Source organism: Chryseobacterium sp. WG14, from assembly GCF_024586945.1.
GTDB lineage: Bacteria > Bacteroidota > Bacteroidia > Flavobacteriales > Weeksellaceae > Chryseobacterium.
On record NZ_JALCZD010000019.1, the window covers coordinates 1 to 57,671 of the forward strand.

Annotated in this window: 60 protein-coding genes and 1 riboswitch; of the genes, 36 read left to right on the top strand and 24 right to left on the bottom strand. The window is 36.4% G+C overall.

Annotated features, from left to right (window positions below; translation table 11 throughout):
* The 10 genes from MP478_RS21650 to MP478_RS21695 all read right to left on the bottom strand — a co-directional run.
* Window positions 1–1,464, bottom strand: a 1,464-nt coding sequence (locus tag MP478_RS21650; RefSeq protein WP_257201630.1) for a DUF6443 domain-containing protein, incomplete at its 3' end; no start/stop codon positions are given.
* Window positions 1,465–1,469: 5 nt separating this feature from the next.
* Window positions 1,470–4,607, bottom strand: coding sequence for a hypothetical protein (locus MP478_RS21655; protein WP_257201631.1), 3,138 nt, complete (start codon window positions 4,605–4,607; stop codon window positions 1,470–1,472).
* A 5-nt stretch (window positions 4,608–4,612) separates the two neighbouring features.
* Window positions 4,613–6,259, bottom strand: a complete 1,647-nt coding sequence (locus MP478_RS21660; protein ID WP_257201632.1) for a T9SS type A sorting domain-containing protein — start codon at window positions 6,257–6,259, stop codon at window positions 4,613–4,615.
* A gap of 338 nt (window positions 6,260–6,597) precedes the next feature.
* Window positions 6,598–7,515 (bottom strand): alpha/beta fold hydrolase, encoded by a 918-nt coding sequence (locus tag MP478_RS21665; RefSeq protein WP_257201633.1) that lies wholly within the window; start codon window positions 7,513–7,515, stop codon window positions 6,598–6,600.
* Between the two features lie 164 nt (window positions 7,516–7,679).
* On the bottom strand, window positions 7,680–8,234 hold the full coding sequence (locus MP478_RS21670) for a putative glycolipid-binding domain-containing protein (protein ID WP_257201634.1): 555 nt from the start codon (window positions 8,232–8,234) through the stop codon (window positions 7,680–7,682).
* 54 nt (window positions 8,235–8,288) lie between these two features.
* Window positions 8,289–8,861, bottom strand: coding sequence for a Crp/Fnr family transcriptional regulator (locus MP478_RS21675; RefSeq protein ID WP_257201635.1), 573 nt, complete (start codon window positions 8,859–8,861; stop codon window positions 8,289–8,291).
* A gap of 10 nt (window positions 8,862–8,871) precedes the next feature.
* On the bottom strand, window positions 8,872–9,942 hold the full coding sequence (locus MP478_RS21680; RefSeq protein WP_230037189.1) for a lipopolysaccharide assembly protein LapB: 1,071 nt from the start codon (window positions 9,940–9,942) through the stop codon (window positions 8,872–8,874).
* Window positions 9,943–10,001: 59 nt separating this feature from the next.
* The gene (locus MP478_RS21685) at window positions 10,002–10,538 is read right to left on the bottom strand and encodes an N-acetyltransferase (protein ID WP_230037187.1); all 537 of its coding nucleotides are present in this window, start codon (window positions 10,536–10,538) and stop codon (window positions 10,002–10,004) included.
* Window positions 10,539–10,562: 24 nt separating this feature from the next.
* Complete coding sequence (locus tag MP478_RS21690; protein ID WP_257201636.1) at window positions 10,563–10,952, bottom strand: VOC family protein; 390 nt, start codon at window positions 10,950–10,952, stop codon at window positions 10,563–10,565.
* Between the two features lie 14 nt (window positions 10,953–10,966).
* The gene (locus tag MP478_RS21695; RefSeq protein WP_257201637.1) at window positions 10,967–11,752 is read right to left on the bottom strand and encodes a hypothetical protein; all 786 of its coding nucleotides are present in this window, start codon (window positions 11,750–11,752) and stop codon (window positions 10,967–10,969) included.
* 104 nt (window positions 11,753–11,856) lie between these two features.
* Here MP478_RS21695 and pafA point away from each other — a divergent pair, with 104 nt between their 5' ends.
* From pafA to MP478_RS21710, 3 genes are all read left to right on the top strand, one after another.
* On the top strand, window positions 11,857–13,503 hold the full coding sequence (gene pafA / locus MP478_RS21700; protein ID WP_257201638.1) for an alkaline phosphatase PafA: 1,647 nt from the start codon (window positions 11,857–11,859) through the stop codon (window positions 13,501–13,503).
* Window positions 13,504–13,671: 168 nt separating this feature from the next.
* Window positions 13,672–13,850, top strand: a riboswitch (cobalamin riboswitch).
* A gap of 31 nt (window positions 13,851–13,881) precedes the next feature.
* Window positions 13,882–15,723 carry a TonB-dependent siderophore receptor gene (locus MP478_RS21705; protein WP_257201639.1) on the top strand — a complete coding sequence of 614 codons (1,842 nt, stop codon included), beginning with the start codon at window positions 13,882–13,884 and terminating at the stop codon, window positions 15,721–15,723.
* A 16-nt stretch (window positions 15,724–15,739) separates the two neighbouring features.
* Window positions 15,740–16,801 (top strand): hypothetical protein, encoded by a 1,062-nt coding sequence (locus MP478_RS21710; RefSeq protein WP_257201640.1) that lies wholly within the window; start codon window positions 15,740–15,742, stop codon window positions 16,799–16,801.
* A 154-nt stretch (window positions 16,802–16,955) separates the two neighbouring features.
* On the opposite strand, the gene MP478_RS21715 is transcribed toward MP478_RS21710, so the two are convergent.
* The 9 genes from MP478_RS21715 to MP478_RS21755 all read right to left on the bottom strand — a co-directional run bounded on the left by MP478_RS21715 (window position 16,956) and on the right by MP478_RS21755 (window position 24,293).
* Window positions 16,956–18,374, bottom strand: coding sequence for a CCA tRNA nucleotidyltransferase (locus tag MP478_RS21715; RefSeq protein WP_257201641.1), 1,419 nt, complete (start codon window positions 18,372–18,374; stop codon window positions 16,956–16,958).
* 38 nt (window positions 18,375–18,412) lie between these two features.
* Window positions 18,413–18,760 (bottom strand): nuclear transport factor 2 family protein, encoded by a 348-nt coding sequence (locus tag MP478_RS21720; protein ID WP_257201642.1) that lies wholly within the window; start codon window positions 18,758–18,760, stop codon window positions 18,413–18,415.
* Between the two features lie 96 nt (window positions 18,761–18,856).
* Window positions 18,857–19,405 (bottom strand): L-threonylcarbamoyladenylate synthase, encoded by a 549-nt coding sequence (locus MP478_RS21725; RefSeq protein ID WP_257201643.1) that lies wholly within the window; start codon window positions 19,403–19,405, stop codon window positions 18,857–18,859.
* Between the two features lie 350 nt (window positions 19,406–19,755).
* Window positions 19,756–20,184 (bottom strand): IS200/IS605 family transposase, encoded by a 429-nt coding sequence (gene tnpA / locus MP478_RS21730; protein ID WP_257191722.1) that lies wholly within the window; start codon window positions 20,182–20,184, stop codon window positions 19,756–19,758.
* Between the two features lie 431 nt (window positions 20,185–20,615).
* On the bottom strand, window positions 20,616–21,128 hold the full coding sequence (locus MP478_RS21735) for a DinB family protein (protein WP_257191721.1): 513 nt from the start codon (window positions 21,126–21,128) through the stop codon (window positions 20,616–20,618).
* Between the two features lie 78 nt (window positions 21,129–21,206).
* Entirely contained in the window at window positions 21,207–21,653 is a 447-nt protein-coding gene (locus MP478_RS21740) for a GNAT family N-acetyltransferase (protein WP_257201644.1), read from the bottom strand.
* 72 nt (window positions 21,654–21,725) lie between these two features.
* Window positions 21,726–22,865: a cystathionine gamma-synthase gene (locus tag MP478_RS21745; protein WP_047492187.1), complete on the bottom strand. Its 1,140-nt coding sequence runs from the start codon at window positions 22,863–22,865 to the stop codon at window positions 21,726–21,728.
* Between the two features lie 88 nt (window positions 22,866–22,953).
* Window positions 22,954–23,277, bottom strand: a complete 324-nt coding sequence (gldC, locus tag MP478_RS21750; RefSeq protein ID WP_123857252.1) for a gliding motility protein GldC — start codon at window positions 23,275–23,277, stop codon at window positions 22,954–22,956.
* 32 nt (window positions 23,278–23,309) lie between these two features.
* Complete coding sequence (locus MP478_RS21755) at window positions 23,310–24,293, bottom strand: gliding motility protein GldB (protein WP_257201645.1); 984 nt, start codon at window positions 24,291–24,293, stop codon at window positions 23,310–23,312.
* Window positions 24,294–24,344: 51 nt separating this feature from the next.
* On the opposite strand from MP478_RS21755, the gene MP478_RS21760 reads away from it, so the two are divergent.
* The 8 genes from MP478_RS21760 (at window position 24,345) to MP478_RS21795 (ending at window position 28,770) form a co-directional block, all read left to right on the top strand.
* Window positions 24,345–24,983 carry a leucine-rich repeat domain-containing protein gene (locus MP478_RS21760; RefSeq protein ID WP_257201646.1) on the top strand — a complete coding sequence of 213 codons (639 nt, stop codon included), beginning with the start codon at window positions 24,345–24,347 and terminating at the stop codon, window positions 24,981–24,983.
* Window positions 24,984–24,992: 9 nt separating this feature from the next.
* Complete coding sequence (locus MP478_RS21765) at window positions 24,993–25,514, top strand: GNAT family N-acetyltransferase (RefSeq protein WP_257201647.1); 522 nt, start codon at window positions 24,993–24,995, stop codon at window positions 25,512–25,514.
* 7 nt (window positions 25,515–25,521) lie between these two features.
* Window positions 25,522–26,052, top strand: a complete 531-nt coding sequence (locus MP478_RS21770) for a GNAT family N-acetyltransferase (RefSeq protein ID WP_230037158.1) — start codon at window positions 25,522–25,524, stop codon at window positions 26,050–26,052.
* A gap of 12 nt (window positions 26,053–26,064) precedes the next feature.
* Window positions 26,065–26,859 (top strand): NAD(+) synthase, encoded by a 795-nt coding sequence (gene nadE / locus MP478_RS21775; RefSeq protein WP_257191716.1) that lies wholly within the window; start codon window positions 26,065–26,067, stop codon window positions 26,857–26,859.
* 29 nt (window positions 26,860–26,888) lie between these two features.
* The gene (locus MP478_RS21780) at window positions 26,889–27,404 is read left to right on the top strand and encodes a ribonuclease domain-containing protein (RefSeq protein WP_257191714.1); all 516 of its coding nucleotides are present in this window, start codon (window positions 26,889–26,891) and stop codon (window positions 27,402–27,404) included.
* A gap of 55 nt (window positions 27,405–27,459) precedes the next feature.
* The gene (locus MP478_RS21785; protein ID WP_257201648.1) at window positions 27,460–27,768 is read left to right on the top strand and encodes a GIY-YIG nuclease family protein; all 309 of its coding nucleotides are present in this window, start codon (window positions 27,460–27,462) and stop codon (window positions 27,766–27,768) included.
* 136 nt (window positions 27,769–27,904) lie between these two features.
* Window positions 27,905–28,456, top strand: coding sequence for a Zn-dependent protease (locus tag MP478_RS21790; RefSeq protein ID WP_257201649.1), 552 nt, complete (start codon window positions 27,905–27,907; stop codon window positions 28,454–28,456).
* Entirely contained in the window at window positions 28,453–28,770 is a 318-nt protein-coding gene (locus tag MP478_RS21795) for a barstar family protein (RefSeq protein WP_257201650.1), read from the top strand. The genes MP478_RS21790 and MP478_RS21795 overlap by 4 nt, the downstream gene beginning before the upstream one ends.
* 150 nt (window positions 28,771–28,920) lie before the next feature.
* Here the strand turns inward: MP478_RS21795 and MP478_RS21800 are convergent, their stop codons facing one another.
* A complete protein-coding gene (locus tag MP478_RS21800; RefSeq protein ID WP_257201651.1) occupies window positions 28,921–29,403 on the bottom strand; it encodes a cytidine deaminase in 483 nt (160 codons plus the stop codon).
* Window positions 29,404–29,503: 100 nt separating this feature from the next.
* Here MP478_RS21800 and namA point away from each other — a divergent pair, with 100 nt between their 5' ends.
* The 18 genes from namA to MP478_RS21890 all read left to right on the top strand — a co-directional run bounded on the left by namA (window position 29,504) and on the right by MP478_RS21890 (window position 46,131).
* Window positions 29,504–30,556, top strand: a complete 1,053-nt coding sequence (namA, locus tag MP478_RS21805; protein WP_257201652.1) for an NADPH dehydrogenase NamA — start codon at window positions 29,504–29,506, stop codon at window positions 30,554–30,556.
* A 20-nt stretch (window positions 30,557–30,576) separates the two neighbouring features.
* Complete coding sequence (locus MP478_RS21810; protein WP_257201653.1) at window positions 30,577–30,861, top strand: DUF2752 domain-containing protein; 285 nt, start codon at window positions 30,577–30,579, stop codon at window positions 30,859–30,861.
* Window positions 30,862–31,092: 231 nt separating this feature from the next.
* Entirely contained in the window at window positions 31,093–31,497 is a 405-nt protein-coding gene (gene tssD, locus MP478_RS21815; RefSeq protein ID WP_047492225.1) for a type VI secretion system tube protein TssD, read from the top strand.
* Window positions 31,498–31,636: 139 nt separating this feature from the next.
* Window positions 31,637–33,565: a type VI secretion system Vgr family protein gene (locus MP478_RS21820; RefSeq protein ID WP_230037140.1), complete on the top strand. Its 1,929-nt coding sequence runs from the start codon at window positions 31,637–31,639 to the stop codon at window positions 33,563–33,565.
* Between the two features lies 1 nt (window position 33,566).
* The gene (locus tag MP478_RS21825) at window positions 33,567–33,737 is read left to right on the top strand and encodes a hypothetical protein (RefSeq protein WP_230037138.1); all 171 of its coding nucleotides are present in this window, start codon (window positions 33,567–33,569) and stop codon (window positions 33,735–33,737) included.
* Between the two features lie 102 nt (window positions 33,738–33,839).
* Entirely contained in the window at window positions 33,840–35,303 is a 1,464-nt protein-coding gene (locus tag MP478_RS21830; protein WP_257201654.1) for a DUF2235 domain-containing protein, read from the top strand.
* On the top strand, window positions 35,300–35,581 hold the full coding sequence (locus tag MP478_RS21835) for a hypothetical protein (RefSeq protein ID WP_257191705.1): 282 nt from the start codon (window positions 35,300–35,302) through the stop codon (window positions 35,579–35,581). The genes MP478_RS21830 and MP478_RS21835 overlap by 4 nt, the downstream gene beginning before the upstream one ends.
* Window positions 35,582–35,664: 83 nt before the next feature.
* Complete coding sequence (locus MP478_RS21840; protein WP_257201655.1) at window positions 35,665–36,624, top strand: DUF2931 family protein; 960 nt, start codon at window positions 35,665–35,667, stop codon at window positions 36,622–36,624.
* Window positions 36,625–36,778: 154 nt separating this feature from the next.
* Window positions 36,779–37,822 (top strand): LysM domain-containing protein, encoded by a 1,044-nt coding sequence (locus MP478_RS21845; protein WP_257201656.1) that lies wholly within the window; start codon window positions 36,779–36,781, stop codon window positions 37,820–37,822.
* A gap of 13 nt (window positions 37,823–37,835) precedes the next feature.
* Window positions 37,836–38,867, top strand: a complete 1,032-nt coding sequence (locus tag MP478_RS21850) for a hypothetical protein (protein WP_257201657.1) — start codon at window positions 37,836–37,838, stop codon at window positions 38,865–38,867.
* A 2-nt stretch (window positions 38,868–38,869) separates the two neighbouring features.
* A complete protein-coding gene (locus MP478_RS21855) occupies window positions 38,870–39,382 on the top strand; it encodes a DUF4280 domain-containing protein (RefSeq protein ID WP_230037127.1) in 513 nt (170 codons plus the stop codon).
* Window positions 39,367–42,159 carry an OmpA family protein gene (locus tag MP478_RS21860; protein ID WP_257201658.1) on the top strand — a complete coding sequence of 931 codons (2,793 nt, stop codon included), beginning with the start codon at window positions 39,367–39,369 and terminating at the stop codon, window positions 42,157–42,159. The genes MP478_RS21855 and MP478_RS21860 overlap by 16 nt, the downstream gene beginning before the upstream one ends.
* A gap of 1 nt (window position 42,160) precedes the next feature.
* Complete coding sequence (locus MP478_RS21865; RefSeq protein ID WP_257191700.1) at window positions 42,161–42,766, top strand: hypothetical protein; 606 nt, start codon at window positions 42,161–42,163, stop codon at window positions 42,764–42,766.
* Between the two features lies 1 nt (window position 42,767).
* The gene (locus MP478_RS21870) at window positions 42,768–43,487 is read left to right on the top strand and encodes a hypothetical protein (RefSeq protein ID WP_230037121.1); all 720 of its coding nucleotides are present in this window, start codon (window positions 42,768–42,770) and stop codon (window positions 43,485–43,487) included.
* A 63-nt stretch (window positions 43,488–43,550) separates the two neighbouring features.
* A complete protein-coding gene (locus MP478_RS21875; RefSeq protein WP_257201659.1) occupies window positions 43,551–44,321 on the top strand; it encodes a hypothetical protein in 771 nt (256 codons plus the stop codon).
* A 79-nt stretch (window positions 44,322–44,400) separates the two neighbouring features.
* Window positions 44,401–45,183 (top strand): hypothetical protein, encoded by a 783-nt coding sequence (locus MP478_RS21880; protein WP_257191697.1) that lies wholly within the window; start codon window positions 44,401–44,403, stop codon window positions 45,181–45,183.
* Window positions 45,183–45,743: a LemA family protein gene (locus tag MP478_RS21885; protein ID WP_257201660.1), complete on the top strand. Its 561-nt coding sequence runs from the start codon at window positions 45,183–45,185 to the stop codon at window positions 45,741–45,743. Before MP478_RS21880 ends, MP478_RS21885 begins: the two co-directional genes overlap by 1 nt.
* Window positions 45,724–46,131: a hypothetical protein gene (locus MP478_RS21890; protein WP_257201661.1), complete on the top strand. Its 408-nt coding sequence runs from the start codon at window positions 45,724–45,726 to the stop codon at window positions 46,129–46,131. Before MP478_RS21885 ends, MP478_RS21890 begins: the two co-directional genes overlap by 20 nt.
* A gap of 259 nt (window positions 46,132–46,390) precedes the next feature.
* On the opposite strand, the gene MP478_RS21895 is transcribed toward MP478_RS21890, so the two are convergent.
* The 3 genes from MP478_RS21895 to MP478_RS21905 form a co-directional block, all read right to left on the bottom strand.
* Entirely contained in the window at window positions 46,391–48,181 is a 1,791-nt protein-coding gene (locus MP478_RS21895; RefSeq protein ID WP_257201662.1) for an endonuclease, read from the bottom strand.
* 262 nt (window positions 48,182–48,443) lie between these two features.
* The gene (locus tag MP478_RS21900) at window positions 48,444–48,971 is read right to left on the bottom strand and encodes a DUF4136 domain-containing protein (RefSeq protein ID WP_047492272.1); all 528 of its coding nucleotides are present in this window, start codon (window positions 48,969–48,971) and stop codon (window positions 48,444–48,446) included.
* Window position 48,972: 1 nt separating this feature from the next.
* Entirely contained in the window at window positions 48,973–49,155 is a 183-nt protein-coding gene (locus MP478_RS21905) for a DUF5522 domain-containing protein (protein WP_257201663.1), read from the bottom strand.
* Window positions 49,156–49,194: 39 nt separating this feature from the next.
* Between MP478_RS21905 and MP478_RS21910 the strand changes: the two genes are divergently transcribed.
* Window positions 49,195–49,527: a hypothetical protein gene (locus tag MP478_RS21910; RefSeq protein WP_230037109.1), complete on the top strand. Its 333-nt coding sequence runs from the start codon at window positions 49,195–49,197 to the stop codon at window positions 49,525–49,527.
* A gap of 4 nt (window positions 49,528–49,531) precedes the next feature.
* Here the strand turns inward: MP478_RS21910 and MP478_RS21915 are convergent, their stop codons facing one another.
* Window positions 49,532–50,143 (bottom strand): hypothetical protein, encoded by a 612-nt coding sequence (locus MP478_RS21915; protein ID WP_257201664.1) that lies wholly within the window; start codon window positions 50,141–50,143, stop codon window positions 49,532–49,534.
* 516 nt (window positions 50,144–50,659) lie between these two features.
* On the opposite strand from MP478_RS21915, the gene MP478_RS21920 reads away from it, so the two are divergent.
* The 6 genes from MP478_RS21920 to MP478_RS21945 all read left to right on the top strand — a co-directional run bounded on the left by MP478_RS21920 (window position 50,660) and on the right by MP478_RS21945 (window position 57,663).
* On the top strand, window positions 50,660–51,568 hold the full coding sequence (locus tag MP478_RS21920; protein WP_257201665.1) for a 1-aminocyclopropane-1-carboxylate deaminase/D-cysteine desulfhydrase: 909 nt from the start codon (window positions 50,660–50,662) through the stop codon (window positions 51,566–51,568).
* A gap of 16 nt (window positions 51,569–51,584) precedes the next feature.
* On the top strand, window positions 51,585–52,643 hold the full coding sequence (locus tag MP478_RS21925; protein WP_230037104.1) for a glucosaminidase domain-containing protein: 1,059 nt from the start codon (window positions 51,585–51,587) through the stop codon (window positions 52,641–52,643).
* Between the two features lie 73 nt (window positions 52,644–52,716).
* Window positions 52,717–54,006, top strand: coding sequence for a glutamate-1-semialdehyde 2,1-aminomutase (gene hemL / locus MP478_RS21930; RefSeq protein ID WP_257201666.1), 1,290 nt, complete (start codon window positions 52,717–52,719; stop codon window positions 54,004–54,006).
* A gap of 572 nt (window positions 54,007–54,578) precedes the next feature.
* The gene (locus MP478_RS21935; protein ID WP_257201667.1) at window positions 54,579–55,910 is read left to right on the top strand and encodes an amidohydrolase; all 1,332 of its coding nucleotides are present in this window, start codon (window positions 54,579–54,581) and stop codon (window positions 55,908–55,910) included.
* A 24-nt stretch (window positions 55,911–55,934) separates the two neighbouring features.
* Complete coding sequence (locus MP478_RS21940; protein ID WP_257201668.1) at window positions 55,935–56,603, top strand: ankyrin repeat domain-containing protein; 669 nt, start codon at window positions 55,935–55,937, stop codon at window positions 56,601–56,603.
* A gap of 214 nt (window positions 56,604–56,817) precedes the next feature.
* Window positions 56,818–57,663 (top strand): helix-turn-helix transcriptional regulator, encoded by an 846-nt coding sequence (locus tag MP478_RS21945; RefSeq protein ID WP_257201669.1) that lies wholly within the window; start codon window positions 56,818–56,820, stop codon window positions 57,661–57,663.
* Window positions 57,664–57,671: the final 8 nt, after the last annotated feature.

A 57,671-nucleotide genomic window follows, 5' to 3' on the forward strand; every position in this document is an offset into this window, starting at 1 on the left:
CTGAATGGTTATGCCTGATTCACCGGGTTTTCTAAGATGATAGGTATTGGTGTTTTGTGGAACTCCTGCAAAATCCAGCATGGATTCTGTTTTGGTATAGCCTCCCAAATGGTTGATAGAATATGTACCTATAGCTCTTGCTTTATTATCATAATAAGTGTAGGTTTTGCTCCAGTTATCATCTTCAACATTCTTCACCAGACTCATGACAGGAAGTCCTTTCGTACTTCTTCCATCTGTACCAGGCGTTTCCGTCAATACGGTTTGCCCCTGAATAGTTGCTGGAAAAGATGGATTGAAGCTGTAAGCAGGATAAGTATCATAATAATTAATGCTTAAAACCTGTACCAGATTAGCAGGAAGAGCCCTGTTGGTATAATAGATAGGCATCCCGTTTATGGTAAAGAATGCTTTACTTCGCTTTTCGTTGATATAGACAGCTGCTGTTACATTGGTCTGAAGGGTCTGTCGTGTAGCATTATTATTGGTAATACCATTCAAAATCACTCTGCCAAACTCATCATATTTCATTAGCAGCCATTTTCCCTGAGCTTTAAGATTTGCATCCTGAGACATTACGAGCTGGTCAGCCTTATTGTATACCATATATTCCCAGCCTTTTCCGGGAAGTTTCTTTTCTACCAGACGGTTTTTCTCATCATAACGGTATTGATAACACAAGTCACTGAGTGCTGGGTTCACATCTGTAAGAGTGGAGGCTGTGGGAGGAATCACAAAAGCTAACTGGTCATATTCATTGTATACATAATAGGTGTCTGCATTGCCTGAAGCATTGATTAGTTTTCTTACCAGAATGACCTGTCCTTTCCCGTTTTTAAATTCTATGGTTTTGTTTCCGTCTTCATCAGTCACCGTATTTTTATAGAGCTTAGACTCGGAGTAGATTCCTGTTGACGGTGGAAGTTCACTTTTGGTAGCTGCATTTTCCCACGTCGTCGTAGTGGTAAACATTTTTACAGCATCAGCGGTTGTATTGGCTTCATAATCAAACTTTACAGGCTTACCAGCCCAGTCATTTCCCACCTGGATCTGTTGCTGGATTCTGTTCAAAGGCGAATTTTCCAATACTTTCTCTGAAAATATTTTTTCTGAACCATAAGGTGTATTGGTCGCATTCGATAAAGGATTAGGAACAATAGCTCCATTAAGGGTTTGGGACTGGGGAACAGGAAGATAATCTTTGACCTGTCTTCCAAAACCGTCATATTCAATATGGGTAACCACATCTTTTCCCAGTGGGGATGCTTTTACATTGACTACCTGCTTAGGTCTTCCCAATCCGTCAAAATACTGTACGGTTTCGGCAGATTTTGTAGCAGTAGCTCCATTGTAATCAAGATAGGTTTTAGCCTGGATATAGTTTTCTGTATTAGGAAGTGGAGTGAGCTGTGCCTGTAAGCTTGCTGTTAGCAGTACTCCTATAGGGATTATTATCTTTTTCATCGGTATTAGTTTTTATAGTTGTACTTCATTTCCTTTACTACTTTTTCATTCGCATCAGCTACTTTTATCAGCCTTCCTGCCGTATCATAAGTGTAAAACTCTGTGATCCCTGTTGGCGGAGTGATACTTCTGACTCCTATCAGAGGATCATAGGTATAAGTAGTGACCGGAGAATTAGGAAACTGAGCTCTGAATGTCCTCAATGCGCTTAATAATGCAGTTTCATCATTATTGGAAGTAGCTGCTCCATCTGTATCAGAAGCACTGACAATAGCACTGGCAGCAGATGAAATCTGAGCATAAGTTACTCCTTCAATTTTAGCAATAGGTTTTGTATTGTTATATCCCCAGATAATGACTGTTGGAATACCGTCTTTTGTGGTATACTGTTGTAAGTTTCCGTTTGAGTCATATTTATCGTAGGTAACTTCTGTTGATTGTGCTCCGGTATTAATTCCATAAGAAATTACTGAAGTAGGAAACAAAGTTGCTGGATCATCATATTTGGTTTCTGTTTTTGAAAGCGTTTTTCCGGCTGGATCACTTGCATTCTGCTTCTTTGTGACACTCGTTTCTAAAGGAATACTAATCATATTGGCATTGATCAACTTTTGATTGCCTTTTTCATAAGCATACTGATACAAAGTCTGTTGGCTGGAACCAGAAGTTTCAACATCTATCATCATCGGATTGGTATGTTTATAATTGGTATCATAAGTATAATTGGTAATCTCATCAATACCATTACTATTATTGGCTAAATAATTAGTGGTTTTCATCATTTTCTTCTTTACCCAGGCAGATGATATTTCATATCGGTTAACCGTAAACGTTGTAAAATTGGCAGCAATCGCTTTGATTCCAATCACATAAGGTCTTATCGGCAGAGTTGGAAATCCTGCACTATAATCGTTGGAAAGACTATTGAAATGATTATCAAAATCATAGGTGATAACATCTTTTTTCAGCAGCTTTTTCTGAGAATCATAATAATTTCGTCCGATTAAAATTCCACGGGCAAACTGATTGTTGGCATAAGTGAATATGGGGCTTCTGGCATTTTTAGCATTGGTATGACTAAGATTCATGTATTCATCTGTAGTTTCGTAACTTTCTGCTGCATTACTGATATTTTTGACTCTGGTTGTCACTTTATCATACACTGTAGGTTTTCCATTGATGGTTGTAATATTGAAGTTTCCGGTATTGCTGATCACCATCTGTTCACAGCTGTATCCTGCCACCTTATCCTCTGCCACTTCCTGGATATAAGAATAGTCTATATCATCCCCCATATATTTTCCGGTGGATTTGCCATTTGCATCTTTATAAATAAACTCTGTTTCTTGAGCCAGCGTATTGCCATCGCTGTTCTTTATTTTTTCTACCCGGATTCCCCCTACAGATTTATTGTACTCTTTATTTTCAGATATACTGTCAACCCATTCCACATTCAAGGTAGCATACTGACTGCTGTTTACGTTTCCTACCTTTCTGATCCTTATTTTATAGGAAGGTTTCTTGTCCACAATCATTTCGTATTGTTTGTTGATCAGGAATGTTTGAAGGACTGTATTGTTATTGTCCAGTAACTCCCCTACAAAATGAGGTCCCTCCGGCAGGCTCCCTTCTGAACCTTCTGCAGGGCTGGTAGTACTTTGAAAAGTAATCTTAAAATCCACCTTATTTCCGTCTCTGCTCACATTGAAAACACCGCCTAAAGGTTCCAGGTTTGAAATAAGAAATTCCTTTTTCCCCATTTGTGTTTCTACTCCACTAAAATAGAAATCATCCAATCCGTATTCCAGGTTCATGGTTCCCCCAGTCGGATATTGGACCTCTTTTAAGCTCCCTGACACCGCATAATTAATATCAGGCCTCTTATCATCCCCATAGCCATAAGTTTTATCATCATATGTTATATAGGGAATTCCCTGGTTAAAGGTCTTCCCGTTATAGAATCCTACATAATCAGTCTGTTCAGAAAGTCTGTTCGGTAAAGGATAATTTTCATAATACTGAAGTTTGTATTTTGAATTATCTTTCAGGTTCACAACCTCTTTTAATTTGAGTCTTTTAGTCAGGTAAGGGAAATCAGCTTCAAAACCGGGAACTACCGGTGAATCTGTACTTATAAAGTAATCTTTAACCAAACTATAATCTGATACCACCGCTTTCTGAGGGTTTCTAATCTCTACTTTACTTAAAGAAAGTCCATTATTGATATCTTCACGGCCATTATATAGGAACTTCATTTCGTTTCCTTCAAATTCAATACTCTGCAGTACATTTTCTAAAAGAACTCTTGTTCTTGTAACGAATTCTTCATTAATAGTCCCATTTTCAACATTACATGCCCTGCCTACTCTAAGTCCTTTATAGAAACTGCTCAGATAATCATAGTTGCTAGTTAGGTAATTGAATTTTATTTCCTTTCCTGTTGGTAAAAGAATTCTTGTAATGACAAAGTCTGTCGTATTAAAATCTTGTGGATCAGGTGCATTACCACCTCCAACATTTTGGGTCTGATTTCCCGGCTTGAAATAATATTTTATCCCTTGGTTATCTGTAAAAACAAATGAGTCTTCAATCTTTACCGTACTATAGGGGATTTGAATGATTTTCCCGGCACTGTCATAATAAAACTCTCCTGAGCTGCCACCAATAGCATAAGAATAGATATCAGGCTGGGTATCCGGTGCTCCAAGTCCATTTTTGAGGGTCATAGCAAGGGTATAATCATTTGGGTTCCCTTGGACAGGATTAAAATTATCAGGATTAATATATTGTATTTTTCCCTTATCCTCTCTTCCTAAAATCTGTTTGGATAATGAAAGGCCTCCAATAGATAATGACCATCCAAGACCAACTTTTGAGGCTGTTTCTTTTACTTTCACTCCTGAAGCATGATATTTTAAGGAAACCGGTAAACTAAAATCACCTACTTTGATGGTATACAAAGGAATATCAATACCTACCGCTCCGGTATGGGTAGAAGTGGGTATATCAATATGTTTGGATAGCTGACTTGCGTCTGGAGATTTTATAGTGAGGTTATATTTACTGTCTTTCGCATCTACTGATTGTGCATAGCCCAGGGCACATCCACAGATGATCAGAGAAGCTGCAATTACTTTTTTCATCGTGTTTATTTTTTAATCAATTTAGCATTCGCTGTTTTATTTGTATCCGTTTTTATGGTCACCAGATAAGCACCTTGTACAAGAGCCTGTGTACTCAATTTGGTAACATTATTTTTAGTTTTTATATTCTGAAGCTGTCTTCCGCTCATATCATACAGCACAATATCAGCTTCTTTGAAATTAAAACCGATTTCTACATAAGCATAATCTGATACAGGATTCGGATAGATCTTGATATCATGTTTCTCAATCAGCTGATCAACCTGTTTATCTCCCAGCTTTACAATCTTCCAGTTTTCTTTTCCTAATTCCTCCGCGCTCGTTCCAGCCAGAACGATAGAACCGTCTCTGTTAAGTTTCAGATCTGAAAGTCTCTCTTCTCTTTTTCTGGAGTCTCCACTCACATGTTTTCTCCACTGTTCATTTCCGTTGCCGTCAAGATAGAGCATCCAAAAGGTCTCATCATCCTTTTCTATTCTTCCTTCTGCCTGCGTATAACCACCCAACAATATTCCTTTTGTGACATCTTGGTTCCTGGCTCTCGGCTCTTGACTCTGTATCACATTCATCCCCATCAGAATATCCCTGTTCTTGAAATTGTAGGATTTCTGCCAGATCTCATCCCCTCTTTCGTTCAGTGAGATCAGCCAAAGGTCTGTTCCTTCTTCAATACCTACTGATTTATTTCCGGATCTTTCGGATCTGGATTCTCCTCCGATAATGAAACCGGTTGAAGTTAAAGCCAGGGTTCTGATATGGTCATCGCCTTTTCCTCCAAAGTTCTTTTCCCATTCTAGTTTTCCATTTTTATCCAGTTTGACAATCCAGTAGTCGCCTTCACCGAAATTGCTGCTGGCTTTTGGCAGCTGGCTAATGGCTGTTGAGGCAGCAGGCCTTTCAGTCGAAGGTGTAATCTCAGGATTCCCAACCCCGGAACCTGAACCCCGAACCTCGGAACTCCTCGAATAGATTCCCAGTAATGCTCCACCGTCTTTTGTTGGGATCATTTTCTCGACTTCATCTAATCCTCTTCCTCCCAGAATAAGCTGAGAAAGCTCTTTCCCTTCTTTATCCAGCCTGGTGATCCAGACATCTTTTGAACCATAGCCTTTGGATGAGTTTTGTATATTTCCGGCTACAAAAAATCCTAAATCTGTGGTCTGAATCACTGCTTTGGCTTCTTCATCTGAAGATGTTCCCAAGGTTTTCTGCCACAGTTCATCACCAAATTCATTCAGCCTGATCAGCCAGATATCCGATCCGCCTTTGGAATCTTCTTTTTTATCCAGTCCTTTGCTTGAATATGTGGTGCCTGAAACCAGAAATCCTCCATCCTGCGTAGTAACCGTTGCGGATAAATAATCGTGGTTTTGTCCGGCAATATATTTCTCCCAAACCTGTTCGCCCTGCTGGTTGAGTTTTACCAAATGGAAATCGTAACCGTTATTGAGCTTTTGGTTATTAGCAGCTAAAGACTGGCTTTTAGCCTGAATGCTGCTTCCTGTGATAAGATATTGCTGATCAATAGTAGTGATTACCTGATTGAGAAAATCCTGAGTGGAAGATTTGATGTCTTTCTGCCAGATCACTTCCTGGGCAGAGAGGCTCAGGATGGTGCATAAAGTCAATGCACCCATGTAGAGTTTTTTCATGGATTGTGTAAGTTATCATTATTTAATTCGCTTGCAAAAGTATTACTTTTACCTCACTGTGAAAAGATTTATTTTATCATATTGATATGAGATTTATTACAACTTGACATTTTTGTTTTCCGTCCCACTTCTGTAATGAAACAAAGGTAATCTGATAAAGCGACAGAATATGTCGTATTATCAACAATGTTGGCATAAATGTCAGGGTAAAAACGATGTGCTCTAAGAAAATTTTAACTGAAAAGGGTAATATAAATACAACTGGCTGTTTTTTTAGCTTTGAAGCAAGAGCATCTTCACATTAATATTCATGAACAGTTTTTGGGAAAAATAAATTTTCACCTGTGGGGATTCACAAAGTTCCATACGGAATTGATAAACTCACTGTTTTTTTCATAATACAAAAGATGTCCACCGTCAATGGAAACCACTTTTTGATTTGGAAATTGGAATGTTTGATAATGCTTGGTTCCTACGGCTTTGTCTTTTTTTCCTGTAATAATTAATACAGGGACTTTAATGTCTTTTGTAAGAGGTGTGTAGTCAGTATAATATTCAGGATACTCTTTGGGCTTTGTGATCACTGCCATTCCAAAATCGATGATCCTTGGATGAAGAGAATCTATTTTGTCCATTTGTTTAATGGTTTCGATATCATCCGTAAGAAATTTATACCCGATACGCTTTTTTCTCATTAAGCTGCTTACTTTTGAAATTTCTGACTGAAGGCTGTCTTTGGAAATGTCTTCGGCAGGGGAGTGAAGGAGTTCATTTCCATACTCTATCTGTTCTCTTACCGATTCATCATTGAGGAAATGTAACGTGATATTGGCGAGGATAAGTCCTTTTGTGTATTGAGGATATTTTTTAGCATAATTAACTGCAATAATTCCTCCAAAAGAATGTGCCAGTAAGAAAACCTTGTTCAGTTTCATATGTTGTCTCAGTTCTTCAATATCCTGGATCATTTTGTCAAGATGATAATTCTCTGCCTGACCTGATCCACCGGAACCACGTTGATCCATATAGATCATTTTCATATTTTTTTCAAGGTTGTTTCCGCCCATCAGTTCAAATGAAGGATATCCCTGTCCGGGACCTCCGGGAACATAGATACAGGCTTCCCCTTTTCCGGAGACTTTATATTTGAGTCTGATATGGTCAGCGGTTTCAAAAAAGCCTTCAGAACTGTTGTTTTGAGCAGAAACAGCAATCATAGATAGAAAAAAACAGATAAATATCGAGATGGTTTTCATATACTAATAACAGTTGGGAGAACCTGTTTATTACTTTTCGATATATTATTTTTTCATACATCCAAGCATTGGAGGTTTTCTGTTAAACCTGATTAATTCTGTCAAAAAATATGTGATAGAGACATCTCAGACAGTTAGGGAACCGGATGAAATTTCAGGTTGCTTTAAGTGAGCTCAGCAATTTTTTTAAAGAGTCCGGGATAATGGATGACCAATCCATTTTCATCCACTACAATGTCAGCTTTAAAATCGGTTTCAATATTTTCGTACAGATATCCGGCGGTGCTTGTTTTGGTATACTGTTGCTTGACTGGTTTAATATGATTGTTTAAAATATCAATATAAATAACCTCGATCTTCTGCGAGTGGTTTTCAGTTAGAATCAAATTATTGATCGGCAATGTATTGGTAAATGGGGTTAAAGAGATATCAATATATTTGAATCCTTTCAATTCAGGATGTATCATATTATTGATCTCCCAATGATCCTGTTGTTTTTTTCCTGTTATCTTAGTCTTTATGGTATTGATCTCAGATTCAATTAAAAATTCCAGCATTGTCCAGTCTTTATCAATGATGAGTTTATAATCTACAGCATAAATTTTATCATGATAACAGCCAATGATTTTTGACAGTACAGTATAGTTTTTATCATTTTCTTGTATGTTAACATATTCGAGAGACTGATAAATTATTCCTTGCCATATTAATGTTTTCATTTTGTTTCGGTTTAATGTAATGTCAGTGTTAGAGTATATTGAATGGAATATTGATTAATGGGAAATTCTTCGTTTCCTGATCCTGCTTAATGTTTCCCTTGCTACGCCTAAGAAAGAGGCCAGTTGGGTAAGTGATACCCGCTGCAGCATTTCGGGGTATCTGTTTTCAAGATATTCTAATCTTTCCCGGGCAGAATAAAGTTTGAAAAGATTGGAAAACTCTTCCTGTTTTGTGGCAAACTGACGGATACAATGACGTCCCAGGCTTTCAATTTCATGAGATTCTTTAGCCATTGTAAACAATTTTTCTTTATTGAAAATAACCGTATGTACTTCTTCACATGCTGCCATATTGAACTCAGATGGTTGTCCGCTGCCAAAGCTGCTGATATTGGTGGCGATTTCATTTTCAAAGAAAAAGCTGGTATTTTTTATCACTCCGTCTATCTCATAATACGTTTTACAAAATCCTTTATCAATAAAAAATAGAGAATGGCAGATCTCTCCCTCCTGCAGCATAAGTTCATTTTTTTTAAAACTTTTTTCAGACAGGGCAGGCTGGAGCAAAGACCAGCTTTCATCAGAAAAAGGAGTGAGAGAACGGAGATAGGTCAGAAGATTTGTCATATGTCAGCTATTATTCTTTAATCTGGTCAGACACGAAGAGATTATTCTTGTTGATATTTAGAATATTTTCGTTTGTAGTATACCAGTGAACAAATTGATCATATTCAGCTTTATTATTTTCCTGCCAGTTTTTAAATGCTTTCTGATCACCAATTTGGAAAATATAATGATTGTATGCGTTAAATACATTATGATCTTCCATTGTTTTATGATAACTAAGGAGTACATTAGGATTATCTATATAATCTTTTGTATAATATTCTTTCAGAAACTGTCTTCTGATTTCAGATAAGGTATTGAGATTAATTTCTTTTTGATTAATTATAGAAAGGGCAAAGTTTTTAGCAAAAACAATGCAGAATGGGAATTTTTTATTTTTATCATATTGTTGGGCATCTATTACAGCTGGACATAAGTTTGTTTTTATCCCTTCATTATCAAACTTTACTGCCTTTTTATAATTTTCGTATAAAAGCATACTTATTTCTTTGGTACGCGATGTCGTACGTTCCAGATTTACAAATATTTCCCCATAAATAAGCCCAGACAGAAGATCATTAGAATTTAAATAAATTTGTGAGACCCTATAATAATTTGATGGATATGAAGGTTCTGCTTTTATGCCTTTCTCATACGTTTTAATAGCTTCATTGAATTTTCCTTCAAATTCCAAAACCACTCCTTTTTCAAGATATAGTTTTCCTGAAGCCGGAAATTTTTTAAGCCCTTCATTATAGACGCTTATTGCTTTTTCAGGATTATTGGAAAGATCGTAAGCGCTGCCAAGCAATGCGTAGTAATAGTCGTCAATATTAGAGTGATCTTTTGCCTTGTTAAGTTCTGAAATAGCCAAAGTGTAATCCTTTTTTTTGATATATGCTAAGGCAATTTCATAGGGGTAAGTATAGTCCTTTGGGTCTATTTTTTCACAGTCTTTCAAAATGGAGATTCCTTCATCATATTTTTCTGCATCAATTAATTTTATTGCGTCATGAACTTCTTTACATTTAAATGTCTTTTTTTGAGCATTCGTCAGTTGAAAAAAGCTTAAGGTGACCAGAAAAAGGGTAGTACGTAACATTAACTTTCAGGTATTAGTTTATTACAAAAATGCATTTTTTTAATTTAAAAAGGAAAAAACTATTCCAGATCCAACGTCATAAAAAGGGCAATCTCGTCAGAATTATTATACAATCTTGTGTTCATGCCGGTAATATTGAAGCCCATTCTTCTGTAAAATTGTATCGCAGGGTAATTGGTATTCTGGGTTTCAAGTTCAATAACCCGGCAGTTTAATCTTCGGGCTTCTTTAATGGTATTTTTGATCAGTTGTATACCGGCACCCTGTCTTCGGTGTTTCTCATGGATCAGGATGTTTTCGATATAAAAACTGTTGTTCCAGGTTCTTTGCTCACCAATAATCCAGCCTACCAGCTCATGATCAATATAAGCTCCGAAGGAATTTCCTTTTTTAATGATTGTATTAAAGGTTTCAAGCTCATCAGAATCAGTTTCCCATAGTTTGGTATAGGATAAAGCTTTTTCTTTTACCGTAAATTCGAAAACGCCGCCATATTCTATGGAAGATACGGAATATATGGTATCCGTAGTATAGCCGTTGTGCCCCCAGTCTGTGGTAGGATTGTTGGTAAGCCTTTCCAGTTTTTTTATTTCCATAAGATGATGTTAATAGGAAGTTTATTACATTTCAGTACAGATCTCAACCAGGTAATTATCAAGGTCTTTAATATACGCTGTTTTTTGTCCCCAGGGTTTTACCGTGATGTTTTCATACAGAACGGCACCATTTTTAACTGCTTTTTCTACCAGTGTTTCCACGTCATCCGTAGTAAAGCCCAATTCTATTCCGAAAGGTTGGACTTCTGATTTCGAGGTTAAAAATCCCTTTTTTAAATTGGAGCTGGCCAGGCTGATCGATGCAAAAGAAATAGTTGTTTCTCCGGTAAGCAGCTCTCCGTAATCTTTTTCAGGAGTAATGAATTTTATTTCTGTATCAAAAGTGTTTTTGTAGAAATTCATTGATTTTTCTACCTCTTCTACATACAGGATAACATATTTAAATTTAATCATATTATTGGATGATATTATTTTTTCTTGATAATATAGTCTTCGTCTACCATCAGTTCGATATGAGGCCCATTAAGCGGATAATATTTCATACCTCCAAAATGACCGAAATGAAGCGGGTATTTTTGACTAAGATCCCTTACTTTAGCTCCAAAGGTGTTGATATCAATATCTATAACCTGATCTTTATATTGCCTTCCATTAGTAAAGAAGAGCATAAGGTTACATTGATCACCAAAGTAGAAATCGTGGTAGTAAAATACGCTGAGGTTTTCTTCATGGCATATTGCAACCAAATCATTAATGAAATCCTTTTTATATGCCAGCGGAATATTACAGTCAACTCTTATTGAAAAATTTTCGGCATTATTCTGTCTGAAGTCTGAACCTGTCATCTGAATAAACCGATGTTCTATGGTTCTGAATATTTTCCTCTCTGGAAGATAGTTTTTGGTATACTGAATTTCAAAAGGAATCTGCTCATCTAAAAGTATGGTATTTTGATCTGTCAACAGTTTTTCAATTTCAGCAGCTAACTGAAAGTAATAGTCAAAAAGCTGATCATTTCCAATAGTCATCATCACCTGATTGCCATTGATTTTTAGCTGTAAATAGGTGTAAGGGAATTCTGCTTTTAAAATTTCCAGCCTGTAGAGGAAATTTTCAATATCATCCACCTGAACTTTTGTCTCCAGCCCGGCAGGATTGTCGGCATGGCCGCCATATCCCTGCAAGAACTTAAAATATTTAAAATGATATAAATTTTCAGGAAATTTAAAATACCAGTATACTCCTAAAATCATGGATGAATTGATTGGTGAATTGAATATTGATCAAAATTAAATAAAATTTCACACTCCAAAACATTCAAAACCCTTAAATTTGTGGTCAATAAAAATTTACTTGGATGCTTAGGAAAATTTCAATTGCGGCAGCTGCTGTTTTGTCCGTAGTTACAATCAATGCGCAGAAGAACAAAAATACTCAACTGGAAAGACCGAAATTAGTGGTAGGTTTGGTGGTAGACCAAATGCGTTGGGATTATCTATACCGTTTTTATGGTAAATATGGAAATGACGGTTTCAAAAGACTGTTGAATACAGGATATTCTTTAAATAATGTACATATTCCTTATGTCCCTACGATTACCGCTTTAGGACATACATGTATCTATACCGGGTCTGTACCTGCAATCCACGGAATTGCCGGAAACGACTGGACAAATAAGGAAACGGGTAAAGGGGTGTACTGTACGGCAGATGACAGCGTTCAGCCGGTAGGAACTACCAATACTAAAACAGGAAGCCATTCTCCAAAAAACCTTTGGTCTACAACCGTAACCGATGAGTTGAGACTGGCCACGAACTTCCAGGGTAAGGTGATAGGAGTTTCTCTTAAAGACCGTGCTTCTATTCTTCCTGCAGGTCATACTCCGAATGGAGCTTTCTGGTTTGACGACAGTACCGGGAACTTTATTACAAGTACATGGTATATGAAAGAGCTTCCACAATGGATACAATCATTCAATGCTCAGAATTTACCTGAAAAATTAGTAGCCAACGGCTGGAATACTTTACTTCCGATCAATCAGTATACAGAAAGTTCACCTGACAATTCTTCATGGGAAGGTCTATTGGGAAGTGCAAAAACACCTACATTCCCATATACCAATCTGGCGAAAGATTATCAGACAAAGAAAGATAATATCCGTTATACACCTTTTGGAAATACATTGACATTAAAGCTGGCTGAAGCTTCTGTAGAAGGAGAGCAGTTAGGGGGAGACCATATTACAGACTTCTTAGCAATCAATTTAGCTTCTACGGATTATGCAGGTCATAAATACGGACCGAACTCTATTGAGGTTGAAGATGTCTATATCAGACTGGATCAGGATTTGGCTCAGTTTTTCAGCTACCTGGATTCAAAAGTAGGAAAAGGGCAGTATACGGTTTTCCTTTCAGCTGACCACGGAGGGGCTCATTCTGTAGGATTCCTTAAAGAGCATAAAATTACTACAGGCTTTTTTGGAGAAGGCATGGAAAAAAACCTTAATCAGAAACTGAAAGAAAAATTTGGTGCTGATAACCTGATCAATGCTATAGACAATTATCAGGTGTATTTTGACAGAAAAGTATTGGCAGATACTAAACTTGAGCTGGATGATGTGAGAAATTTTGCGGTAAAAGAACTTGAAAAAGATCCTACTGTTTTATATGCTGTTTCTGTAGACAGAGTTCAGGAAGCCAGTATTCCGGAGCCTATCAAACAAAGAATTATCAATGGGATCAACAGACAGAGAAGCGGAGATATTCAGTTGATTTCTCATGACTCTATGCTTCCTCCTTATTCTAAAACAGGAACTACACACAGTGTTTGGAACTCTTATGATTCCCATATTCCATTGATTTTTATGGGTTGGGGAGTTCAGCAGGGAGAAAGCAATAAAGAATACCACATGACAGATATTGCACCTACGGTTTCTTCTTTATTGAAAATCCAGTTTCCAAGTGGAAATGTTGGAAATCCAATTACAGAAGTGATGGGTAAATAAATTAAATAACATCAGTATATATAAATGGCTGCTTTCAACTATTGGAGGCAGCTTTTATTTTTATAGTATTCATCAAGGTCGGTTGCTGTACAGGATTTTCTAATACTTATGAATAAGACGTAATTTTTTACCTGTTATTTCACTTTTTGTCTAATACATTTAAAAAGCTATCTTTGCAAAAATTATGGTTTCCAATATATTGGAATGAAAAGGGAATCGGGTGGAACTCCCGGACTGTCCCCGCAACTGTAAATCGCAACAAAAGTTTCTGTAAAAAACCACTGTGTAAAAACGGGAAGGTACAGAAGGCGAAAGTCAGGAGACCTGCCAGAATAATAATCAAAATATATATTGCTTTCGGAGGAAGAGTAAATTAGTATGGATATAAAAAGATCTTTAGTACTGCTTTTTTCGTCTTATGGCTGCTTTCTTTTTGGACAAGAGAAGGCCTTGGATACTATTTATGTATTCGACAGCCAGATGAACAAAGTAAAGCTCTTTCATCATGTAACGAATATTACCAATGAAGATGCTGAAAAAAACTCAACTAACCTTTCCGAATTACTGAGATTTCAATCTCCTGTGTATATCAAAGAAAATGGACGGGGTGCTGTTTCTTCACCTTCTTTCAGGGGAACTACCGCCCAGCAGACTGCTTTTGTATGGAATGGAATTAATATTAACTCCAGCTTTTTAGGACAGGGAGATATCAATAATATGGCTTTGTTTGGATATGACCAGATCGGAATTAAACCTGGTGGAGGTAGTGTTATTTATGGCAGTGGCGCCATTGGGGGAAGTATTCATTTGAATAACAGCCTTGATTTTAATAAAGGGTTTCATGCTTTCCTGTTTTCAGAATTTGCGTCTTTTAATACTTATAATAATGTTGTTAAAGGTTCTTACAGCAATGATAAGTTCAGCTTTAAAGTTTCCGGAAGCCATTCTATAAGCCAGAATGATTATGAAGTAGAAGAAGCGGGCGGAAAGAAGTATACGAATGACAACGGAAAGTATTACAATACCAATTTCAATATAGCAGCAGCTTATAAAATTGCTCCCCATCATCAGATCTCATGGATATCAGAGACTTTTAACGGAAAACAGCATTATCCTGTTCGTTTTGGTGATCTGGAAACCAAGACAAAGTATCATACCCAGAATTTCAGAAACCTGATGGCCTGGGATTGGAATACCACGCGTTTCAGCAATTCATTTAAAGCAGCTTATACCGAGGAAAATTTTCAATATTTTGGAGATATTGCAGAACCGGAAACCAGTGGAGGTGCCGGAAAGAATTATATTTTGAAAAATGATTTCAATTACTTCCTCAATTCAAAATGGAATATCAATATTATCGGGGAATTTCAAGTGAATAAAGGTAAGGGAGAAGGAAGCTCAAAAATAGGTGATATCAGCAGAAATGCCGGGTCTATTGCCGGATTACTTCGTTATTTTCCTACCAAAGACTTAAGGTTTGAAGCCGGAATCAAGAAAGATTTTGTGGAAGACTTTAAATCACCGGTCTTATTTTCTTTTTCAGGAAAATGGAATGCCACCCAATGGTATGATGTAGGGCTAAGTGTTTCAAGAAACTTCAAAGCTCCTTCATTTAATGATCTTTACTGGACGCCGGGAGGAAATCTGAATTTAAAGCCGGAAACTTCCTACCAGTTTGAATGGAGTAACCAGTTTAAATTAGGAAATTTTAAATTATCTATAGCTCCTTACTATATGAATATCCGTGATATGATCCAATGGCTTCCAACAATTTCCGGGTATTATGGAGCTAGTAATACCAATAGGGTAGAGTCTTATGGAGTAGAGTCGCAGCTGGAATTTGAAAAAAAATTCGGGAAGCATATGTTGAAATCAAATCTTGGGTATTCTTATACGAAATCTAAGGACCTTGATATTCAGAAACAACTTATGTATGTGCCTTTACATAAACTTACAGGAAGTATAGACTACCGATATGATTTTGTGAAAGTATATGTACAGGGAATGTTTAACGGGCTTACCTATACAGATTCCAATGAAAAAAGAAGTGATGCCTTAGATTCTTATTTTGTGATGAATGCCGGAGCCAGCGCTGCATTTTTTAAAAACTACAGCCTGGGTTTTAAAGTAAATAATATTTTAAATGAAACTTATTATACGATGCTTTCCTATCCGTTACCCGGACGAAATTACAGTATAAGCCTTACTATCAATTTTTAAAATAAATTAATTATATATGAATATCAGAAAAATTTTACCTCTTGCATTTGCTTCCATGTTACTTTTCAATGTTTCATGTAGCAGCGATAGCGATGACATTGTAGAACAGCCAATTACTTATGAAGCTGGAGTGCTTATTTCCAATGAAGGTGGATTTACAACCACTACTGCTGAAGTTTCTTTCGTAAGCAGTAATCTTGCTAATCTGTATGACAAAATTTATGCTTCTAATAACAGTGGTGAACCTCTTGGAAAAGTTCTTCAGAGTATAGGTTTTCAGGGAGACCGTGCTTATTTAGTATCTAATGTTCCTAATAAAATTGACATTGTAAACAGATATACTTTCAAAAAACAAGCTACTGTAACGGCTAACCTTGATGGAGCAAGATATATTGCTTTCTCAGGAAACCAATATTATGTAACCAACAATAACTTTACAACAAATAAAAGAAAGCTGAATGTTTACAATACAGGCGACAATTCTTTTGTAAAGAGTATTGATTTTACAAATGCTGCTGAAAAAGTGGTGGAAGCTGAAGGGAAAATTGTAGTACAGACTGATGGTACAGGATATGACGCCAGTTGGAATCCAATTGCAACAGGATATACGATCTCTGTGGTAAATCCGACTACAAATGCAGTGAGCCAAACAGTAACTCTTCCTGCCAACGGAATTATTAAAGATCTTATTTCTTATAAAGGAACTGCTTATGCATTGGTTTCCGGGGATACCAATTCTTATATCTATAAGATCAATACTGCAGACGGAACATTTACAGCAACAACAACTCTTCCTATCCCTAAAGTTCAGAAGCTTAGAGCGGAAGATAACAAATTCTATTTTATTACAGATACCAACAAAATATACGGAATGACTATTGGTGCTGCTGTACCTACGGCTCCTATTATGACAGCTACAGGTAATGTATATGGATTTGATGTAATTGACGGCAGAATCTTTGCTTCTGATGCAAGTTTTTCAGCAGACAGTAAAGTGAATGTTTACAGTGCAAACAACGGAACTTTATTGAGAAGTTTCACCGCAGGAATCGGAACAAACGGTTTCTATAAAAACTAAGATACAAGGCTCTGGCCTGTATACATAAATTTTATTTTTTCATCATTTGTGTTTTTTTTCGGCCGGCTCTTTTGAGACCGGCCGATTTTGATTTACATATTTAATAAAAAACCGGCTGGAAATCTTTTCCAGCCGGTTTTTTTGTGATGTAAGCTTATATTTTCAGTCCTAGTTTTTCTGCTTCAGCAATCACAAATTTTGTTGCTTCGTCTTTTTCGTTAGGAATTACCCCTTCAAGGATAGCTTCTTTTACCTTTTCCTTTAAAATACCAATTTCACGGCCCGGTTTAAGCTGAAACATTTCCATGATCTCTTCTCCGGTAATAGGAGGCTGGAAATTCCTTACCTGATCCTTTTCCTCTACTTCTTTGATTTTGACAGCCACATATTCGAAGTTCTTTTTAAATTTATCCTGTTTTTTAGAATTTTTTGTAGTAATATCTGCTTTACAAAGGGTAAAAAGATCTTCAAGGTTTTCACCGGCATCAAATAGCAGTCTTCGTAATGCCGAATCAGAGGCATCATCTGTGATCAGGGCAATAGGTCGGGAGGAAAGCTTTACCATTTTCTGAACATACTTCATATCGCTTCCTAAAGGCAGTTTAAGCCTTTGAAAAAGAGCTTTTACCATTTTTGAACCTAAGAATTCATGTCCGTGGAATGTCCATCCTGTTCCTTCAACAAACTTTTTAGTAGGAGCTTTTCCCACATCGTGAAGAAGTGCTGACCAACGCAGCCAAAGGTTATCTGTATTCACAGAAATATTGTCTACGACTTCTAACGTATGGTAGAAGTTATCTTTATGGGTCTGTCCTTCCACTTCTTCTACACCCTTAAGCTCTATAAGCTCAGGAATAATAAGTTTTAAAAGGCCTGTTTGCTCCATTAGGCTTAATCCTACAGAAGGTTTTTCAGAAAGCATGATTTTGTTAAATTCCACCATGATTCTTTCCATAGAAACAATTTCAATTCTTTTGGCTTCCTGTCTGATGGCCTCCAAAGAATTTTCTTCAATGGTAAAGTGTAATGTGGAAGCAAACCTTATCGCTCTCATCATCCTCAATGGATCATCAGAATAAGTTTGTGCAGGCTCTAGCGGAGTTCTTAAAATTCCTTTCTCCAGATCCTCAATTCCATGAAATGGATCAATCAGTTCTCCGAAATTATCTTTATGTAAAGAAATGGCCATGGCGTTGATGGTAAAATCCCTTCTTTTCTGATCGTCCTCCAATGTTCCGCCCTCCACTTCAGGCTTGCGGCTGTTTTCAGTATAACTTTCCTTTCTCGCTCCCACAAATTCCAGATCAAGGTCCTTGTATTTGATCATAGCCGTTCCATAGGTTTTAAAAACAGAAACTTTTAGGTTAGGATCAATATCCTGAGCGACTGTCTGAGCAAGCTCAATACCGTTTTGTTCGGTGACAAAATCTATATCTGTAGAAGCTTTTCTTTTCATTAAAAGATCCCGGACATAGCCTCCGACAATGTATACGGACTGATTATTTTTTTCCGCAGCCTCAGAAATTATTTTGAAAAGTTTTAAATTTTTATTTTGGGTAAGATTAATTTTCATCGTTAGTAAATAGCGTCAAGTTGTACTCATATCACCCATTAATCATAATGAGCATACATTTTATTAATTTTTCCTTCTTCATTAAAAAACATGACTTCAACAGCCTGTTTGTCCATAATAGATTTGTAGAATAATACCACAGAATCAACTCCTGCAGTAGATTGTATCAGCTCAAAGTGAAGATCAGGAAACTTTTCCAGGGCCTTCCTCCAGTAATCACGAACGGCTTGTTTTCCCTGTAGTGAACTTTCCTTTCCTCCTGTAGCCATAGAAATCATTGGTGTTGTGATTTCAATATCTTCAGAATAATGAGATAGAATAGCTTCTAAATCATGAGAATTCCAGACATTTATCCACTCCCGGGCAAAATCTTTATGGTTTATCATATATTGTAATGAGTTGGAATTTTGCAAAGATAGAACTAAAAAAAGAAATCCTGCCGATATGAACAGACAAGACTCTAAAATAGACATCAATACTTTTTATTCACGAAGAACTTTGATTCGGTTGTCACTCCATATTTTGATCACCGAAGATCCTGAATATTTTGAAACTTTATCCCTGTCTTCTTCCACCGCATAATCTACAAGACTGATCATTTCATCTGAAATATCTGAAAACTTCAACGGACTTTTCTCACCACTGAAATTAGCTGAGGTAGAAACCAACGGTTTATTCAGTTTTGTAATTAATTTTTTACAAAAGTCATTTTTTACCAATCTGATACCAATACTGCCGTCTTCGGCAAGTAATTCTTTGGGCAGCCCGCGGGGATTTTCATAAACAATGGTAACGGGTTTTTCACTAAGATCAATAATTTCCCATGCCATTTCCGGAACATCCACCAGGTCCTGAAGTCTTTTTTCAGACTCCACCAGAATGATCATGGATTTATTTTTTTCACGCTTCTTAATGTCAAAAATTTTATTGACAGCCTCTATATTGGTAGCATCACAACCAATTCCCCAAATAGTATCTGTAGGATAAAGAATTGTTCCGCCGGATTTTAATATTTCGATAATATGTTCCATAATGGTATTGAATTCAAAACAGTCTATAAAGGTAGAGAATCTGGGAATTTCGGGCAAAGAATTGAGGAATAAATGATATTGTATTTTAATTTTTTTAGGTTTCGGCTAAAGCCAATGGAAGATTTTTAATGAAACAACGGGTTAAAGCCTAGTGATGGTCGGAAGAAAATCCGAGCACGACTAGACTTTAGCCCGTTCCTATTGATGATTGTATGTTTTATATTAATGATGTATGATTATACATGTAAATATATGCTTTCAAAATAATTATGCGTTATGTTCTTAATTCAATAGAAATGGGCTTTAGCCCATTTTAACAAAGAATAGGTGCATTTGGCTTTAGCCCAAACCTATTTTTTAAAATTATATTTTTCAATGAATTCCAGATACTCTTCAGTAAAACTCTTTTTCTGATGATGTCTTTCCTGATTTTTAATATAATTTCTTACCTGATCTACCATTGATTCGGAAATGGAAACTGCAAAATATTCATCCTGCCATGAAAACTTATCTTTTGTAAACTTATTTTTATTGATCCAATAAGAAGATTCTCCTTTTATTAATTGGACTATTTTTTCAATATTTTGATCTGAACCTAAAGAAATAAGACAGTGACAATGGTCTGAATATCCATTGATCATATCTAAAAATATTCCTTTTTGTGTAGCATATTCTTTGATATGTTTCCATACTTTTATTCTTACATCAAAGGTATTAAGAAAGGGATCTCTATTTTTTGTAGAGAAAACAAGATGAATGAAAATTTTGATAAAGGACATTTGTGTTGTTTTAACCAAAAATAATATTTTTTTATTAAGTTTCGGCTAAAGCCAATGGAATATTTTTTAATAAAAAACGGGCTAAAGCCCCGTTCCTATTGATGATCTATGCGTTTTAATTAATAATGTAAGATTGAATTATACAAATATGTATTTTCAAAAATTATTATACGTCATTTGTTAAATTTAATAGAAATAGATTTTATTGCTATAGAAGATTAATCTGGTTTATATAGACAATATTCAACCAACAATACGGATATAGTTTTAAGAGAAGGATCTCTATTTTTTGTAGAGAAAACAAGATGAATGAATAATTATGCGTTATGTTCTTAATTCAATAGAAATGGGCTTTAGCCCATTTAACAAAGGATATGTGCATTGGCTTTAGCCCAAACTTATATCTTCGACAGTAGAACTCTAATGTATCATTACATCCATCCCAATTTAGATAAATATCTTTCCTCAATAATATTCAAATGGTGATAGTTGTGTCCAACGATCAATTTTCCAATGGTTTCTACTGAAATTTCGTTGCCATTAGCAATCCCTTTGTTTTGTAAAACGGAGGGACTGAGACTTTCTAATAAGATCTGAGAAGATTTTCTTACCAGTTTATATTCTTCCAGCAGAGACTCTAATGTTCTTTCATCTGCAAAAGAGTTATTGGCATATTCATTTTCATCAAATCCCGGAAGATTATTTTTGTCACCTCTTGCAAAAGCCAATATTCGGTATTGAAAAACTCTTTCGGTATCTGATAGATGTAATAGAAGCCCTTTCAATGTCCATTTCCCTTCAGCATAGGCAAATCTGGATTGTTCTTCCGTAAGATTGGAATAAATTCCTATTGTTTTCTCTTCTGATATTTTTAATTCTGCCAACCAGTTTCCTGTTGGCACCTGATCTAAATATCTTTGAATATATTTCTGAAAATCTGTCATATTTTTAATTTTTTTACGTTAGATAGATTTTGTAATGCTGTGAGGTCGCACGCTATACATCGTACATTATACAAAAAATCATGAATTGCTCCACTCATAGAAATTGACGGAGTCATACAATTCAAAACCGCAGGCAGGGTATAATTGATTTCCGATATCATTGCTTTTACCCGTTTCCAGTAATATGCCACAGGCTTTTGATGATTTGCATACATCTTTAGATGCTTCTATCAGTGCTTTAGAATATCCTTTTCCTCTGTGATTTTCATTGACGTATAAGTCATTCAGCAGCCAGTAACGCTGCATTCTGGTGGATGAAAATAGGGGATATAATTGTACAAAACCTGTCAGTTCTTCATTCTCTTCTGCAACAAAAATTTCAGAATCTTTATTTTCAAGTCTTTCCTGAAGAAATTTTTCGGCTGAAGGAATATCTGATTCTTTATGATAAAAAATCCGGTATTGGTCAAATAATGCCGCTAATTGAATGAGGTCGTTAACGACCGCTTTTCTTATATTTTTCATAGATATTTGGTGATCATAGGTGAAATAAAAAGGAGTATTTAAATGATAAACACTCCTTTTTACTATTGTATATTAAGAAAAAGCTTTCTCCAGATCTGCAATAAGGTCTTCAGCATCTTCAATACCAACGCTTAAACGAACTAAGTCATCTGTAATTCCTAATTCAGCACGTTTTTCTGCCGGAATAGAAGCGTGAGTCATTAAAGCCGGGTGATTGGCTAAAGATTCTACACCACCTAAAGATTCAGCTAATGTAAATACTCTTACTTTCTCTAAAAACTTGATGGCATCTTCTTTTTTTCCGGATTTGAAAGTAAATGATACCATTCCTCCCGATTCTTTCATCTGAGATTTTGCAAGCTCATACTGTGGGTGAGATTCTAATCCAGGGTAGATTACTTTATCTACAGCAGGATGGGTTTCAAGGTATTTTGCTACGGCAAGCCCGTTGTCAGAATGTCTCTGCATTCTTAATGCTAAAGTCTTAATCCCTCTCAATACAAGATAAGAATCATGAGGTCCTAAAATACCGCCGCTTGCAAACTGAATAAAGTGAAGTTTTTCTCCCAATTCAGCATCTTTAGCAATCAGTGCACCTGCAATTACGTCAGAATGTCCTCCTAAATATTTTGTAGCAGAATGCATCACAATATCAGCTCCTAAATCAATTGGTCTTTGGATGTAAGGCGTAGCAAAAGTATTGTCTACAGCTACTAAAATATCTTTTCCCTTAGCAATTTCTACTACGGCTTTGATATCTACCAACTTCATCAATGGATTCGTTGGCGTTTCTACCCAGATTAATTTTGTTTTATCAGTAATTACGTCAGCAATTTTAGAAACATCATCAAAGTTCACGAAAGTAAACTTCAGTTGATATTTTTCAAAAAGTCTTGTAAACATTCTGTAGGTTCCACCGTAAAGATCATCTACAGCAATAACTTCATCGCCTGGATTTAATAATTTTAAAACACAGTCGATAGCAGCAAGACCTGACCCGAAAGCGAGTCCTCGCGCTCCATTCTCAATACTTGCCAAAGAGTCTTCCAATGCCTGTCTTGTAGGGTTGGCAGCCCTTGAATATTCATATCCGGAATGTACTCCCGGGCTTTTCTGTGCAAAGGTAGACGTTAAAAATACAGGTACATTTACAGAACCTGTTGCAGATTCATGATGCTGCCCTCCGTGAATTACTTTTGTATTAAAATTCATATTTATATAATTTGATATTTTGAATGGATTATTTGAAAATGAAAGGATGTTTACCATCATTTCAAATGATCCTATTTCCAAATTGTTGTTATTTTATTGCTGACTTTACTGCAAATTCTTCTGCAATTTCTTCCATCCACTGCGCTACATCTTCCTCTCCGGTAGCTCTCTGATAGGTACTTCCTAAAGAAACTAAGATCTGGTGGATAAACATTTTCATTTGATCTACAGGCATTTCTTTTGTCCAAAGGTCTATTCTTAAAGCTTCCATTGCTTTATCATCCCACACAGAGATCATGGTTGCTTTAGTTTCTTCTTTCTCCACTCCGCCATCCTGTGCATTCCATGTTATATTTTCAGGAATGTGGTTTTCATCCAGCTCTACATCTATCGTAATCTGAGTCTTTCTCATTTTTTCTATTTTTCTAAATTCTAAATTTTCTATTATTTAAGTTTCGGTTTATAACCGGACTGATTGAAGATTGTTGTCGCGTCCATTTTCAGGAAGGCCGTCAGCTTCGTTTCAGGTTTTTCTTTAAGATAAGCTTTACAAATCTGCCATCCTGTAAAAATTCCAATTTGTGGTGAAGATTCATTATCAATTTCTGTATAAAATTTGGAGAAAGGTCCCGGAGCAATAAAACGTTCTCCTAACCTTGGATCGTCTCCAAAGAGCAGATTGCTTTCCACAAAATAATTCCAGATATTGGCTTCATTTACCTTAGCCCATTCATACTGTTTCTGGGTATAATTCATTTTCAGGTAATCAGGGAAATCCGGTAAGAAAGCATCCTGAAGAGTCATTACCTTTCCGTTCAGGATCACCTGGTCAATAAATTTCTGGTGATCCGGAGATTCTGTAACAATATTTTCAGCAAATAATTGTGAAACCTTAGGAACAATATTCTGAGGGTTCATCGATTTCTGGAAATAAAGCTCCAATCCTTTGTAATGAGCATTGCCGTCACCCATAAAACCTGTAATATCTATAAACAGGAGATTCCCTTTTTCATCATAAAAAATAGGGTCCTGTACCATCTGTAATGCGGATGAGAAAAGATATACTTTAGGACTTTTGAACTGTGGAAAATAATACTTGATATGTGAAAATAAATCCTGCAGTTCTTTCTGAAGTTTTACCCCATCAATTTTTCCAATCGCTTCTTTATAGATTTTTATTTCTTCAGCATCAGCTCTTCTTTTCTGAAAGTCAGCATCTGAAACACTTCCCTGAAACCAGGGAAACTTAGCTTTAAACTGCTCCAGCGGAGTATCCGGATTGTAAAATTCTTTTGAAATATCCGTCACTTCAACTTTTTCAGCGGTATTTTTTATCTCTACCTTCCATAGATTTTCCGGTTCTTTTTTGCAGGAATCCAATCCCAGAACTAAAACAGAAGAAAGCGCAATCAATCTAAAAATCTTCATTATTTTTACATGAAATTAAGTGTACAAAAATAAGGATTAAAAAGACAATTAATGATGAAAATTAAAATATTTACAGCACTATGCTTTATTTGGGGATTTTCTTTTTTCCACGGCCAAAAGCTTGAGTTTAAAGATAAAAACTTTGAAAAAGCAGTTCTTGAAAATTTTGACCTGAATAAGAACGGAATACTGGAGAAAACTGAAACAGGCTTGATCACAAACTTATTTTTAGTTCAGAAAGGAATTACATCAGCGGAGGATTTACGTTTTTTTGAACATGTAAAAATGATTGTTCTGGATGATAATGTTATTTCCAATATAGCCATAAGCAATATGGACAAGCTGGAACTGTTCTCATGCACAGGATGTAAGATTACTTCTTTCACAGCAGAAAATCTGAAAAGTATGACCTCGCTGTATCTGGACAATAATCTTTTGGAAACGATTTCATTAAAAGGCACTCCAAAAATTGATCAATTAACATTATCTTTAAATCAATTAAAAACGATCGATTTGACCCCATTTAAAAAATTAAGAAAGTTAAATCTTGAACATAATAAACTCCAAAAACTGGATATTTCGGAAAATGTTGATCTGCAGACGGTGAACGTTGGCGGAAATAAGATGAAAGAAGCAGATATAAAGAAGGGAATGAAAACCAATATTACTATTTTTGGAACCGAAGAATAAACTGATGATATGAGAATAGAGACCGACCGACTGATTTTAAGAAAACTTGAGGATACTGATTGTGAACGGATGTTTATTTTGCATTCTGATCCGGAGGTGATGAAATATCTTGAAAAGCCTGTAACACATATTCAGGAGTCAAAAGATATGATAAAAATGATTCAGAAGCAGTATGAAAAAAATGGAGTGGGAAGACTTGCCGTTATTGAAAAAGAAAGTGAACTGATGATAGGCTGGAGCGGGCTGAAATTATTAACGGAACCTATCAATAACCATGTCAATACGCTGGATCTTGGATATCGTTTCATTCCTGAATTCTGGGGGAAAGGTTATGCTATAGAAACAGCAAGAGCTGTTCTTCGTTATGGTTTTAATGAATTGAATGCAGATTTTATTTATGCTTATGCAGATTCCGGAAATACAGGATCCAATTATATTTTAGGAAAACTGGGATTTGAACGGACCGGAGAATTTGAAGATTCTGGGGCGATCTGTTTTTGGTATAAACTGAAACGTGAACAATATATTTAATAATAGTATGACCATACGCAAGGAGGAAGAAAAAGACCATAAAAAAGTATTTCAGCTTATAGAAGAAGCTTTCAGGAATATGGAGCATAGTGATCATCAGGAACATTTTCTTGTTGAGAAATTAAGAAAATCTGATGCTTTTATCCCTGAACTGTCATTGGTAGCAGAAAATGAACATGGTGAGATTACCGGCCATATTCTTTTTACAAAAATTAAAATAGATAATGGCTCAGAATCTTATGAATCGCTGGCATTAGCTCCTGTTTCAGTAAAGCCCGAGTTTCAGAATAAAGGAGTGGGCGGCAAGCTTATTCTTCAGGGACATTCGATAGCCAGAGCACTAGGATATTCTTCAATTATACTTATCGGACATGAAAATTATTATCCAAAGTTTGGTTACGAAAAAACCAGTAAATTTGGGATCACTTTTCCGTTTGAAATTCCGGAAGAAAACGGAATGGCTATTGAATTGACAGAGAACGGATTAAAAAATAAAAAAGGGATGGTGAAATACCCTAAAGAATTTGGAATAGATTAAAAAATATAAGCAATGCAGACACAAAAAGTGATAGATCATATTGTAAGCTGGTTAAAAGATTATGCAACAAAGGCTAAAGTAAACGGTTATGTATTAGGCGTTTCCGGAGGTGTGGATTCCGGAGTGGTTTCTACCTTGGCGGCAATGACCGGCCTGAAAACTTTATTGATCGAAATGCCCATCCGCCAAAAAGCGGATCAGGTAGATAGAGCAAGGGAACATATGAATGATTTGAAATCAAGATTCCCGAATGTAGAAGTGATGTCTGTGGATCTTACGCCTGCATTTGAAGAGCTTTATAAAACTTTTGATGTAAAGGATGATTTATATCCTAATGAAAAATTAGCTTTTGCCAATACAAGATCCCGTTTAAGAATGCTTACCCTTTATTATTATGGGCAGCTCAATGGGCTTTTAGTATGCGGCACAGGAAATAAAGTTGAAGATTTCGGAATCGGATTTTATACAAAATACGGAGATGGTGGAGTAGATATTTCTCCCATTGCAGACCTTTATAAAACAGAAGTTTATGCTCTTGCGAAAGGATTAAACCTTATTAAAAGTATTCAGGAAGCCATTCCTACGGATGGACTTTGGGATGTAGACCGCACAGATGAACAGCAGATTGGAGCTACATATCCGGAACTGGAGAAAATTCAAAAAGAATATGGCACCAAAACGGCAGAAGATTACGAAGGAAGAGATAAAGAAGTTTTTTTAATCTTCGACAGAATGCATAAAGCCGCCAAACATAAAATGGACCCTATTCCAATTTGTGATATTCCGGAAGAGTGGAGAAGCGAATAAAATTATTGCATCATTAATAAAGTATTGCCATGAACAGTAAAATAAGATCAGTGTTTTTTATATGCCTGGGACTTCTTTTTGGAATGTCTGTCATGTATATTTACAATAATTTTATTGCAGATAAAAAAGATCAGTCAGGTACAAAAAAAGAAACGGTAAGCTACGGAAGTACATCTGCTCAAGACGGCTACAATAACGGAACTTCACCAGCCCAGGTTTCAATTGATCAGCTGACAGAAGAAAAAACCGTTATTACCTATGTTAAACAAAACCATAGGCTGCCTGATTACTATCTTACAAAAAATGAGGCCCGAAAACTGGGATGGAATCCTTCAAAAGGAAATCTTTGTGAAGTGCTTCCCGGAAAAGCTATTGGAGGAGATAAATTCGGAAACCGGGAAGGAAGGCTGCCGGGTGGCGAAAAATACTTTGAAGCCGATGTCAATTATCAGTGCGGAGGTAGAAATGCAGACAGAATCATATACACGGAAAATGGTGAGGTCTATCTTACTAAGAATCATTATAAGAGTTTTGACAAACAGTAAATAGTCATTGCGAGGAACGAAAGTGACGAAGCAATCTCTAAAATATGATGAAAAGATGAAAGCAGGTTTTATTTATATTATGACCAATAAAAATCATACAACTCTTTATACAGGAGTTACTTCAAACTTGCCAAAACGAGTTCAGCAACATAAAGAAGCATATTATTCCCAAAGTTTTACATCAAGATATAATTTGTATATACTCGTTTATTGGGAAGCTTTTCAGGAAATTGGAGATGCTATTTTTCGGGAAAAACAAATAAAAGCAGGTTCAAGACAGAAGAAATTGGATCTTATCAACTCTATAAATCCTGAGTGGAAGGATTTAACAGATGACATTCAAAATATTATGGATGTTTTTTGAGATTGCTTTGTCGCTTTGCTCCTCGCAATGACAGAAGTGTAGTTTATTTTAAATTATTGTAATTTTGAAAAATAATAATCTCTTTTATCTGCTATTGGCTTTGCTCCTGATTATCTCATGTTCGGAAAAACAGAAGATGAAGATAAATCAAGAGCAGAAACCCGCGATTACCATCCTTATACAGCCATTTAAAGATGTTAAACCTGAAAGTTTGGAAACCGTGGCAGAAGGAATTAGGGAAGTTTATCCGAATGTCAAAGTACTTGATGCTATAGATTTTCCGGAAAATTCTTATTATAAAGAGAGAAACCGGTACAGGGCTGATTCAATTATTAAATTCCTGAGTAAAAGGACAAAAGACGGTTTTGTGACAATAGGACTAACCTCGAAAGATATTAGTGCTACCAGAGGGGAAATCAGAGACTTTGGGATTATGGGATTGGGATATACCCCCGGAAAAGCCTGTGTAGCGTCAAAATTTAGATTAAGTAAAGAAAATTCTGATGAGCAGTTTTTTAAAATAGCCATTCATGAGCTTGGCCATACGCAGGGGCTTCCACATTGCCCGGAAAAAATGTGTTTTATGAGAAGTGCAGAGGGTAAAAATCCCACCAATGAGGAAACCGGATTCTGCAAGAAATGTAAAAGTTTTTTAATTAAAAAAAATTGGAAATTCAGTTCAATATGAAGACAGTATATATAGATTTTACAGACATAGGCGATTATGAAGATTTTTATGCCCAATTAAAGGAAAAGATTCAGCTTCCTGAACATTTTGGGGATAATCTTGATGCGCTTTATGATACCATTACAGGAGACCTGGAAATGCCGCTCCACATTGAATTCGTAAATATGACAGTAGATCAGCTTGAGATTTTTGAAGATCTGCTTACCAGTTTGGAAGATGCTGAAGAAGAAGTTGAAGACTTTAGTTTCAGTTATTACCTGGAGCAATACGAAGACGAAGACGAAGAGGATGTAGAATCTGACGAAGAAAAATAAACGAAAATAAAAGAGGTTGTTTCAAAAAATAGAGACAACCTCTTTTTTTCAGATCTGTGGTTTTATTCAACAGATTTGTGAGATGGATTGAAAAATAAAAACCTGCAGAAAACTCCACAGGCTTTATAAGTTTATTTGTGCATTTACATCCTATAAGAATGTTGAATCAAAATAAAAAGGAAGCAGATCTTTTACAGCGTATACTTTTACCACCTCATCATTCATGCTTGAAAAATAGAGATCAATGTCTTCACTTTGCTTTGTTTCATATTCTATTAAGCTCTGACGGCATGCCCCGCAAGGAGGAATCGGCGGATTATTCTCATGAAATTCTTTAGGACCTCCTACTACAAAGATCTTTTTTATTTTCACATCCGGAAAATTAGCAGCTACCCAAAAAAGAGTAGTTCTTTCGGCACAAAGCCCTGATGGAAATGCAGCATTCTCCTGATTATTGCCGGAATAGATCTCTCCATTTTCCAATAATACGGAACACCCTACCAAAAATTGGGAATAAGGTGCATAAGCGTTTTCACGAGCCGCTTTGGCTCTTGCTAATAATGTATTTTCTATATCATTCAGTTCACTGCTATTTTTAAAATATTCGTAACTGATCTGTATGTCTTTTTTCATATATTGTAGACTAAAAAAGGGGGGTAAAATTACTTCTTTTTAATGAAGTGGGCAATATTTATTCTTCTGGAGTTAAGTTGAATTTTTTAAAAATGATAAAATGTTATATACACCAATACAATTCAGAAATGTAGAATTAAAAAACCGATGGGTAATGTCACCTATGTGTATGTATTCATGTGAAAACGGAATGGCCAATAATTTTCATTTTGTACATTATGGAAGCAGGGCACAGGGAGGAACAGGACTAATTATGGTAGAAGCAACAGGAGTAGAACCCCGGGGAAGGATTACCAATCATTGTATGGGAATCTGGAATGATGAGCAGGCGGACAAACTGCAGAAAATAGTAGAATTTGTGCATACTCACTCGGAGTCTAAGATAGGAATCCAGCTGGCGCATGCCGGTAGGAAAGGTTCTACATGGAACAATCACCAGATCTCTGTTGAAGAAGGCTGGGAAACGATTGCCCCGAGTCCTATTCCGTATCATCCGTCAGAAAGAATTCCGCATGTATTGTCTACTGATGAGGTGAAAGAACTGGTGTTAAACTTTAAAGAAGCTGCAAGAAGAGCTGTAAAAGCAGGTTTTGATATTATAGAACTTCATGGAGCGCACGGATATCTTATTCATCAGTTTCTTTCGCCGCTTTCCAATATAAGAACCGATGAATATGGCGGAAGTTTTGAAAATAGAATCCGGTTTCTGATGGAAATTGTAGAAGCTGTAAATGAAGAACTGAATGAAGAAACGGCGCTTTTTGTAAGGATTTCAGGAACAGAATATGCTGAAAATGGCTGGGATATTAAAAGCAGTGTTGCTTTAGCTAAAGTTTTGAAAGAGCATTCCGTTGATCTGGTAGACGTATCAAGCGGAGGAAATATTCATGGAGCTAAAATTTCTGTTTTTGATGGCTATCAGGTTCCGTTTTCTTCACAGATAAGAAATGAGGCTGCTGTTAAAACTGGTGCTGTAGGGTTGATTACTGAAGTTAAACAGGCTGAAGAAATCCTTCAGAATGGAGATGCTGATCTTATATTTGTAGCACGGGAAATCCTTAGGAATCCATACATTGCGGTTCAGGGATCATTTGAGATGAAAGAAGACTGCTTTTTTCCTCATCAGTATACCAGGGCGAAAATATCATCATAAGTACTTGTAATACTGCAGAAATGGATATTGAAGATTTTATGCTGACCTGTCCCAGTAAAAAATTTCTGGGAGTAGAATGCCTTGGGTGTGGCGCTCAGAGAGCTATTGTACTGGTATTTGAAGGGAAGTTTTCAGAGGCTTTTCATATGTACCCTGCAGTATATACTTTATTATTGTTTTTTTTTACACTGGGTTGGAGTTTCATCGACAAGAAAAGAAGATATGGCGTTGCCTTAGGAATTATGGTGGTAACAAATCTTTTAATTATGATTGCTGCATATATTTATAAGCATAGTGTTTTTTGAAACCGTTTAATGTCCTGCAATGAGTTGTTATTCATTCCATAGTAGTCTACAGAAGACTAAAAGCCAATATGAAGCATTCCTTTTGTTCGTTTTATTGCCTGTAAAAAGTCGTAGAACTACTACAATTTATGAAACTGTTGCTTAAAAACTTTTTAGATTAGAACATGAACTCTATCTTTGTTATGTAAATCCTATTATACGGGAACAATCATTAAGGATAAAATTTAAGAAATGGCAGGAAATTCAAGAGGAATCTTAAAATTCAATGGAGGTGAAGGTCAAAAGCTACTAAAGCTTAATTACAGCGTATCAAGAGCTACGGATGTTTCAGGACGTGTAGCATCTGATCCGACAAACGCCCTTATTAAAGTAACGATTGAAGCAACAGAAAAATCTGATGTTTTGGAAAGCTTACTCAACAGTAAATACAAACCTACAAACGGGGAAATAAATTTCAATAAATCTCATGAAGAGGGAACATTGATCTCTTTAAAATGGGAGAACGGATATGTGATCCAGCACGAAGTAGATTTTGATGCTTTAGACAGCAACAATATGCTGATCAGCTTTGTAGTAAGTGCAGAGAGTATTACGTATGGAAATTCATCTTATGACGGACTTTGGCCTATGAGCTAAGTCTTCAGTACTGAAATATAAAAAGGCTGTCCTCTTAAGACGGTCTTTTTTTACCCATTGTAACCTGATTTCAGGGATGATTATTTACTGGAATCCATTTTATAAAAAAATTAAAAACCTTAACAAATCACTACAAAATATGTCAATCACATCTGGAAGAGGTGCAGGATCTTTTCGTCCGACACAAAATGCAGACGGTGTATCTGAAAATCACCATACTGGAATTAACCGCCTGGTAAAGCTTTCTTTGGTTATAGAAGGAAAGATAATCAAATACTATAAACACTTTAAGCTTAAGCAAAGCACAAGACGCCACCATGAATTTACGCTTACCCTGGCACACGATGCGCTGGGAGACCGGCAAACCCATTCACTGGAAGAAGCCAATAAGTTTTTGGGAAAACGTCTTACGGCAGTACTCTCTTATAAAGATATAGACAACAGCCCGGAAAGAACTTTTGTAGGAGTTATTACAGGAGTGGGATTCAGCCAGGAGAAAATGAGCCTGGGAAATGTTGTGCTTACGGGTTGCAGCCCAACCATTCTGCTTGATGGGGCACCTCATATTCAGAGCTTTGGAGGAACTCAGCCTGTCAATATGGGAATTATTGCTGATGAAGTGATTAAACAGGGAATTGATAAAGGCCGTTTTGATATCAGGGTGGATGCCAATAATTTTTCACAAATTATCTACAGCAGTCAATATGACGAAACCCACTACAATTATCTGGCGAGGATGGCAGAAGCCTATGGAGAGCAGTTTTATTATGATGGGGAAGTGCTTCATTTCGGAAAACTGCCTCCACAAAACAAACCTATTGTATTGACTTACGGAAGCAGTGCCAACGATATAAAGGTTGACCTCAAAGCTGTTCATACCAGACCGCAATTCTACGGCTACAACAGTAATAAAAATGAAAAACTGACTTCGGGATCTACGCCTATTAAACATGTGGGAGATCTGGCCAAAACAGCATACAGTCATAACGATTCTATCTATAAAACACCGGCATTGCAAATAGCACCCGTAAAAGCATCTACACATCTTGATGTGGAATATTCACAGAAAAGTGCTTCAGGAAGTGAAGCGGTAAACGTTTTTTCTGTCTCAGGAAATACAACCGTTCCCTTTCTGCATCCGGGATGTGTGGTAGATATGCAGATGCGTAAACCAGATTCTAATGAAACATCTTATTTCACAAGAATTATGATTACAGAAGCAGAACATGAAATTGATACTATAGGTCATTATCAGGGAAGCTTTGTAGGAATAGCTTCAGATACGGGATTTCTTCCCAAACCGGAATACACGGTTCCAAAAGCAGAGCCACAGACCGCAACGGTAATTTCCAATACAGATCCTGAAGGGCAAGGAAGGATACAGGTGAGATTCGACTGGCAGACTAATGATACCACCCACTTTATCCGAATGATGAGTCCTGACGCCGGAGGAACGGATCAGATTTCTCAAAACAGAGGCTATGTAGCAATTCCTGAAGTAGGAGACCAGGTGATGGTTAATTTTGTTCACAGTCATCCGGACAGACCTTTCGTAATGGGAGGAATGTTTCATGGAGGGGTGGCGCTGGGTGGCGGTGTTAATAATCATTTGAAATCGATACAAACCCGAAGTGGGATCAGAATTTTAATGAACGATCAGGAAGGAAGTGTAACGATCCTTGATCCAAGTGGCAATAGCTATTTTATGGATGGTAAAGGAAATATCAGCATGAAAGCTCCGAAAAATTTCACTTTAAATGCCGGTGAGAATATCAATATCAGTGCAGGAAAGGAAATTTCTGTGAGTGCGGGGGCAAGTATTACCAGTACCGCCAATGAAGATATTATTTCTACCGCCGGAAAAGATATGAAACTTACAGCATCAGGTGATATCACAGAATCTTCAGATACAAGGACAGAAATGGTAGAAAAAGAGTTTAGGAGACAGTCTGAAACTTCTAATGAAATAGCAGGTGAAATTTCTATGTTCAGCGAACTTGAAAATATGACCATGCAGAGCGGAAAAATTGTGGAATTCAACAGTGCTGAAAAATCAAAATTGTTCTGATATGGCCATTATAAAGACAGCAACCAATATAAAAATAACGGTCAAAGATTCCTATCATCTGAACGCGGGGAAAAAAGTTGAAAAAATAGCAAAGAAAATTAACGTTGAAGCACAAAGAGAAAACCTTGTGTTAGCAAGTAATAAGAAAATCATGTCTCATGGGAATAAATAAATTTACATTTCTGCCTGATGTGGCTTCTTATAAATAAGTTTACAGTTAAAGTTAATAAAGACAATCAAACTATTTCTGTCAATCAATTTTTAGAGAAAAACTATGCATAATAATCAATTTGGAAATTATACACCGCCAGCGCCACCAAAAGGACAGATAGACATTAGAATCGGTGTTTTTTTCGACGGTACACAGAATAACAGGAGAAATTCACAAGCTGCAGGAAATGAACCGGGATATAAACCTACTGCTGAAGAGAAAGCAGCTTACAAAAAGCATTCAAATAAATCTGATGATAGCTATACTAATGATTTATCTAACGTAGCCAGAAAAGAATACTGGTATAATGAAGATAAAAGTAAGTATATAGGTAAAGTATATATCGAAGGGATTGCAACAGAAGATTTACAGGGAGATGTAGATAAAAAGACAAATCATAAAGGGGTGGCTTACGGTGCAGGAAGCACAGGGGTAATAGCGAAGGTTCAAAAAGGTTGTCAAAGAGTGGCAGAGAAAATTAATGAGCTTAAAGGCAGGTTTGAAATAAATACCATTATACTGGATGTTTTTGGTTTTAGCAGAGGTGCCGCAGCGGCAAGGAATTTCGTATATGAAGTGACGCAAACCAAACCTAGAAATGGTTTGTTAGGATTTATTTTAGATAACAATAAAGTAGAATATGGATCCCTTCAAATTAGATTTCTTGGGGTATATGATACCGTATCATCCTATGATCCTAAAGCGAGTGAAATTACAGTACATCCCGATTTTAACAATGATGTGGAGGAGTTGAATTTAAACACATTAAAAGCAAAGAAAATTATTCATTTATGTGCTTCAGATGAGCATAGAGAAAATTTTATGCTGACAAGAGTAAGGCTAGCGCCGGGAGGTAAAGATTTTTTTCTACCGGGTGTTCACTCTGATGTTGGTGGATGCTACACTCATAATATGCCTGAAAGTAAACAGATCATGGATTTTGATAATACTGTGGGAGATGGCCTGAGTGATGCAGACTATGATAGGGCCTTAAATATTGATTTAAATAATCTTATTGAGCAGGGTTGGTTTAAACGCAGTGAAGTGGTAGCTCCCAATTCATGGCATGAAACATATATTAATAGAGAAAAAATAAGTAACAGGTATAGTTTTATTCCTCTGCATATAATGAGTGAACAGGTTAATGAAAACTATTCTAATACGATTGATATAACCAACTTAAATAAGTCATATCGTATTCCTAACGGGACAGAAGATAAATATTATCCGCTGGATTTAACTAAGGTTAAAAAGAGGCTCGATGAGTATGTCAGCGGTTCGGCTCCTGAGATGACTTATTATACGAATACGGAAATTGAAGCACTACGAAAACAACTAGCAGCTAAAAAAATAACTGCAGAGAAATTTAATCGAATTGTACAGGATCACAATTTACTAATATATTTAAGAAACAGATACTTACACTGGAACTCAAAATTTGGAGATATTGGGTATAATCCTCATTTCACCTTTGACAAAAAAACATTACAAATAAAAAGATTTAGAGAAATGGCTTTTAACTCATGAAAATACCTGTAAAACATATACTCCTCAGACTTATTATATTGCTGATTCCTTATTTAGGGTTTTATTTTATGTTTGCAGAAAGCGGTTTCAAGGGACAAACCTATGATTTAGATGAACTTCCTTTGTATTTGTTTTTTGCTTTGTTTGGTTATGTTTTTGTAGAAATATTTTATTGGAAATATAAAAAAGATAAAAATAAACTTATTGCGAATATATGTTTGATCGTATTTTTCACAATGCTTTATTTTATATTACCTCACCGAAGATATTTTAATTAAAATCTCAAAAAGAAATGCATTTTAAAACGAATATAATTTATTGTTTACTTTTCATCAGTACCTTAATCTCATGCCAAAATAAAATGGAAAAATACAAATGGCTTCCCACGGAAAGTTCACCTCTTCTATATCCTATGAATATTTATAAAGGTCATCTTTTTCTTGAAGATGGCAGCAGTGTATATATTCCCTGTTCAGGTAGTTCTCATACAGGTTGGGGCTATAGCGGCTCTATGCATACTCAGGGAAGTGATTTAAAAGCTGTTCCCGTTAAGCTTGAGGTAACCTGGGCATCATTTTTAGAAAATAAATTTTATACCGGAAGCTGGGATTTGCCTGTAGATAAAATAAAAGAACTTTTTAAAGAAGGAACCGTTAATTGGAGAACTAATGAAAAAGAAGGGTATTCCTCTGTTGTCGTAGGTCTGGCCCCGGGAGGAGTGGTAGTAGTCTGGATGTATGGTAATGACCAACAGGTAGAAATAGGAAGATATCAGGCAAAAGAAACTTCTGTATCTATGAAAGATTATGTTCCCGGAAATCCTACCATAACGCAGGAAGAATATTTTGATATGAGTAAATCTGTTCCAGAAGCCTATGAAAACATGAAGAAGAATGGAATTCAGTTTGGGATTTGGGATACCTACCGTAAAAAATACAACTGGAAAACCAGCATAGAAATTCCTAATCATAGCTTCAAAAATGTGACACTGGAAATGTATAACGGAGAGGAGGAAACATTGTTTAATGAGACCATTGATAAAAATCCTTTTAAGGAAAGAGCGGTTCCGCGTCTGTTATCTTATTTATTTGAAGACAAAAATGGTAAGCAAACAGTTTTTGAAGTAAGATACTTCGATGAAGAAGAGATATTTTCATTATTTAAAAAAGCAGATGAAAACAAACCTATAGAAATTGTCCTTCGTATGAATGAAGATCTGACCAATAGAAGGCTGATCTTAAAACAGGGAAATAACGAGTTTCCTATACAGAAAATTGATTATGACAATATGTGGGAACTTAAAAAATATAAATCGAAATAGTATAAAACCGGGTTACATGATAATCCGCATAATATGAAGAAGCATGTAATGGTAGGAGTTGAAAAGCAAATATTGAAATTATGGGCATAACTTTGCTGGTAATACCCTCTCAGAAAGGAATGCCTGTAGAGAAATAAAGTACGAAGATGATTGTATGCAGAAATTTAATAAACATATCGTTCAAAAAGGGGAAACCTTAAAAAGCATTGCTGCCTTTTATAGCCTGGATGTGGATGCTTTAAAGCTATTTCATAATAATCTTTGTCAGGTAAAAGATATGATCCTTATAGAATTGACCGGGCAGAAAGAGCTTTTCATTCCAAGAACGGCAGTAGCAGATAAAAATAAGCTGGTAAAGCTGGGGAGAGGAAACAGCCTGACCCTTCAGCCGGGTAGTTCATTTTTTAAATATGGGGTGATCATCAATATGGAAACAGGAGATCATAAAAATGAACTGAAATATGAAACGTCAGTACGCTGGCTTAAAAGTGAAAATAACCTGCATTTTTTTGAAATAGACCGAACCTCCAATCTTTTTCTGAACGAAGAAGAAGTAAATGAAATAGCCGATACACTGGCTTATAAAACATCAAAAGTTTTATACCCTCTACAGGTAAGTGTAGATCAGTATGGTAAATTCAATGCTGTTGAAAACCTTTCCGTTTTCAATGAGCGGTGGCCGGATGTTAAAAATGAAGTCTATAAAGAATTTGAAGGAGAAGTAGTAGACGAATATTGCAGAAAGATTGAAGAGATACTGGATGAGCCGGATGCACTCAGTCTGTATCTTAAAAATGATTATTTCATCAGGACACTATTTTTCGGAGTCTATCAGAGTTTTGGGCAGAATTATCAGATTGAGGGAACAGAGAGTTTTCCTGTTGTAAACAACCCGATAGAGCCCCGGTATAAAATAAAGCTGGAAATTGACCCCCTGAAAGATGACTATGACCTTGTGAATATTGAGGGAGAAGGGAAATTACATGAAGAAAGAGATGTACATGATTTTATCAACGAATCCCCTTTCTCTTTAATTATTGGAGATGACCCGGTAATCAATAATCAGGGAGATTTCAGGATGAAATATTATCTGGATGGGAAACTCCAGCTTCCGGAATCCATGTATTTGGAATGCAGCATCATGCTCAAAGAAAAGAAAAAAATATCAGTAGTAGTAGCCGCTCTGCCGGAACAGTAAAAAACAAAATAATATGAAAATAAAATTAAATCATAAACTTCTTACGCTGCTTTTTATAGCATATTATGGCCTGTATTTCGGGCAGAAAGTAGAATTTACCGTACCTAAAAGTATTGAAACATTACAGAATTCTATATTTTATTTCAGTAATGGCTTTACAAAAGATGAAGCCAAAGCAGCAGCGGCGTCTGATGATGATTTCTCCACAACTGTTGAACTTTATAATTTAAAATACGATACAGACTATAAAAATCCTTATCTGAAACCGGCATTAAAAAACGGAGCAAAACCGAAGCAGTTTATTCAGCAGGCAGTATGGAATGTAACCATGAAAAAAGTGTCCGGGAAAAGCACGAAAGTAAGTGTTTTTCTTGAAACGGTTACTCCGGATCGTTGGTCAAAAAAAGATATTGATGTAAAACAGACCCAATCTACGGGAAAAGTAGAGCAGGAAATCAAAGAATTTCTTTTAAACTATAATGAACCAAAGGTTTCTGAAGCTTTAGAAGCAGCTGATATTGCAGCCACAGAAGCCATGGCCACAGCTCAGGTTGCTGATTTTGAAGCCAGAAATGCAATAGAGAAAGTAACATCAAAAAAATTACAGAGCGTATTCAGTAAAAAACAGTTTATTGCTCTGCCAACAACATCCGGAAACTTTACTAAGCTTTTACAGATACAGCCCAGCGACCTTGAATGTGGGGATTGTAAAAACGGAAAATATTCCAGTTGGGATTTTGATGATTTTAATATGATCTATGCCCAGATGACAACAGGATTAGAATATTATGCCCTGCAGTATTATGGCAATCAAAAAGTTTCAGGATTACCATATGGCCTGGTATTCAATGACAGTTCACCTTCTGAATGTAAAACAAAATTTGCAAGATATAATGCCCAGCTTTACCAGACAACAGTGGATACCGATGAAAACTCATCAAAAGCACTTACAGTAGTTACTTTTAAGATCAACACCAGTTTTGTTCGTCTTGAATTTGGAAATGAATATTTAACCAGACTTGTTATCTCAAACAAAGAATTCTAACCATGGCCGAAAAACATATTGTAGTACAGGGTGCGATGTGCAAATGTCAGTTTGGACAAGCCCCGGATAAACTGAAAGTGCTTACACACCAAAAAGAATATGCGAATGATAAAAGTGCTTCCAAAAAACTGATCGCTACCACGAAGGAAATAGGAGGCGCCACTTTTGAAAAAAATACATTCGGGAACTGCACAAAAAACGGAGGCCCGCCGCCGCCATGCAAAATAATGGTGACCGAATGGCAGAAGTTTTATGATAAAGTACAGCTTAGTAACGGTGGGTTTATTATTCTGGAAGACAGTAAAGCGGTCTGTGCTGTGGCAGGAACCCCATGTATTGAGATCATAGACCATGGGCAGAGAGCTGAAGCCGGCCAGCAGAATTTTAAAAATGCTGATAAAGACGTACAACAGCAGATCAATCCTTTGGTGAATGCTGAAGAAATGTATAAAAAAGAACCTGTTTATGACACATCAGGTGATAATTCAAAGAATACAGGATGGCAAAAGGAATAAAGAAAATAAATATAGCTACAGCTGAAGACAATACAAAAGTGGTAGCCACCCAGGGCGACTTTATTGGAGTTGAGCCCGGAAAACCTATCTGGTTTCAGGTTTCAGAATGGTTTCCCGGTACCCCTGAAGCAGACAAAAAAAAGGAAGTAATCTGGATCCGGCAAGACAGTGCACGCCAAAAAGTGATTAATCAGCTTAGAAGACCCGCTGGCTATGTATACAGCTATACATTCACCAAAAAAGAATGTGGGATTCTTTCTTATTATATAGAAGCAAGCCTGGGCGGAAAACCTGATAAAGTAAATAAAGTAGGGAAATATATCTTTGGACATTGCCCCCCAAGGATTGTAGACTCCAGATGGAGTACTACAGAAGGAGGAAAGGATGTCAGACAGACCTTTTACTTCAGCTATGGGCATATTATTCATCTTTACCTGGGAACAGAAGGACTGAATGGAAGAAAAGACCTTATCGTTGAGATCTACAGAAGAATCAGAACAGGAAGAGGGGCAAAAGATGATCCTATGATGAGAAGATGGGCGGATGTGGAAGTCAACGATGGGGAGATTAATGTTAAAGTTCAGAATACATCACAATGGAAAGGAGTCATCAAGGATATAAAAGATGTGGAAGAGCTGTACGTAAAGGTTAAAGATCCAAAGACCGGAAAATATATTGTAGACGATAATAATGATGACATCCACGCAAGGTTTTTAAGGATGAAAAACGAGCTGGTAGCTGCAGCTCCCCAACCGCCTCAGAATGTTGTTCCTACCAAGATCTATGCGCCGGATAAAAACCTGGCAAGATATGAACCCTGCAAATTTGAGACGATACAGATCAGTGACATCGTTTTTGAAAAAGACAAAGAAGTTAAAAAGCCAATCACACTTTTTAATAAAGGAGTTGGTGTTAAAAATATCGCAGAAAGGGAAACCATACATGCCACCATTTTTTATGAATTCAATTCTGCAGTCATTGAAGGTGACGGAGAAAAGAAACTGAATAATATTCTTCGTTTCTTACTGGAGCATCAACATTCTACAATAACCGTAGATGGATATGCCTGTGTGATTGGTAAGATGCAGTACAACCAAAGCCTTTCTCAGAAAAGATCAGATATTGTAAAGAAATTTTTTACTGACGGAGGACTGGACAGCAAAAGAATAAAATCCCTGGGAAAAGGAGAAGTACATGCTACAGATGATAAGAACGGTAAGGACAACGTCAAATATAAGGACGAAAAAGAATATAAAAATAACCGAAGAGTAGATATCTATTTTGATTATTATCCGCACGATGCGAATACCATTATTTATCATACCATTGCCCCTTCTTCGTCCACCAAAAGGAATATAACGATAGATGTATCAGCATTTGATACAAAAGCCTGTTTCAGGAATAATGACCTTCATACCAAAGAGATCAGATTACTGGATGTAGGCCAGGCTATTGATGCAGGAGATAAAGAGAAAAAATTTGCCCCGCCCACATTCGATTATCCGGTATATTCAGATTTATCCAGAGCAAATGCCCTTCCGCTGCAGTATATCTGGCCGGAAGCAACCACTCCGAATAAAATACAGATGTATGCCCACAGCTGCAGATTTTATAGCAATAAAAAGCGAACTACGGTTTTAATAAAAGCCTATCCCGATATCAAATGGGATTTCCATTTTTTCCTGAATCTGAGTAATGATCTAAGCGTTAAATGGCAAAACCTTTCTGCTGCAAGACATAAGGAAATGCAGGAAAAAGCCGGAAAAATAGGAGCAGAAAAAAGATGGAAACAGACCGAAGTAGATTTTGGGGTGACAATGGAAGCCAACTGGGACAGAACAGCCGCTGATAAATATAACGGTCATGCTGATGCCACCTTAAAATTTGAAGATAAAATAAAATGGATGTATAAAGTCTTTAGCTCCCTGAAAGAATTTTCAAAAGGAGTGACAGACCAAACCAAAGGTAAAATCAGAAAAAAAAGTTTTACCAGTAAAATGCCATTAACAATAGAAATGAAGCCACCCAATTTCTGCCTGGGAGCAGAATGGATGCTGGAAAGAGGCAAGAAAAATAAAAAATCCCTTTCCACTATTGGAACAGATCTGGAGTTTTATTTCAAAGCTTCTCCAATTGTGGGGATAGAAATAACTATAGACCTCCTTGATATGCTGATTCAGGCCGGAGTAGGAGTGGTAAGTGGCGGAACAGCCAACGTTGCCGCTAAAGTGATCCTTGATGAGGTGAGAGCCTGGCTGGCTGATGAAGACCATCCGATATCTTTGAATATGTATATTGATTTGAAGGTATTTGGAAATATTTCCGGAGAATCAAAGATCCATTTTAATACCAATTCAGATGAAAGTAGTGGAAATGGAAAACTGGAAACCCAGATTGGTATTGAATTGGATGCCGGTATTGAAGTAAAAGCAAAATTTGTAATCATTGTGGCGGAAGCTTATGCCGAAGGGAAAATAAAAGCAACCGGTAAAGCAACTGCTACTTTTGGGCATAATCTTATTTACGATCAGAAGAGCAGCACTCAGAAAACGCTGTACTACAAACCGGATCTGAAATTTGATGGCCTGGTCGCTACTGTAGTTGTGAAGGCAAGTGTTGGCTTATATATTAAAAAAGGAATTTTAAAAGGAGACAGAAAAATGGACCTTGCAGATTTTGATAAAACATACGAAATCCTTCCGGAATTCGATATTATAGAAAAGCTGGAGAAATATACCGGATTCTCTCCAACGATACCGTTCATTCAGCAGGGATAATATGAAAAAAATAATAGTAACAGGAGTGCTTATGCTGTTTAATTTTTGCAGCTCACAGTCAAAAACAGATCTGACAGCTTTAGAATTGGGAGCGGCCAATGAAATAGTGATAAAAAACACCACAAAGCAAGTTGACCTTGAACAGACTACTGGCTTCCCCTATTACAATACTTACAAAGTAGACCAATATCAGTATGGAGATATCAGTTTTTTGCAGGATTACCCTAAAGAAAGAAAGTACATAAAAAGTGAGATTGGATTTTTAGTGGAAAATCAGGAACATAATATACTGGCAGGATACTATATAATGACCAAAAACTTTAAAGAAAGTGAGGCGTTGTCAGCTGCATTAAAGAAAAAGTATGGTGAGCCTAAAATAATTATTGAAGCTACCGACAGATGGCCATATTCAGGATATTACTGGCAGGGCACTAAAGATGGTTTTGATATTATGATGGAGCAGGTGAAAAAGAAAATTAATGTTGATCAGAAAGAAATAAAAGGTCTTGAAACCAACCTGTATTTTATAAAAAAAGGATCACATTACGGAAATATGAAAGACAGAGAGACTGTATTGCAGAGCTTTATAACCAGACATGAACAATAATATGAAAAATTTAAAATACGCATTAATACCAATAATCTGTATGGGATTTACATCATGTAACCAACAGGACAAGAAAAGCAGTGAAGCTCAAATTGAAGCCCGGAATGATACTCAAACGGGACCTTTCAATCTTGCTGCTCTTACGATGGGACAAAATATCAATGATATTTTAAAATCAGGTGGGATGACCGCTAAAGATACCGTACAAACCGATGAGGTGACGCTGATTGGAAATGAGAGATTAGCTTTTTCTTCTGAAGCATTATTACATTTTAACGGGATCAGTTTAGATGGAAAAAATAATAAAAATACCAATAAAGTCCTTTTACACTTTGGAAAAGTAGACCAGGAAATTGGACCTCTCGCTAATGAAAAGGATGACGAGCTGGGAATGTATCAGCTGGATATTTATACCGAACCTGAAAAAAAAGCCCTTTTTGAAAACTTAAACAAAACCCTTCAGAAACCTGTTTTTACTACAGTACATGAAAGTTTTGAATCAGAAGTCAAAGACAATGAGATCATACAGACTCAAAATAAACTCAGACAGGAAGTGGCCATATGGAAAAATAAAGGAATGATCTATTATTACTGTGAAACCAAAATAGATAATAAACCTGATGAATACAGATGTAACTTATTTGTGTTTAAAAATAAAGAATGGAAAGATCTGCTGAAAGGATCAGGATATCAGGATCTCGATAAAATTTCTCTCAATTGATATGAACAGAGGATATCGTAATTTCAATACAATAAAACCAGTAAAAAATAGTATATATTTCCCATGCAGCAGCCTTATTATGTAATTGACTTCAGTGCATCAGCATGTATGTTTGAGATCAGGATCAATGATTATCCTGTTATCCATATGAATGCTACCAATCAGGTATCTACTATGATTCCTGTCAACTATGCCATACTGGAAAAAGGAAAACAGACGATCACAGCTTCCATTTTACCGGTGGCGGGGCAAACCGAAATTGATAAACAGGCTGAACTGAAATTCAATATCAAGCTTTTTGATGTCACCAATAATTTTGTATTTGATAAACAGTTTGGTGACTATCAGTCAAAGCCTGTAGAAGATAAAAAAATACCTGTGATCAGGTATGAAAGCTCCTTTGATGCCGACGTTCCTTATAAGCTTACTGCCTGGCAGGACGGAATGAACCTTAAAGATGTTAAAGACTGCCGGGAAAAACTGGATGTGGCCTATCATAAAATCATCAGGCTGATTGAGAATGCCAAATATGATGAGTATAAGAAGCTCATTCTGAGAAGAGAAGGGAACATGGCCCAGTCGATGTATCTATCTCCCCGGGAATCTGAAGGAAGATTCAAAGAATTACTTAATGAGTTCATGGGAGGTATGAAAGTTCAGCCAATACCTGATGATGCTGTTATGATGCTGTATGCAGACAGTAGAGCCGCCGTTTTAAAAAGGCCCAATGGCGATGCGGCATTATATTTAATAGATCCTAAAACACAGGAAGAACTGATGCTTGATATTACCTTCTATATACCGCAGGGAAAAAACGAATTTGAGATCATATAATCTTGCAAATAAAATGTACTTTTGAAGGCCGACCCTATTCCTGATGAATATTGCCGGCCTTTCAATATCCATATCATCTATGAAGAACGACAAGAAAACGTCATACACGGGATACATTGTTCTGGGAATAATAGGATTTTGTTTTCTCTATTTTATTCTGTGGACTATCTTTAAAGAGAAAATGCCACTGCATAAATATCTGTATGAAATATCCAGTAATTATGATGCGTATGCAGAAAAGGCACTGTTTATTTTTCCATTAGTATTTTTTGTTTTCATTTTTATTACCTTAATGAAGCCTACTTCTGCTAAACGTTTTTTACGGTTGCAGGCATCACTTCCAACCTCAAAAATAAAATCCTTAGCTAAAGGACTTGTGGAAGTGGAAGGAACATTGGTGATGAAGAATCCGCTGCTTTCTCCGGTGGGTAATGAAGCCTGTATCGGGTATTATTATACCATTGAAGATATTGATAAAGATTCTGACGGTAAAGAATCTTACAGAACAATACATAGAGAAACCCAGTGTAATCCTTTCCAGATAAAAGATGAAACAGGAATCATTGAAGTAGAACCCGAAGGAATAGAGCTGATCCTTCTCGGAGAAACAAATGTGAGCAGCAACAATAGCAAAAGGTACAAAGAAACCCTTCTGAAAGACGGTCAAAAAATGCTGCTGGTGGGCTATGCTGATGTTAAAAACGGACTGCCATTCATCAGAAAAGACGATCGTTATAAAGTGCTGGGAATTACCTCTGCATCAGGAATTACCGTATGGAATAAATATCAGCCATTGTTGAGGTCATTCCTGTTTACCTGCTCTGTTATCCTTTTAATAATCATATTTATATTTACACAATAATGAACCAAACTGTTGCAATTATATTACTGATCCTGCTGGGCGTTGCCGTTATAAGCTTCTTCATCAATTTGTATAATAAGCTGGTGATGCTTAAATTCAATGTAGAAAAAGCCTACGGAAATATTGATGTGGTTTTGAAACAAAGGGCAGATGAAATTCCTAACCTGGTGAACGTAGCCAAACATTTTATGAGCTATGAAGAAAAGCTGCTTGCACGTCTTACAGAATTGAGAACCTTTTATAACAGTACAACAGATGCTGATAAAAAAACCGAACTGGCCAATGAGACTTCAAAGGCTTTATCTTCATTCTTTGCCGTTTCTGAAAACTACCCGGAGCTTGCTTCCAACAACAACTTCCTGGAACTGCAGAAAAGAATTTCTGAACTTGAAAACAAAATAGCAGACAGAAGAGAATTTTTTAACGACAGCATTAACCTCTACAATATAGGAATTCATGAATTTCCCAATGTAATACTGGCAAAAATGCTGGGCTATAAAGACAAGACTTTACTGGAAGTAACAAACGCCGAAAAACAATATGACGGAATTCAGTTTTAATACCTTTTTCGGACTCGAAAGACATATGGCAGAATATCCTGAAGTCGCGATATTTGGAGCCCTGTTTTTACCTTTGCTTTTATTTATCCCTGTTGCTGTAATAGGCTGGATATTCAGAAAGCTGAAATTCAACATGTATAGTATTCATGTATTGCTGTATACGCTGATGTTTACCTTTGTAATAGGAGCGCTTACCATATTTATACTCTTCTTTATCACGGATAGAAACGGGGTGAAATTAGCGTATTGCTGGCTCACTGTATTGATAGGGATGTTCTTTTTCAGTATGATCAATGCCAATACCATTACCAAAATGTTTACGGATTGGTCAAAGATTATTAAAGAGAAGGATGGAAGGGAAGGGAATGAGTTAAGAGTTAAGAGTTAAGAGTTAAGAGTTAAGAGTTAAGAGTTAAGAGTTAAGAGTTAAGAGTTAAGAGTGCCTTTCACGAATGCTCTGCCAGATCAGCTTGCTGGTTTCTCTTAGTTTTCTTAAGTTTAAGCACCTAAAAATAAACCTTTGCGTTATAATAATTCGGCATTAAAGAACAAATTACTCCTTGTATTGGCAAATGCGTAAGGTATAAAATAAAAGGCTGGTCTCTGAAAATAGAAACCAGCCTTACTTATTTATTATCAATTCAAGATTATTTTACCAAAAACTGCATCGTCGTATTATCCAGTTTTAAAATATAAATTCCCTGACCAAGATTTTGGGTCTTAATAGAATTTCCATTTTTAAAAGGCTGATTAACCGTTTGCATCACTTTCCCCTGTACATTATAAATCTCAGCTTTTTTGATATGCTGTACATCTCCGCTTACAAAGATTTCCTGATTAGTGACCGGGTTTGGAGAAATTTTAAAATTTTGAGCTTTTGTTTCTAAAGCAGCAGCTTGAGCTTGTCTGGCAGTTCCTCCAGAATAGCATGTCCATTGAAGATCGTCAATAGCAATTCTGTTACTTGCAGAACCGTTAACCAGACTTACCGTTACATTACCGGAAACATCGATATTATTAATCGTCGTAGTGGTTGCCGTTGCGCTATAAGGAACAGTTCCTACAGTAGTCCCGTTTACTTTTACATCAAGATTTCCATTACTTCCGGAAAACTTCAGCTGCGTAGTTACCGTTAAAGAGCCAATACCATTGCCTGAGCTGCCTGATGTTAAAGAACCGCTTCTTATGGTAATAGCTTTATTGTTGATCGTTTGGTCTGTTCTGGCATCAGTAGCGGTCCAGGAAATTCCGCTGTTGCTCCATGTTCTTGTAGTATAAGAGGCACTGGTGGCAGGGATGGTTTCAAAAGTTTCGTTTACACACCCTGTAGATGGATTTGTAGATCCGGCGTTGGTAGTTCCTGAAACGGTAGAACTGTTTGCAGAAGAATTTCCAGCGGCATCCTTAGCTACCACATAGAAAGTATAGGTAGTGGAAGGGTTGAGACCTGAAATCGTAGCTGTAGTAGAATTTACTGTAGTATTCAGGCTTCCGTTCATATAAACAGCATAAGAAGAAACCCCTACGTTATCAGTAGAAGCATTCCATCCAAGAGAAATACTGTTAGCTGTTTTTCCGTTAACAGCTAAACCTGTAGCCGTTGTGGGAGCCTGGGTATCATTGCTTGGCTGCTGAGATCCCCAGATAAGATTTACATAGCTGGGATTATCAATAAATGGGTTTCTATTCCCCTGAAAAGTATAGGATGCATTATTTCTATTGATTTCAGCCTGAGAAACAGGATCCTGGTTGTTCCAGGCTAGAAGTACGTTAAGTTCCCATGTCTGTAAGCCCGGAAAAGCAGAACTTCCCAGCATATTCCCAGAAGAAAAAGAAGAAAGTTTACTTTGATAACGGGTTACGAAATAAAAGATCATACGGGCTACATCACCTTTAAACTCATCAATCGGTTCGAAAACAGTTCCTGAATATCCCGAAGAAGCAGAATTTCCAAGCTTTGATCCGTTTTTAGATGTAAAAGTAGCGCTTCCCACCTGTCCGAAAGGATAATTGCTTCTCATGCCATTTACCTTTCCGTCAGTGGCTCTGATGAAATGAATATCAGAAACCATAGGCGAAGACTGGTTAAATAAACTCTGAGGAACAATATGTTCTCTGTTATAGCAATTTCCTTCCGTAGAATAAGTACCACACTGATTGGTACCCGGTGTATAGTTATAAGGATCAGCTCCTACAGGTTTTTCTGAATAAATATCAAGGATAGACCCGTCATTTTCATAATTCTTATCAATATCAGTGGTTTTATAACCGGTCCACAATCCGCTGTAGCCTTTATCCTGATGACCGTTGGTAATAATGGTGCTTAATGCCGTTTTCAAAGCAGCACCGCTCAGTCCGTTGGCAGAATTGTAATATCCTGCAGGAGCCTGAGCATTTACAAGTCCTGCAAAAACAGAAAATAAAATGATTTTTTTCATACTAATATTATTTCAAGCAAGAATACTACATTTTTATGAATAAAAAATTACATAATTATTAATTTTCAATAGTCAATATTGTGCTTTGCATAATAAGTAACGCGTCATCATTGTTCACTAAAAATAGGAGAAAGATGTCCATGAAATTTTCAGCTAATCTGTATGTAAAAACACGATAAGTAATAGAAGTATATCCTTATATCATATCACCATAAAAAATGCCGGCACAAAATGTACCGGCATCTATAATAATTGCTTTAATTTATTTTCTTTGTGGCGGATAGTTTTTCATAATCTCAGCCAGAATTTCCGGAATTTGTCTCTGTTTCGATTTTGGTGAATCTACAGAAATTCCACTTCCGATACCCTGCCAAACCAACTTATTTGTTTTTGAATCGATAAGGTCTACGATTAAGGCACCTTCATTATAATTGCTGGTCCATGTTCTGCTCATTCCGACACCCCATCCGAATGGGCCGCCCCAGCCCCACATTCCGTAAGGTGAAGAAGAATTAATATCAGTAACTTTCTTATGGTTAGCTTTTACGTTGACAATCAGATCAGGATTTTCTCCGGACTGAAGTCCTTTGCTTTGAAGCTGTCTTGATAATTCATTCAAAACCCTGTCTTTATCAATATCATTCAATTTCAAATCATCAATTCTTATTTTATAGGTTTTATAAGAATTGAAATTGGCTGTTTCAGCGTAGTCTGAACGTACCTGAAAAGGGCTACATGAAGTAAGACCTAATGTAGCAGAAGCCAACAAGATAAAAATATATTTTTTCATTTTATTTATTTTTTTTATCGTTTTTAGTGAATGTATCTGTCTTTTTATCGTATCCGTAAGGACAGTGTCTGCAGCCGCTTTTACAGCAGTGTCCTCTTTTCAGATGAAACTTTTCCGTAAAAACCTTGTATCCCTGTTCATTATAATAAAAGTCCTCACCTTCTTTGATGTCAAAATGGGCCATAAGTTAAACGTTAGTCAAAAACTTTTTATATTTGTTGTTATGATAATTGTATGCCAAAAGCCATTAAAAAAACTAAAAATTAACGGCATTGCTCTCTTTCCCTTTATCTTCATTAGGAAACCCGAAGATAAGGAAAATAAAGTACTTATCAATCACGAAAAGATCCATTTAAGACAGCAGCTGGAGATGCTTATTATTTTCTTCTATATATTCTATGTGATCGAATATTATTACTGGTTTTTCAAACTAAAAGATGGCTATCTGGCCTATAAAAGAATTTCATTTGAAAGAGAAGCCTATGCAAGAGAAAAAGATTTGAATTATCTTAAAACAAGAAAACTGTGGGGTTTCTGGAAATATATAAGATCATAAAGTTCTATTTCTTATCCTTCCATTCATTATCAAAATCCTGCTGGGTTTTCTGGGGTTTAAAATATTTATCGTGATTTCTCTTGATATCATAGAGAATTGCTTTTCCGATTAAAATATCCAAATCTGGGATAATCCATTCCGGAGAACCTTTTTTTTCCTGACCGTTTGTAAATATTTTAGTGGCTTTACCCTCTTTCATTTCCACTTTCATCACTAAGCATGGAGACAGGTAACCGGAACAGGAATGCCCTGTGTATACTTCTTTGGCAACAGTTCCATCGTTGAAAGTGATTTTCAGCTCAAGCTGATTTCTGGGCTGTGTAGATTGCACACCATAACGGGTTGAGCTTTCAATAGAACTGATCGTTTTTAAATATTCAATGGTATTTTGCCTGCTTTCCGGAATATATCCGGGATACGTTATACTTCGCGTATGATCTTCCACTTCCTGTTCGATCTGAGCATTAAACATACTGATTATTTTGTCGTTAGGCTTATCGGGGATATCCAGCTCTGATCGGGAAAACAGCTGATTTCCAAAAAAAATGTAAAACATTCCTGCCATAAAGATGATGACAACAAGTGCAGATATTATGGTGATCAATATTTTTTTCATATCCGGCTTTTTAGTTTTATAGTAACCAAGTTAGAAATTATTATTTAAAAACAGAGTCTTAAAGTAATGGTCTTTAAACTGCAGGAACCCACTTACAAATAAACATTTCATCGGTTGGCTTAGCTTAAACCGATCATTAAAATATTCTTGATAATTGTTCGTAAAATATGGCTGCGATCCCTATGGGATGACAAAGATTGTGAATAGATACCATTTACATGGCCATATTTGAGCCATTATTCAAAAAATAGATTCGATAAAGTGTGTCATTTCATACGACTTACTAAATTACAATATAATCTGATTCTACCAGAGCTTATTCCATATCAATAGGAGTGGACTTTAGTCCACTTACAAATAAGTATTCATTGATTGGCTTTAGCCGAAACCTAATTATTGAAATACATCTTTCAACGAAAATACCCATCAAAATTTGCACAACTGCTGAAAGCTGCTAGGAAGTAAATCTTTTATTATTTTTGTAATCAATAAACCTTGAGTAGTTCAAAAATAAACATGGTATTACAACTTCCCACAGAACCTGTGCCCATTCAGGAAATTTCCATTAATAAAAAGGTGAGACTTTTTATAAAAAGAGAAGATCTTATCCATCCTCAAATTTCAGGAAATAAATACTGGAAACTTTTCTATAATATCAATAAATATCTGGAAAAAAAACCTGAAAATCCTTATGTTATTACTTTTGGAGGAGCGTTCTCGAATCATATTTCTGCGGTTTCTGCAGCAGGGAACATGGCAGGTATTCCAACATTGGGAATTATAAGAGGAGAAGAACTGCAGAATAAATGGCGGGATAACCCAACTTTGGTTTTTGCCAAAAGAAATGGGATGAACCTGAAATTTGTCACCCGCGAAGAGTACAGACATAAAGAAAAACTTACTGAATTTCTGCAACAGGAGTTCCCTGATGCATTGATTGTTCCGGAAGGAGGAACCAATGAAGAGGCTGTGGAAGGGATAAAAATGATGCTCAATGAGCAAACAAAAGATTTTGACTATCTTTGCACCGCAGTTGGAACAGGAGGAACCATTGCCGGAATCTCTAAATTTTGTAAAGACAATCAGAAAGTTATAGGATTTAAGGTGGTTGACGATACTTCGCTGGAGAAAAAAATAGCAGAATTAACTTCGAAACATAATTTTAATCTAATAGATTCAGGTTTTGGAGGTTATGGTAAAATAAATGACGAAAACATTCGTTTTATCAATGATTTTAAAGAGAAATATAATATTCCTTTAGAACCTATTTATACAGGAAAGATGATGCAGAAGGTTTTTGAGCTGATTGAAGAAAACTATTTTCCTGAAAACACCAGTATATTATGCTTTCATACGGGAGGATTACAGGGAATTGAGGGAGCAAATCTGCTGTTAGAAAAACAGAATAGAAATTTAATTATATAAAGTAAAATTGAAAAACATGAAAAGACTTTTCGTACTAATAAGCCTTTTAGTTTTATCAAAATTTTCTGCCCAGAATTGGGCAACTGAAGATCAGTATATCCAAAAATTTGCTAAATATGCGGTAGAGGAAATGGAAAAATATAAAATTCCTGCTTCTATTACCCTTGCTCAGGGACTATTGGAAACCGGAGGAGGACAAAGCAGACTGGCACTGGAAGGTAAAAACCACTTCGGAATAAAATGTAAGGAAGACTGGACAGGTAAGACAATGAAACATACGGATGATGCACCTAATGAATGCTTCCGTGTGTATGAAGATCCAAGACAGTCTTATGAAGACCATTCCATATTTTTATCTACAAGGAAATACTACGCCAATCTTTTTAATCTGGATATGAAGGATTACAGAGCCTGGGCTTATGGTCTGAAAAAAGCAGGATATGCCACCAATCCACGTTATGCTTCCATCCTGATCACTAAAATTGAAAAATACAGATTATACGAATACGACAATACCAGTTCTAATGAAGTATTGTATGCCGTTCTTAAAATGTATCCGGACCTTAAGGATGACAGATCTTTCATGGCGCAGCTTGAACCTTCAAAAATGGGTAAAAAAGCTAAAGATCCGGTTACTGTGGAAGTTCCTTACAAGCAAACCTCTTATGCACAGCAGCAGAAAAGAGTGGAAAGAATCAAAACAAAAGCAGAGATCCTTAATGCTATTCTGATCAAAAGCCATCCAAATGATGGTTTGAAATATATTGTTATTCCTGAAGATACCAACGTACAGTTTATTGCCAATAAATTTAAAGTGAGCGAAAGCAGACTGATGAAATGGAATGAATTGGAGAACGATGTATTAAAGAAAAATGATATTGTTTTCCTTGAGTCTAAAAACTCTTCTGGAAATACGGCAACTTACAAGGCGGCATCAGGGGAAGATATGCATGATATCGCCCAGAAATTCGGAATCAAATTACATAAATTATATGCTAAAAACAGGATGGATGAAGGACAGCAGCCATCTGCAGGACAGTTAATTTATTTAATAGATAAAAAACCAAGAAATTAATCTTTGTTGATAGCTTCTCATTAACCGTTCATTATGAGCTGTTACTGAATTCTTGTCAACCCGTAACTAATATATGAAGTATCAAAGAAGTTCGGCTTTATTTGATGAAGCCTACAAATACATTCCGGGAGGAGTAAACTCTCCGGTTCGCGCATTCAAATCAGTGGGAGGGGTTCCTGTTTTCATGAAATCAGCAAAAGGTGCTTACCTTACCGATGCAGATGATAATACGTATATCGATTACATCAACTCATGGGGGCCTGCCATCTTGGGACATACCCATCCTGAAGTTTTGGAAGAACTGAAAATTCAGGCTGAGAAAGGTTTTTCTTTCGGTGCTCCTACAGAGCTGGAAACAGAAATTGCAAAATTTATCATTGAAAATGTACCTAATATCGACCAGATCAGAATGGTTTCTTCAGGAACTGAGGCATGTATGAGTGCCATCAGACTGGCGAGAGGGTATACAGGAAGAGATAAAATTGTAAAATTTGAAGGTTGCTACCACGGACATTCAGATTCATTCCTGATTAAAGCAGGAAGTGGAGCTGCTACCTTCGGAAATCCCAATTCTCCGGGAGTAACAGCAGGAACAGCTAAAGATACTTTATTAGCCCGTTACAACGATTTTGAACAGGTGGAAGATCTGTTCCGCCATAATCAGGGTGAAATTGCAGCAGTAATCATCGAACCTGTTGCCGGAAATATGGGTTGTGTCTTACCTGAAAATAATTTCCTTCAAAATTTAAGAAGAATCTGTGACGAGAATGGTGCTTTACTTATTTTTGATGAAGTAATGACCGGTTTCAGATTGGCTTTTGGTGGAGCTCAGGAGCTTTTCAATGTGAAAGCCGACCTGGTAACTTACGGAAAGGTAATCGGCGGAGGTCTGCCGGTAGGTGCTTTTGCCGGAAAAAATGAAATTATGGATCATCTGGCTCCAAAAGGAGGCGTATATCAGGCTGGAACATTAAGTGGAAATCCATTGGCTATGAGAGCAGGATTAAAAACCCTTCAGCTTATTAAAAATGATTCGGAATTCTTCAACAGGCTGAATAAGACAACAGAGACTTTAGATTTTGAAATCGGAAAAATTTTAAATGAAAAAGGAATTGCCCATAAGATCAACAGAAAAGGGTCTATGATGTCTGTATTCTTCCATATCAACAGGGTTTCTAATTTTGATGAAGCACAGGAAGCTAATCATTCATTATTTAATAACTTCTTCCATCAGATGCTGCAAAATGGAGTTTATCTTCCACCAAGCGGATATGAAACGTATTTCATCAGCGATGCGATCAAGGATAAAGAAATTGATATGACGCTGGAAGCAGTAAGGAAATTTGAATATTCTAATAAATAATAGTGAAACCGGATTTTAGATCCGGTTTTTTTATGCAGAATGATTTGAATTAGGAAGTTTGCAGATCACTAAAAAACTCTATGCAATCAAAGTTATGCACAATCTTTGTCACTCCGTAGGAGTCTCAACAGAGTAAGCAGCATAATTTAGATTCCTGCGGAATGACAAGGATGCTGGTAAACTTATGTATAAAACGTAAGTAATTTTTACATCTAAAAATAAGCACATAGTTTGTCACTCCGTAGGAGTCTCAGTAATCAAAGTGATTCCTGCGGAATGAAAAGGATGCTGGTAAACTTTTGTATAAGTCGTAAGTAATTTTTACGTCTAAAAATAACCACATAGTTTGTCTTGTCACTCCGTAGGAGTCTCAGCAATCAAAGTGAATCAGCCGTTTAGATTCCTGAATGACAATTGTTGTGGGGTATCTTCTTTATTCTAGTGTAGAAAAGATAAACCGGGGATTTTAATAAGGAATCAAAACAAAGCATAAATCATACAAGTTTTGTAATAAACCATACACTTTGGTCAGCAGACTTCTTTTTAATTTTGTCATAAATAGATTGGAAAGGATGACTTCAGACAATAATATATCCCGTAAGGATTTTATCAAAAATTCTGCATGGGCAATGGCCGGATTAACCTTAATACCTAATATCATGGCAGCATCACCGTTTTTTGATGAAAAGAATATATGGACTAAAGGGAAGTTAAGCCTTAAAAATGTCCGTTTAGAAACCGGTTTTGAATATCAGGAGGGGGAAGTTGCATCCACCAAAACAGATCTGTTTTATATAGAAGTTGAGCATGGAAAGATCACAAAGATCATCCCAAACCAGCCTAATGCTAAAGCAGTAGATGCAAAAGGATTGTTAATGCTCCCTGCGTTTAAAGACATGCATATTCATTTGGATAAAACATTGTATGGAGATCAATGGCAGGCTGTAAGAAAAAGAACCGGCGGAATCAAAGGAATGATTGAGCTGGAACAGAAAATACTTCCTGAGATGCTGAAAAATTCAACATTTAAAGCTGAAAAACTGATTGAGCTGCTTCAGTCAAAAGGAACTTCATATGCCAGAAGCCATGTAAATATTGAACCTACTTCGAAACTCCAATCATTAAAAAACCTTCAAAAGGCTTTAGAGAATAAAAAGAAAGGCTTTGGAGCCGAGCTGGTTGCTTTTCCGCAGCATGGTGTATTCTATACCGATTCAGCTCCTTATCTGAAAGAGGCGGCAAAGATGGATATTGATTTTATTGGGGGCGTAGATCCATTCAATATTGACGGAAATATTGAAAAAGTAATGGATTTTACCGTTCAGCTGGCGCTGGATCATCAAAAAGGAATAGATATTCATCTGCATGAAACCGGAGATTCCGGATTGAAAACTGTAGAATATCTTATTAAAAAAGTAAATGAAAACCCTTCCTTAAAAGGGAAAACCTATTTAAGTCACTGTTTCATACTGGCCAAACTGGAGAGTACAAAGCAGGAAGAAATAGCTGAGAAATTAGCAGATGCCCAAATCGGAATTGTTTCCACGATTCCTTTTGGAAGAATGATTATGCCTATCCCAACATTATACAAACATAATGTAACGGTATTGACAGGTAATGACAGTATTGTAGACCACTGGAATACTTTCGGAACAGGGAGTGTGCTGGAGAAAGCCAACCTGATGGCCCAGCTATATGGTTATTCTACAGAATTTTTATTGTCAAGAAGTTTAAAGCTGGCGACAGGAAATATTCTTCCATTAGATGATAAAGGAGGTCAGCAGTGGCCTAAAACAGGTGATAAAGCAGATTTTGTATTGCTGAATGCAAGCTGTTCTGCAGAAGCCGTATCAAGGATTTCAACTGTTGAGTCATTGGTGCATCAGGGAAATGTAGTCTTTTAAGTTTTCGACCTAAAATAAACGATTATGAAAGTTTTAGTATTTCTTTTAACATTCGGAAGTATGAGTGCCTGCGGAGAGAAACCGGTTGCTTTCTCAAAAGAAGATACGAGACCTCAGGAAAATATTATAGAAAAGGTGAAAAACAATGATCTCACGGCCGTAAAATCTGCTTTAGAGAATGGTACAGATGTTAATACTCAGGATGAAAGAGGACGTTCTTTATTAATGATAGCAACAATAGAAAAGAACATAGAAATGGCAAAACTGCTTATTTCTTATAAAGCTGATGTGAACCTTCAGGATAACCAGAAAGACAGTCCGTTTTTATACGCAGGAGCAAGCGGGCAGACAGAATTGGTTACGCTGTTTTTGGACAACGGAGCCCGTTTTGATTTGTATAACCGATATAACGGTACCGCATTAATTCCGGCATGTGAACGGGGATATGTGGAAACTGTAAAAGTTTTAGTGAAAACAAAAGGTTTTCCTGTCAATCATGTAAACCGCTTAGGATGGACAGCATTAATGGAAGCTGTAATCCTTGGAAACGGAACCCAAAAATATCAGGAAATCGTGCAGATTTTAAAAGATAATGGAGCAGATATCAATATTCCCGACCATTCAGGGAAAACTCCTTTGCAGCATGCAGAATCATTAGGATTTAAGGAAATAACTAAGATCTTAACCTCATAGCACATACCGTAGGAGTAGGCGTAGAAGTGCAAAGAGTTAAGCTGTATTGAGTTTTATCATTTTGTCTTTGCGTTACTTAATGTCCTGTAATTGATAAATTTAGATATATTTTAGTTTGTGTTTGAACCACAAAGGATTCAGTATTTGTTTCTTTTGTGGTTATTTTAATTTTTCTCTCATAATTTTTATTAATTTTAGGAGAAATTCAGGTAGTGTGGGTTATCATACGGATCATTTTCCCATTTTAGGAATTCAGGAGTTTAGTGAGAATCAGCTTAAGGGCTGCAATCTGCTGTTTAACGAACTTTACGGGGCACGTTCTATTGATGATCCCCATAAACACGATTTTTTTATCATTAATCTTTTTGAAAAGGGGGTCGGCTCTCACACCATTGATTTCGTGGAATATCAGGTGAAAGATTTTCAGATCCATCTTGTTTTTCCGGACCAGGTGCATCAATGGGTCATTGAAAAAGAAACAATAGGATATCAGCTGATGATCAGCAGGGATTGGTTTGAAAGTTTCCTGCCTTCATTAAGATTTTCTGCTTCCTATTATCAGAATCATCCTGTGATCAACCTTTCCCAGGATATTTTTGCAGCCTTCAGATATGAATTTCAGTCCATCCGGAAAGAACTGAATGGAGAAAAGGTTTTTTGGGAACTGATCCAGAAGAGAAGTGAGCTGATAGGTTTGCTGGTAAGCAAGTCTGTAGAAGGAGCTTTTAAAGATTTTGAAGTTTATCATTCAAATCCTATCATTTCAAAATTCTTACCTCTGATTGATGAACATTTTAAAACCGAAAGATCTGTTTCTTTCTATGCAGATAAACTTAGTATTTCTGCCAATTATCTGAATATTGTCTGCAAAAAGAATCTCAATGCTTCAGCATCATCCCTTATTCAGGACAGGATTTTATTAGAAGCAAAACGTCTTCTGAAAGTTTCTGAAATGTCTGTAAAAGACATTGTCTATGACCTTGGCTTCTATGATCATGCCAGCTTTTCAAAATTCTTTAAGGCACAAACCGGAATGACGCCTTCTCAGTTCAAAGAATAATTTGTACA

Bases quoted from the DNA above. Each gene is read 5' to 3' on its own strand.
- MP478_RS21685 (WP_230037187.1), bottom strand. From the start codon at position 10,538: ATGGAAATAAAAAAACTGGAAAGGCTTACCAACAATCCTACCACAGAC.
- MP478_RS21680 (WP_230037189.1), bottom strand. From the start codon at position 9,942: ATGTTACGTACTACCCTTTTTCTGGTCACCTTAAGCTTTTTTCAACTG.
- MP478_RS21660 (WP_257201632.1), bottom strand. From the start codon at position 6,259: ATGAAAAAACTCTACATGGGTGCATTGACTTTATGCACCATCCTGAGC.
- hemL (WP_257201666.1), top strand. From the start codon at position 52,717: ATGAAGTATCAAAGAAGTTCGGCTTTATTTGATGAAGCCTACAAATAC.
- MP478_RS21905 (WP_257201663.1), bottom strand. From the start codon at position 49,155: ATGGCCCATTTTGACATCAAAGAAGGTGAGGACTTTTATTATAATGAA.
- MP478_RS21770 (WP_230037158.1), top strand. From the start codon at position 25,522: ATGACCATACGCAAGGAGGAAGAAAAAGACCATAAAAAAGTATTTCAG.
- MP478_RS21745 (WP_047492187.1), bottom strand. From the start codon at position 22,865: ATGAATTTTAATACAAAAGTAATTCACGGAGGGCAGCATCATGAATCT.
- MP478_RS21790 (WP_257201649.1), top strand. From the start codon at position 27,905: ATGAAGATAAATCAAGAGCAGAAACCCGCGATTACCATCCTTATACAG.
- MP478_RS21675 (WP_257201635.1), bottom strand. From the start codon at position 8,861: ATGACAAATCTTCTGACCTATCTCCGTTCTCTCACTCCTTTTTCTGAT.
- MP478_RS21870 (WP_230037121.1), top strand. From the start codon at position 42,768: ATGAAAAATTTAAAATACGCATTAATACCAATAATCTGTATGGGATTT.
- MP478_RS21760 (WP_257201646.1), top strand. From the start codon at position 24,345: ATGATGAAAATTAAAATATTTACAGCACTATGCTTTATTTGGGGATTT.
- MP478_RS21915 (WP_257201664.1), bottom strand. From the start codon at position 50,143: ATGAAAAAAATATTGATCACCATAATATCTGCACTTGTTGTCATCATC.
- MP478_RS21690 (WP_257201636.1), bottom strand. From the start codon at position 10,952: ATGATTAAATTTAAATATGTTATCCTGTATGTAGAAGAGGTAGAAAAA.
- MP478_RS21845 (WP_257201656.1), top strand. From the start codon at position 36,779: ATGCAGAAATTTAATAAACATATCGTTCAAAAAGGGGAAACCTTAAAA.
- MP478_RS21885 (WP_257201660.1), top strand. From the start codon at position 45,183: ATGAACCAAACTGTTGCAATTATATTACTGATCCTGCTGGGCGTTGCC.
- MP478_RS21825 (WP_230037138.1), top strand. From the start codon at position 33,567: ATGGCCATTATAAAGACAGCAACCAATATAAAAATAACGGTCAAAGAT.
- MP478_RS21780 (WP_257191714.1), top strand. From the start codon at position 26,889: ATGAACAGTAAAATAAGATCAGTGTTTTTTATATGCCTGGGACTTCTT.
- MP478_RS21895 (WP_257201662.1), bottom strand. From the start codon at position 48,181: ATGAAAAAAATCATTTTATTTTCTGTTTTTGCAGGACTTGTAAATGCT.
- gldC (WP_123857252.1), bottom strand. From the start codon at position 23,277: ATGAGAAAGACTCAGATTACGATAGATGTAGAGCTGGATGAAAACCAC.
- MP478_RS21710 (WP_257201640.1), top strand. From the start codon at position 15,740: ATGAATATCAGAAAAATTTTACCTCTTGCATTTGCTTCCATGTTACTT.
- MP478_RS21835 (WP_257191705.1), top strand. From the start codon at position 35,300: ATGAAAATACCTGTAAAACATATACTCCTCAGACTTATTATATTGCTG.
- MP478_RS21860 (WP_257201658.1), top strand. From the start codon at position 39,367: ATGGCAAAAGGAATAAAGAAAATAAATATAGCTACAGCTGAAGACAAT.
- MP478_RS21705 (WP_257201639.1), top strand. From the start codon at position 13,882: ATGGATATAAAAAGATCTTTAGTACTGCTTTTTTCGTCTTATGGCTGC.
- MP478_RS21800 (WP_257201651.1), bottom strand. From the start codon at position 29,403: ATGAAAAAAGACATACAGATCAGTTACGAATATTTTAAAAATAGCAGT.
- MP478_RS21925 (WP_230037104.1), top strand. From the start codon at position 51,585: ATGAAAAGACTTTTCGTACTAATAAGCCTTTTAGTTTTATCAAAATTT.
- MP478_RS21820 (WP_230037140.1), top strand. From the start codon at position 31,637: ATGTCAATCACATCTGGAAGAGGTGCAGGATCTTTTCGTCCGACACAA.
- MP478_RS21795 (WP_257201650.1), top strand. From the start codon at position 28,453: ATGAAGACAGTATATATAGATTTTACAGACATAGGCGATTATGAAGAT.
- MP478_RS21900 (WP_047492272.1), bottom strand. From the start codon at position 48,971: ATGAAAAAATATATTTTTATCTTGTTGGCTTCTGCTACATTAGGTCTT.
- MP478_RS21880 (WP_257191697.1), top strand. From the start codon at position 44,401: ATGAAGAACGACAAGAAAACGTCATACACGGGATACATTGTTCTGGGA.
- MP478_RS21720 (WP_257201642.1), bottom strand. From the start codon at position 18,760: ATGATAAACCATAAAGATTTTGCCCGGGAGTGGATAAATGTCTGGAAT.
- MP478_RS21810 (WP_257201653.1), top strand. From the start codon at position 30,577: ATGGATATTGAAGATTTTATGCTGACCTGTCCCAGTAAAAAATTTCTG.
- MP478_RS21765 (WP_257201647.1), top strand. From the start codon at position 24,993: ATGAGAATAGAGACCGACCGACTGATTTTAAGAAAACTTGAGGATACT.
- MP478_RS21755 (WP_257201645.1), bottom strand. From the start codon at position 24,293: ATGAAGATTTTTAGATTGATTGCGCTTTCTTCTGTTTTAGTTCTGGGA.
- MP478_RS21875 (WP_257201659.1), top strand. From the start codon at position 43,551: ATGCAGCAGCCTTATTATGTAATTGACTTCAGTGCATCAGCATGTATG.
- MP478_RS21695 (WP_257201637.1), bottom strand. From the start codon at position 11,752: ATGATTTTAGGAGTATACTGGTATTTTAAATTTCCTGAAAATTTATAT.
- MP478_RS21830 (WP_257201654.1), top strand. From the start codon at position 33,840: ATGCATAATAATCAATTTGGAAATTATACACCGCCAGCGCCACCAAAA.
- nadE (WP_257191716.1), top strand. From the start codon at position 26,065: ATGCAGACACAAAAAGTGATAGATCATATTGTAAGCTGGTTAAAAGAT.
- pafA (WP_257201638.1), top strand. From the start codon at position 11,857: ATGCTTAGGAAAATTTCAATTGCGGCAGCTGCTGTTTTGTCCGTAGTT.
- MP478_RS21715 (WP_257201641.1), bottom strand. From the start codon at position 18,374: ATGAAAATTAATCTTACCCAAAATAAAAATTTAAAACTTTTCAAAATA.
- MP478_RS21665 (WP_257201633.1), bottom strand. From the start codon at position 7,515: ATGAAAACCATCTCGATATTTATCTGTTTTTTTCTATCTATGATTGCT.
- tssD (WP_047492225.1), top strand. From the start codon at position 31,093: ATGGCAGGAAATTCAAGAGGAATCTTAAAATTCAATGGAGGTGAAGGT.
- MP478_RS21735 (WP_257191721.1), bottom strand. From the start codon at position 21,128: ATGACAGATTTTCAGAAATATATTCAAAGATATTTAGATCAGGTGCCA.
- MP478_RS21785 (WP_257201648.1), top strand. From the start codon at position 27,460: ATGAAAGCAGGTTTTATTTATATTATGACCAATAAAAATCATACAACT.
- MP478_RS21740 (WP_257201644.1), bottom strand. From the start codon at position 21,653: ATGAAAAATATAAGAAAAGCGGTCGTTAACGACCTCATTCAATTAGCG.
- MP478_RS21840 (WP_257201655.1), top strand. From the start codon at position 35,665: ATGGAAAAATACAAATGGCTTCCCACGGAAAGTTCACCTCTTCTATAT.
- MP478_RS21725 (WP_257201643.1), bottom strand. From the start codon at position 19,405: ATGGAACATATTATCGAAATATTAAAATCCGGCGGAACAATTCTTTAT.
- MP478_RS21865 (WP_257191700.1), top strand. From the start codon at position 42,161: ATGAAAAAAATAATAGTAACAGGAGTGCTTATGCTGTTTAATTTTTGC.
- MP478_RS21890 (WP_257201661.1), top strand. From the start codon at position 45,724: ATGACGGAATTCAGTTTTAATACCTTTTTCGGACTCGAAAGACATATG.
- MP478_RS21655 (WP_257201631.1), bottom strand. From the start codon at position 4,607: ATGAAAAAAGTAATTGCAGCTTCTCTGATCATCTGTGGATGTGCCCTG.
- namA (WP_257201652.1), top strand. From the start codon at position 29,504: ATGTTATATACACCAATACAATTCAGAAATGTAGAATTAAAAAACCGA.
- MP478_RS21910 (WP_230037109.1), top strand. From the start codon at position 49,195: ATGATAATTGTATGCCAAAAGCCATTAAAAAAACTAAAAATTAACGGC.
- tnpA (WP_257191722.1), bottom strand. From the start codon at position 20,184: ATGTCCTTTATCAAAATTTTCATTCATCTTGTTTTCTCTACAAAAAAT.
- MP478_RS21940 (WP_257201668.1), top strand. From the start codon at position 55,935: ATGAAAGTTTTAGTATTTCTTTTAACATTCGGAAGTATGAGTGCCTGC.
- MP478_RS21935 (WP_257201667.1), top strand. From the start codon at position 54,579: ATGACTTCAGACAATAATATATCCCGTAAGGATTTTATCAAAAATTCT.
- MP478_RS21920 (WP_257201665.1), top strand. From the start codon at position 50,660: ATGGTATTACAACTTCCCACAGAACCTGTGCCCATTCAGGAAATTTCC.
- MP478_RS21855 (WP_230037127.1), top strand. From the start codon at position 38,870: ATGGCCGAAAAACATATTGTAGTACAGGGTGCGATGTGCAAATGTCAG.
- MP478_RS21670 (WP_257201634.1), bottom strand. From the start codon at position 8,234: ATGAAAACATTAATATGGCAAGGAATAATTTATCAGTCTCTCGAATAT.
- MP478_RS21850 (WP_257201657.1), top strand. From the start codon at position 37,836: ATGAAAATAAAATTAAATCATAAACTTCTTACGCTGCTTTTTATAGCA.